At 47.7% G+C, this 57,671-nt stretch carries 53 protein-coding genes and 3 other annotated features (2 of these 56 cut by a window edge); of the genes, 48 read left to right on the forward strand and 5 right to left on the reverse strand.

The genetic code is table 11. The features are described from left to right. The 3 genes from lon to DESLBE_RS21050 form a co-directional block, all read left to right on the forward strand. On the forward strand, window positions 1–1,266 hold the 3' portion of the coding sequence (gene lon, locus DESLBE_RS21040; protein ID WP_018305616.1) for an endopeptidase La. 1,149 nt of this gene lie to the left of the window's left edge; only the last 1,266 of its 2,415 coding nucleotides appear in the window; its start codon lies off the left edge, out of view; the stop codon is at window positions 1,264–1,266. Window positions 1,267–1,507: 241 nt separating this feature from the next. Continuing rightward, a complete protein-coding gene (gene yihA, locus DESLBE_RS21045; RefSeq protein WP_005816879.1) occupies window positions 1,508–2,113 on the forward strand; it encodes a ribosome biogenesis GTP-binding protein YihA/YsxC in 606 nt (201 codons plus the stop codon). A 79-nt stretch (window positions 2,114–2,192) separates the two neighbouring features. Then, on the forward strand, window positions 2,193–3,230 hold the full coding sequence (locus DESLBE_RS21050) for a sodium:calcium antiporter (RefSeq protein ID WP_005816877.1): 1,038 nt from the start codon (window positions 2,193–2,195) through the stop codon (window positions 3,228–3,230). Here the strand turns inward: DESLBE_RS21050 and DESLBE_RS21055 are convergent. Then, window positions 3,199–3,888 carry a LysM peptidoglycan-binding domain-containing protein gene (locus DESLBE_RS21055; protein WP_005816876.1) on the reverse strand — a complete coding sequence of 230 codons (690 nt, stop codon included), beginning with the start codon at window positions 3,886–3,888 and terminating at the stop codon, window positions 3,199–3,201. The genes DESLBE_RS21050 and DESLBE_RS21055 overlap by 32 nt on opposite strands. Window positions 3,889–4,054: 166 nt before the next feature. On the opposite strand from DESLBE_RS21055, the gene DESLBE_RS21060 reads away from it, so the two are divergent. Both DESLBE_RS21060 and DESLBE_RS21065 read left to right on the forward strand, forming a co-directional pair. Then, window positions 4,055–4,750, forward strand: a complete 696-nt coding sequence (locus tag DESLBE_RS21060; protein WP_041272526.1) for a TIGR04086 family membrane protein — start codon at window positions 4,055–4,057, stop codon at window positions 4,748–4,750. Between the two features lie 99 nt (window positions 4,751–4,849). Continuing rightward, window positions 4,850–6,250 (forward strand): FMN-binding glutamate synthase family protein, encoded by a 1,401-nt coding sequence (locus DESLBE_RS21065; RefSeq protein ID WP_011460909.1) that lies wholly within the window; start codon window positions 4,850–4,852, stop codon window positions 6,248–6,250. A gap of 67 nt (window positions 6,251–6,317) precedes the next feature. Here DESLBE_RS21065 and DESLBE_RS21070 read toward each other — a convergent pair whose 3' ends face one another. Continuing rightward, entirely contained in the window at window positions 6,318–7,655 is a 1,338-nt protein-coding gene (locus DESLBE_RS21070; RefSeq protein WP_011460908.1) for a HAMP domain-containing methyl-accepting chemotaxis protein, read from the reverse strand. A gap of 416 nt (window positions 7,656–8,071) precedes the next feature. Then, window positions 8,072–8,291 (forward strand) — a binding site (T-box leader). Between the two features lie 69 nt (window positions 8,292–8,360). On the opposite strand from DESLBE_RS21070, the gene DESLBE_RS21075 reads away from it, so the two are divergent. From DESLBE_RS21075 to DESLBE_RS21090, 4 genes are all read left to right on the forward strand, one after another. Further along, entirely contained in the window at window positions 8,361–11,006 is a 2,646-nt protein-coding gene (locus DESLBE_RS21075; protein WP_144678149.1) for a valine--tRNA ligase, read from the forward strand. A 595-nt stretch (window positions 11,007–11,601) separates the two neighbouring features. Further along, complete coding sequence (locus DESLBE_RS21080; protein WP_144678150.1) at window positions 11,602–12,981, forward strand: folylpolyglutamate synthase/dihydrofolate synthase family protein; 1,380 nt, start codon at window positions 11,602–11,604, stop codon at window positions 12,979–12,981. A gap of 133 nt (window positions 12,982–13,114) precedes the next feature. Continuing rightward, window positions 13,115–13,741 carry a DUF47 family protein gene (locus DESLBE_RS21085; protein ID WP_005816806.1) on the forward strand — a complete coding sequence of 209 codons (627 nt, stop codon included), beginning with the start codon at window positions 13,115–13,117 and terminating at the stop codon, window positions 13,739–13,741. After that, entirely contained in the window at window positions 13,734–14,741 is a 1,008-nt protein-coding gene (locus DESLBE_RS21090; protein WP_005816804.1) for an inorganic phosphate transporter, read from the forward strand. Before DESLBE_RS21085 ends, DESLBE_RS21090 begins: the two co-directional genes overlap by 8 nt. A gap of 84 nt (window positions 14,742–14,825) precedes the next feature. Here DESLBE_RS21090 and DESLBE_RS21095 read toward each other — a convergent pair whose 3' ends face one another. Next, the gene (locus DESLBE_RS21095) at window positions 14,826–16,178 is read right to left on the reverse strand and encodes an IS4-like element ISDha5 family transposase (RefSeq protein WP_005808317.1); all 1,353 of its coding nucleotides are present in this window, start codon (window positions 16,176–16,178) and stop codon (window positions 14,826–14,828) included. A gap of 394 nt (window positions 16,179–16,572) precedes the next feature. Between DESLBE_RS21095 and DESLBE_RS21100 the strand changes: the two genes are divergently transcribed. From DESLBE_RS21100 to DESLBE_RS21280, 37 genes are all read left to right on the forward strand, one after another. Continuing rightward, window positions 16,573–17,253, forward strand: coding sequence for an SPOR domain-containing protein (locus DESLBE_RS21100; RefSeq protein ID WP_015945178.1), 681 nt, complete (start codon window positions 16,573–16,575; stop codon window positions 17,251–17,253). Between the two features lie 152 nt (window positions 17,254–17,405). Continuing rightward, window positions 17,406–18,038: a redox-sensing transcriptional repressor Rex gene (locus DESLBE_RS21105; protein WP_015945177.1), complete on the forward strand. Its 633-nt coding sequence runs from the start codon at window positions 17,406–17,408 to the stop codon at window positions 18,036–18,038. A 147-nt stretch (window positions 18,039–18,185) separates the two neighbouring features. Continuing rightward, window positions 18,186–19,613, forward strand: a complete 1,428-nt coding sequence (gene aspA / locus DESLBE_RS21110) for an aspartate ammonia-lyase (RefSeq protein ID WP_005816798.1) — start codon at window positions 18,186–18,188, stop codon at window positions 19,611–19,613. 146 nt (window positions 19,614–19,759) lie between these two features. Then, window positions 19,760–20,023: a DUF4321 domain-containing protein gene (locus DESLBE_RS21115; RefSeq protein ID WP_015945175.1), complete on the forward strand. Its 264-nt coding sequence runs from the start codon at window positions 19,760–19,762 to the stop codon at window positions 20,021–20,023. Between the two features lies 1 nt (window position 20,024). Continuing rightward, window positions 20,025–20,663, forward strand: a complete 639-nt coding sequence (locus DESLBE_RS21120) for a Maf family protein (RefSeq protein ID WP_144678151.1) — start codon at window positions 20,025–20,027, stop codon at window positions 20,661–20,663. Then, window positions 20,632–21,315, forward strand: a complete 684-nt coding sequence (radC, locus tag DESLBE_RS21125) for a DNA repair protein RadC (protein WP_005816793.1) — start codon at window positions 20,632–20,634, stop codon at window positions 21,313–21,315. The genes DESLBE_RS21120 and radC overlap by 32 nt, the downstream gene beginning before the upstream one ends. 182 nt (window positions 21,316–21,497) lie before the next feature. Next, window positions 21,498–22,514, forward strand: coding sequence for a rod shape-determining protein (locus DESLBE_RS21130; protein WP_005816790.1), 1,017 nt, complete (start codon window positions 21,498–21,500; stop codon window positions 22,512–22,514). A gap of 25 nt (window positions 22,515–22,539) precedes the next feature. After that, window positions 22,540–23,406, forward strand: a complete 867-nt coding sequence (gene mreC / locus DESLBE_RS21135) for a rod shape-determining protein MreC (protein ID WP_015945174.1) — start codon at window positions 22,540–22,542, stop codon at window positions 23,404–23,406. A 2-nt stretch (window positions 23,407–23,408) separates the two neighbouring features. Further along, window positions 23,409–23,918 carry a rod shape-determining protein MreD gene (gene mreD / locus DESLBE_RS21140; RefSeq protein WP_018212426.1) on the forward strand — a complete coding sequence of 170 codons (510 nt, stop codon included), beginning with the start codon at window positions 23,409–23,411 and terminating at the stop codon, window positions 23,916–23,918. 27 nt (window positions 23,919–23,945) lie between these two features. Next, window positions 23,946–26,039, forward strand: a complete 2,094-nt coding sequence (mrdA, locus tag DESLBE_RS21145; protein ID WP_144678152.1) for a penicillin-binding protein 2 — start codon at window positions 23,946–23,948, stop codon at window positions 26,037–26,039. Between the two features lie 216 nt (window positions 26,040–26,255). Further along, window positions 26,256–26,942, forward strand: a complete 687-nt coding sequence (gene minC / locus DESLBE_RS21150) for a septum site-determining protein MinC (RefSeq protein WP_058491253.1) — start codon at window positions 26,256–26,258, stop codon at window positions 26,940–26,942. A gap of 66 nt (window positions 26,943–27,008) precedes the next feature. Continuing rightward, window positions 27,009–27,803, forward strand: a complete 795-nt coding sequence (gene minD, locus DESLBE_RS21155) for a septum site-determining protein MinD (protein WP_005816779.1) — start codon at window positions 27,009–27,011, stop codon at window positions 27,801–27,803. A 30-nt stretch (window positions 27,804–27,833) separates the two neighbouring features. Continuing rightward, window positions 27,834–28,109: a cell division topological specificity factor MinE gene (gene minE / locus DESLBE_RS21160; protein WP_005816777.1), complete on the forward strand. Its 276-nt coding sequence runs from the start codon at window positions 27,834–27,836 to the stop codon at window positions 28,107–28,109. Between the two features lie 187 nt (window positions 28,110–28,296). Continuing rightward, window positions 28,297–29,460: a rod shape-determining protein RodA gene (gene rodA / locus DESLBE_RS21165; RefSeq protein ID WP_058491252.1), complete on the forward strand. Its 1,164-nt coding sequence runs from the start codon at window positions 28,297–28,299 to the stop codon at window positions 29,458–29,460. 638 nt (window positions 29,461–30,098) lie between these two features. Continuing rightward, on the forward strand, window positions 30,099–30,845 hold the full coding sequence (locus DESLBE_RS21170) for a peptidoglycan DD-metalloendopeptidase family protein (protein ID WP_005816557.1): 747 nt from the start codon (window positions 30,099–30,101) through the stop codon (window positions 30,843–30,845). Window positions 30,846–30,933: 88 nt separating this feature from the next. After that, window positions 30,934–31,809: a M50 family metallopeptidase gene (locus tag DESLBE_RS21175; RefSeq protein WP_144678153.1), complete on the forward strand. Its 876-nt coding sequence runs from the start codon at window positions 30,934–30,936 to the stop codon at window positions 31,807–31,809. 140 nt (window positions 31,810–31,949) lie between these two features. After that, entirely contained in the window at window positions 31,950–33,806 is a 1,857-nt protein-coding gene (locus DESLBE_RS21180; RefSeq protein WP_144678154.1) for a TIGR03960 family B12-binding radical SAM protein, read from the forward strand. Beyond that, a complete protein-coding gene (locus DESLBE_RS21185) occupies window positions 33,803–34,516 on the forward strand; it encodes a TIGR03936 family radical SAM-associated protein (RefSeq protein WP_018212433.1) in 714 nt (237 codons plus the stop codon). The genes DESLBE_RS21180 and DESLBE_RS21185 overlap by 4 nt, the downstream gene beginning before the upstream one ends. A gap of 10 nt (window positions 34,517–34,526) precedes the next feature. After that, a complete protein-coding gene (locus DESLBE_RS21190) occupies window positions 34,527–35,762 on the forward strand; it encodes an Rne/Rng family ribonuclease (protein WP_144678155.1) in 1,236 nt (411 codons plus the stop codon). A 105-nt stretch (window positions 35,763–35,867) separates the two neighbouring features. Continuing rightward, window positions 35,868–35,979, forward strand: a sequence feature (ribosomal protein L21 leader region). A gap of 9 nt (window positions 35,980–35,988) precedes the next feature. Then, on the forward strand, window positions 35,989–36,300 hold the full coding sequence (gene rplU / locus DESLBE_RS21195) for a 50S ribosomal protein L21 (protein ID WP_011460896.1): 312 nt from the start codon (window positions 35,989–35,991) through the stop codon (window positions 36,298–36,300). 1 nt (window position 36,301) lies between these two features. Further along, window positions 36,302–36,661 carry a ribosomal-processing cysteine protease Prp gene (locus DESLBE_RS21200; RefSeq protein WP_005816543.1) on the forward strand — a complete coding sequence of 120 codons (360 nt, stop codon included), beginning with the start codon at window positions 36,302–36,304 and terminating at the stop codon, window positions 36,659–36,661. After that, window positions 36,655–36,951, forward strand: a complete 297-nt coding sequence (gene rpmA, locus DESLBE_RS21205) for a 50S ribosomal protein L27 (protein WP_005816541.1) — start codon at window positions 36,655–36,657, stop codon at window positions 36,949–36,951. The genes DESLBE_RS21200 and rpmA overlap by 7 nt, the downstream gene beginning before the upstream one ends. 47 nt (window positions 36,952–36,998) lie before the next feature. Further along, window positions 36,999–37,571 (forward strand): Spo0B domain-containing protein, encoded by a 573-nt coding sequence (locus DESLBE_RS21210; RefSeq protein WP_015945173.1) that lies wholly within the window; start codon window positions 36,999–37,001, stop codon window positions 37,569–37,571. Between the two features lie 33 nt (window positions 37,572–37,604). Then, complete coding sequence (obgE, locus tag DESLBE_RS21215; RefSeq protein ID WP_144678156.1) at window positions 37,605–38,879, forward strand: GTPase ObgE; 1,275 nt, start codon at window positions 37,605–37,607, stop codon at window positions 38,877–38,879. Window positions 38,880–38,913: 34 nt separating this feature from the next. Continuing rightward, window positions 38,914–39,207 (forward strand): ribosome assembly RNA-binding protein YhbY, encoded by a 294-nt coding sequence (gene yhbY / locus DESLBE_RS21220; RefSeq protein WP_005816535.1) that lies wholly within the window; start codon window positions 38,914–38,916, stop codon window positions 39,205–39,207. A 71-nt stretch (window positions 39,208–39,278) separates the two neighbouring features. Next, entirely contained in the window at window positions 39,279–39,902 is a 624-nt protein-coding gene (gene nadD / locus DESLBE_RS21225) for a nicotinate-nucleotide adenylyltransferase (protein ID WP_144678157.1), read from the forward strand. 114 nt (window positions 39,903–40,016) lie between these two features. Beyond that, window positions 40,017–40,268, forward strand: a complete 252-nt coding sequence (locus tag DESLBE_RS21230) for an RNA-binding protein (protein ID WP_015945172.1) — start codon at window positions 40,017–40,019, stop codon at window positions 40,266–40,268. 253 nt (window positions 40,269–40,521) lie between these two features. After that, entirely contained in the window at window positions 40,522–41,634 is a 1,113-nt protein-coding gene (locus tag DESLBE_RS21235) for an IS110 family transposase (protein WP_144678158.1), read from the forward strand. Between the two features lie 563 nt (window positions 41,635–42,197). Then, window positions 42,198–42,776 (forward strand): bis(5'-nucleosyl)-tetraphosphatase (symmetrical) YqeK, encoded by a 579-nt coding sequence (yqeK, locus tag DESLBE_RS21240; RefSeq protein WP_144678159.1) that lies wholly within the window; start codon window positions 42,198–42,200, stop codon window positions 42,774–42,776. Beyond that, window positions 42,763–43,101, forward strand: a complete 339-nt coding sequence (rsfS, locus tag DESLBE_RS21245) for a ribosome silencing factor (RefSeq protein ID WP_005816526.1) — start codon at window positions 42,763–42,765, stop codon at window positions 43,099–43,101. Before yqeK ends, rsfS begins: the two co-directional genes overlap by 14 nt. A gap of 45 nt (window positions 43,102–43,146) precedes the next feature. After that, window positions 43,147–43,345 (forward strand) — a binding site (T-box leader). Window positions 43,346–43,417: 72 nt separating this feature from the next. Beyond that, window positions 43,418–45,901: a leucine--tRNA ligase gene (gene leuS / locus DESLBE_RS21250; RefSeq protein ID WP_011460890.1), complete on the forward strand. Its 2,484-nt coding sequence runs from the start codon at window positions 43,418–43,420 to the stop codon at window positions 45,899–45,901. A 312-nt stretch (window positions 45,902–46,213) separates the two neighbouring features. Beyond that, on the forward strand, window positions 46,214–47,134 hold the full coding sequence (gene mtgA / locus DESLBE_RS21255) for a methylcobalamin--tetrahydrofolate methyltransferase (RefSeq protein WP_005816523.1): 921 nt from the start codon (window positions 46,214–46,216) through the stop codon (window positions 47,132–47,134). Window positions 47,135–47,190: 56 nt separating this feature from the next. Beyond that, on the forward strand, window positions 47,191–48,630 hold the full coding sequence (mtgB, locus tag DESLBE_RS21260) for a glycine betaine--corrinoid protein methyltransferase (protein WP_005816521.1): 1,440 nt from the start codon (window positions 47,191–47,193) through the stop codon (window positions 48,628–48,630). Between the two features lie 38 nt (window positions 48,631–48,668). Then, entirely contained in the window at window positions 48,669–49,313 is a 645-nt protein-coding gene (locus DESLBE_RS21265) for a corrinoid protein (RefSeq protein ID WP_015945169.1), read from the forward strand. A gap of 137 nt (window positions 49,314–49,450) precedes the next feature. After that, the gene (locus tag DESLBE_RS21270; protein WP_005816517.1) at window positions 49,451–50,935 is read left to right on the forward strand and encodes a BCCT family transporter; all 1,485 of its coding nucleotides are present in this window, start codon (window positions 49,451–49,453) and stop codon (window positions 50,933–50,935) included. A gap of 83 nt (window positions 50,936–51,018) precedes the next feature. Further along, the gene (locus DESLBE_RS21275) at window positions 51,019–51,687 is read left to right on the forward strand and encodes a DUF1638 domain-containing protein (RefSeq protein WP_005816516.1); all 669 of its coding nucleotides are present in this window, start codon (window positions 51,019–51,021) and stop codon (window positions 51,685–51,687) included. 24 nt (window positions 51,688–51,711) lie between these two features. Then, window positions 51,712–53,547: an ASKHA domain-containing protein gene (locus DESLBE_RS21280; RefSeq protein ID WP_005816514.1), complete on the forward strand. Its 1,836-nt coding sequence runs from the start codon at window positions 51,712–51,714 to the stop codon at window positions 53,545–53,547. A 37-nt stretch (window positions 53,548–53,584) separates the two neighbouring features. On the opposite strand, the gene DESLBE_RS21285 is transcribed toward DESLBE_RS21280, so the two are convergent. Then, window positions 53,585–54,229 carry a corrinoid protein gene (locus tag DESLBE_RS21285; protein ID WP_005816513.1) on the reverse strand — a complete coding sequence of 215 codons (645 nt, stop codon included), beginning with the start codon at window positions 54,227–54,229 and terminating at the stop codon, window positions 53,585–53,587. A gap of 20 nt (window positions 54,230–54,249) precedes the next feature. After that, complete coding sequence (locus tag DESLBE_RS21290; protein WP_026198760.1) at window positions 54,250–55,527, reverse strand: PocR ligand-binding domain-containing protein; 1,278 nt, start codon at window positions 55,525–55,527, stop codon at window positions 54,250–54,252. 109 nt (window positions 55,528–55,636) lie between these two features. On the opposite strand from DESLBE_RS21290, the gene DESLBE_RS21295 reads away from it, so the two are divergent. Together DESLBE_RS21295 and DESLBE_RS21300 are read left to right on the forward strand one after the other, a co-directional pair. Then, window positions 55,637–57,235 carry a BCCT family transporter gene (locus DESLBE_RS21295; protein WP_035214686.1) on the forward strand — a complete coding sequence of 533 codons (1,599 nt, stop codon included), beginning with the start codon at window positions 55,637–55,639 and terminating at the stop codon, window positions 57,233–57,235. A 36-nt stretch (window positions 57,236–57,271) separates the two neighbouring features. Beyond that, on the forward strand, window positions 57,272–57,671 hold the 5' portion of the coding sequence (locus DESLBE_RS21300; protein ID WP_005816508.1) for a helix-hairpin-helix domain-containing protein. It continues 254 nt past the right edge of the window; only the first 400 of its 654 coding nucleotides appear in the window; the start codon lies at window positions 57,272–57,274; its stop codon lies off the right edge, out of view.

The raw sequence follows: 57,671 nt of genomic DNA on the forward strand, positions 1-57,671 counted from the left end.
GATGAAGCAGAGATCCGGGGACATCGGCGGACTTACATCGGGGCTCTTCCCGGGCGGATTATTCAGGGAATGAGAACGGCGGGGACCGCCAATCCGGTCTTTTTGCTGGATGAAATCGATAAGATGGCTTCGGATTTCCGTGGGGACCCGGCGGCAGCCTTGCTGGAGGTTCTGGACCCTGAGCAGAATTTCAGTTTTTCCGATCATTATTTGGATTTGCCCTATGACTTATCCCACACCCTGTTTATCATGACGGCTAATTCTCTGTACAGCATTCCCCGGCCTCTTTTGGACCGGATGGAGGTTATCTCTTTAAGCGGTTATACGGAGGATGAGAAAGTCAATATCGCCAAACGCTATCTCGTACCTAAGCAGATGAAAGCCCATGGCTTAAAAGCCAGCCAGCTTGAGATTGGTGACAAGGTTATTTTGAAGCTTGTTCAGGGCTATACACGGGAATCGGGCGTGCGTAATCTGGAGCGTCAGATCGCCAATCTGTGCCGTAAAGTAGCGACCCGAGTCGTGAAAAAGGAATGGAAAACAGCGGAGCTGAGGCCGGAGATGCTGGAAGAGTTTCTGGGTTCCCCCCGTTATCAGTTCGAAAAAGCAAGAATTAAACCGGAGATTGGTGCTGCCACAGGGCTGGCTTATACGGAAGTAGGCGGGGATGTCTTAACCATCGAGGTGATTCCTCTGCCTGGCAAAGGTCAACTGACCTTAACCGGTAAGCTGGGAGATGTGATGAAGGAATCAGCCTATGCGGGCCGGACGTTTGTCCGCTCCCATTCCCGGGAGCTGGGCATTCCGGATGATTTCTATGAAAAGACCGATCTTCATATTCACGTTCCCGAAGGGGCGATTCCTAAGGATGGTCCCTCGGCAGGAATCACCATGGCCACAGCTATGGCTTCGGCTTTAGCCAAACGGGCAGTGCCTTCGGATCTGGCCATGACCGGTGAGATCACTCTGAGAGGCAATGTTCTGCCTATTGGCGGAGTGAAGGAAAAAGTTCTCGCCGCTCACCGGGCCGGAATCAAGCAGGTTATTTTGCCTGAGCAAAACCGCAAGGACTTGGAAGAAGTCCCGGAAAATGTGCGCAAAGAGCTGGAATTCCATTTTGTCAGCCGCATGGAGGAGGTTATCAAGATCGCCCTTCTTCCTGTAGCGGAATCTGAAGAATACTTAGGCTCCATGAACCGCTTCCCTCTATTTAGTCAGGGGGATATTGATCCCGAGCCCACTCCTGAGGACCGCCCCATCTCCTAGTGTGAATCATGGAATCATGAGGACAAGGGTGAATCATGGGGACAGGTACCGTGATTCAGAGATCTTTGTGCTCCAAGATGACAAAGATCAGTTGCTCAAGATCAAGCCATAAAAGATGATATGAAAAAATGGGGTGAGACAAGGGAATGAACCCTTGTCTCATTTCCCTGGATAGTGTTGGGTGTGAATATAAAGCGGGACCCTGTGAGCTGTTTTCCTGGTCCCAGAAGGAGTATGTCGTGTGATTACGATTCGGAAGGCAGAATTTGTGACTTCTGCTGTGAATATTAAGGGGTACCCGGAGTTAACCGGACCTGAAATTGCGTTGGCGGGCCGTTCTAATGTGGGAAAATCATCATTGATTAATAAATTTATCAACAGAAGGAATCTTGCCCGTACCGGGAATACCCCGGGCAAGACCCAAATGCTTAATTTTTACCGCATCAATGATCAGTGGTCTTTTGTGGATTTGCCGGGGTACGGGTATGCTAAGGTCTCCAAAGAGATTAAAGCCAATTGGGGCAAGATGATGGAGGAGTATTTCTCCCGGCGGGAAAATCTGCGGGCAGTGATTCAAGTGGTGGATATCCGCCATGTGCCCAGTGTTGAGGATCAGGAAATGCATGCCTTTTTACGGAATCGGGGTATTCCGGTTCTAGTAGTGGCCACCAAAGCGGACAAAATTTCCAAAGGACAATGGGGAAAGCATTTAAGTCAAATAGCTAAAGCTTTGCATATTCCTGATTGGCATATCATCATTACCTATTCAGCCGAGACAGGTCTGGGAGTTCCTGAACTCCACGAAGCTGTCGAAGAAATTCTGTCTATGGATAATGAGGACAGCTAAATGTTTTAGAACAGGCCAGAGTTTTCGATAATGAAAAGGCTTCCCTCCGAATATACATTATTGGGATCGATTACCCTCCATGGATATCCCAAAAGCGTATGTAAGGAGCGGAAGCCTTTTGAGTGATTTAGTCATGCTATTAATCGGTCTGGGGATTATCTTAATGTCGGCCGAAGTGTTTACCAATGGGGTGGAGTGGCTGGGGAAGCATCTCCATCTTGGGGCGGGAGCAGTAGGGAGCGTGCTGGCTGCTGTAGGGACGGCTTTACCGGAGACCATGGTTCCGATCATTGCCTTTTTGGGAATGGGGGGAAAAGAAAATACTGCTGAAGTGGGTATCGGAGCTATTTTAGGCGCTCCTTTTATGTTAGTCACTTTGGCCTTTTTTGTTTCCGGCGCGGCCGCGCTTATTTTTAGACGCAATAACAAACCCTTATTTATTAATACAACAGTTATCAAACGGGATCTTTCCTTTTTTCTCTGGGTTTATGGGTTGGCTATCTTAGCCTCATTCCTGCCCACTCGCGAGCTGAAACTTGCTGTTGCCGCCCTTTTGCCTTTACTCTATATCATTTATGTCATAAAAACTGTGCGCAACAGTCTTGGAACTGAGGACCACGGTCATTTAGCACCTCTTTACTTTGCCCAACGCAAGTCGGATCCTTCCCTGATCATTATTTTGATCCAACTGGTGTTTGCCCTTTTAGGGATGGTGGCAGGGGCTCGTGCTTTTGTGGACGCAGTTCAATCGATTGCCCAGGTTACGGGAATTTCTGCTCTCGTGCTGTCTTTGATTATCACTCCTGTGGCGACCGAGCTGCCCGAGAAATTTAATAGTGTCATCTGGCTCAAGAGAGGAAAGGACACGTTGGCTTTGGGGAATATCACTGGAGCCATGGTGTTTCAAAGCTCCACCATTCCGGCATTGGGTATTGCCTTGACAACCTGGCAGCTGGAACCTTCAGCTTTGTGGAGCGCCATCCTGGCCCTTGGTTCGGGATTGTTCATCTATACCATCCTGCGTCGGCGTGGGATGCTTTGTCCACTCCATCTGATGATGGGTGGCGGGTTTTACTTGCTCTTTATTATAACTCTTCTCCGTTTGAACTTTCTTTGATGTGTTGGGTTTGGGATGAACCACACCCGCAGAAACGTGTTTTGGCTTGGGCTAAACACTGGTAATGACGTTCTTCGTCAGCGGCTAATTGAAGAAGGATGGTTTGGATTTCAGGTATGGGAATTTTTTGCGCTAAATCTGTGTAATGTTTTACAGCGGCAGCTTCGTCCTTCATATTGTGGTCAAGAATGACACAGAGCTCTGTGGAGTAATTAAGATAGCGGGAACGCCAGTCGAACCAACGCCCCTTGCTGAAGGAGCCGTAACGAGGGTCCACCCCTAAAAAGCGAATGCACCAGGCCAGCTGCTCCAGGTGGCGGAGTTCGTCATAGGCAATGGGGCGGAGGAGCTCATCGAACTCCGGCCGATCCAAAACTACAGCTTGATACAGGTAAGTCGTAACTGCCGAGAGCTCAGAATCCTTGCCGGCATAGACGTCGAACAGCCACATGGCATAAGTAAAGTTGGGCTCAGGTATTTCTCCGGGTAGTGTATCCTTGAACTCATAGGTAGGAAGGAGAAGGATTTGTCCGGGATAGATGCGATCAGGATGTTTCAGATGGTTGAGATTGATGATGTCGGACATTTCGATTTTATAGGCATTGGCGATTTTATAAATACTATCCCCAGGTTGTACAACATAACGGGTATAGTCCATGGAGATTCCCCCTTTCTGCTAATTACTATATTCTTAAGGGGGATGAGATGGGAGAAAAAGTTGATGACAAAAAGCATTAATAAAGTCGCCGGATGGTATATTCAGGTATAAAGAGGACAGGTCCATCATAGTATGAAGTAAAGGAAGGGAAGGGAGCGATAGGCTCATGGGTGATTCAATTCTTAAAGGAATCAGCGCCGCTCTGGTTGTGACCGTCGTAACTTTACTTGCGGGGTTGATTTGGACAGCCCTGGAGATGGGTGGATTATCCACCGCAACTTTGGTGGACATTGGGTTAATAGCAAGCTGTATAGCTGCAGGATATGTGACCGGAAGAGCAAGCGGGCAATGGATCCTTGGCGGAGTGTCTGGTTTAGGGTATGTTTTGCTTTGTGTGGTTTTGGTGGCTCTTTTTTTGGAGCTGAGAGCCTGGGGAGTTATTCAGGTATTGGCAGAAGGAGGACTGATCGGCATCCTTTCCGGTGCTTTCGGAGCAGGCAGTGGAGGGAAGGCCTCCCGACCGGCCTCTTGGCGTCAGCCAAGAGCATCGACCTGGGGGAGTAATTACAGCAGCAGAGGAGCTTACAGCGGCGGGGAAACTTACCGTAGTGCTTATGACTATTCACGAGTTTATGAAGATGAAGATGATCATAAAAATGATTGGGACGATTTGCTTGAAGAAGATTGGGAAGAGGAGCAGCAATGGAGTGGGAGCAAGAAAATTTCCAGTCAGCGAGGATTAAGCTTTGACGGGCAAGCGGGTTCATCGGATGAAGATGAGTGGGAAGATTGGCAGCGGGGAGAAAGAAACAAAGCCTCTGCCAATTATCGTAAAGCATGGTGGGAAGAAGAGGTCCTTTAGTATAGAATCCGGCAAGGGTAATAAACTATAGACGATTAGAAGCTATGCTTAAAGATATTCTTAGTGATGGAATATGGGCATGAGTAGAGGAATGGTCTTGTGGAAAATACCCTTTTCATTTTCATTTTTGGAGTAGTGGTCAGTTTTGTAGGCTGGTTGCTCTTGGGATTTGTTTTCTTCTTCTTAGGAAAGCGTTTTTTTCGGACAGGTGTGCAGCGGATATTCAATCTTGTTGTCAGGCGTTTGCTGGAAGATAATTATTCGGAGAATCTTATGGAGCTCTGGAGTGCGACAAGGAGGACATCTGTTCAAAATATCGTAGAAATCGCCCTAAGAGCAGAGCAGGGAAAATTGATTGGCCGTCCTCTGGGAAGCCCCAAACCCTATCATAACTTTGACAATCTAATGTTCATACCCGCTCAGCTGGTCAGATTGCCTGTGGAAAGAGAGGTTCCCATCGATGTGTCGGCCACTCTGGGACCCAGAGTGGAAAAACCTATGCAGTTGTCAATTCCCTTGCTGATTGGGGGAATGGGTTACGGTGTTGCCTTAAGTGAAAAGGCCAAAGTTGCCTTGGCTAAAGCGGCTAAGCAAGTAGGCACAGCCACTAATTCCGGTGAAGGTCCCTTTCTTGCTGAGGAGAGAAACGCCGCGGGAAAATTCATCTGGCAGATAAGCCGCTATGACTATGGCAGAAACCCACAAGGGATAGCTGAAGCAGATATGGTCGAGGTGCAAATGGGTCAGGGCTCACGGCTGGGAGCGCATATCTTATATCCCCAGGAAATCAAGGGGAAAGCTCAGAAGCTCATGGGAATATCACCGGTTGTTCCCTTAAAGGGTTATGCTAAACTCCCCGGAATTAACTCCCCGTTGGATTGGCCGCGTTATGTCGAGGAATTGCGCCAAGAGGCCGGCGGTAAACCCATTGGTATCAAAATTATGGGGGGAGGGAGATTAGAGGCTGATTTGGCGGTAGCGATCGAGGCCGGCTTTGATGTGATTTGCATTGGGGGCGCTCAGGGGGGCACAGCAGCCTCTTCGCCTACGATCAGCGATGATTTTGGCCTGCCCAGCCTTTACAATCTTGTCCGGGCCCAACGCTATCTTATCGAGCAAGGGGTAAGACACGAGGTCAGTCTTATTGCTTCAGGAGGATATGATACTCCGGGTAAATGTCTGAAAGCGATTGCTCTAGGTGCTGATGCGGTCAACTTAGGCACGGTTCCCTTATTTGCCTTGGTACATAAACAAATCGGCAAAGTTATGCCTTGGGAGCCGCTAACACAGCTTGTTTATTATAACTCCAAATATAAAGAGCGTTTGGATGTGGAGTTAGCCGCTCAAAATGTAGCCAATGTTCTGCAATCGTTTGTGCTGGAGATGGAAGAAGGGATCCGGGCTCTGGGTAAGAAGTCGATACACGATCTTGGACCCAATGATCTGGTGGCATTGGATGATTGGACGGCGGAGCTTACCGGAGTTCCCAGAGCGTGGTGAGGGAATAAAAAAACTGAGGCAAGGGAACAAATCCCTTGCCTCAGCTGGTCTTAATGTTGATATGGTCTTAATTCAAAATGAATTTGCGGGCCGCATACTGGAGCTCTTGGGCTGTTTTGGAAAGCTCCTGGGCGGAAGCGTTGATCTCTTGCATAGCGACCATCTGCTCAGAACTGCTGCTGGCTACTTCCTCTGTCTGAGCAGTGGTCTCTTGACAGATAGCAGCGACTTGAGTTACCTCATGGGCGATGATATCTGCACTTTGGGTGATACCGCTGGATAGGGCTGAAATCTCTTGAATCTGCTCACTCAGGACTTGCGTGCTTTCCTTAATCCGCGTAAAGGCTTGTTGTGCATTTTGAATGGCATTGGCTCCGCTTTGCACCACTTCTTTTTCTGAGTCCATACTGGTGATTGCTTCGTCAAGGCTGGTCTTGATATCATGGATAATGGTTTCGATTTGGGCGCTGGATAGGGTTGATTGCTCGGCCAGCTTCCGGACTTCTTCGGCGACGACGCTGAAGCCCCGGCCGTGTTCCCCGGCCCGTGCAGCTTCGATGGCTGCATTCAGTGCCAAAAGGTTGGTTTGATCCGATATGGCTTTAATCGTTTCCACAATAGAGCCGATGACGGTAGATTTTTCACCAAGGGCAGTGATGATCTGTCCCGTGTTATCCACGGAGTTATGAATATGCCCCATCTGAAGACTGACCATGGTCATGGCAGTATCTCCGTCCTGGGCAAGCTGCAAGGATTGCCTTGAAGAGTGATCGGCAAGATTAATATGATCCTCAATCTGACGAATGCCATGGGCCATAGATTGGATAGAGCTCATAATATTCTGGACGCTGTTGGCTTGTGTCTGGGATCCGGATGCCACTTGATGGATGGAGGATGATACAAGTTGGGCTGATTCACTGGTTCCCCCCGACTGTGCGGAAAGAACTTGAGAGGATTCGGCAAAAATGTCGGCACTGTGGGTAATGTCTCCCACCAAAGAGCGGAAATTCTCAGTCATTTGATTAAGGGATTTACAGAGGGTTCCTAACTCGTCTTTTTGTCCCATGCTGTACAGGGTTGCCGTAAGGTCCCCTTGAGCCATTTTTTCAGCGAATTGCACCCCGCGGCGTAGTGGAGTGGCAACTAAGTAGGATATGTAAAGTCCGTAAATAAAGATGATAAGTCCTGCTATAACGAGTGAAACCAGATAGATAAGGATGTTTTGCTCGAGGTTGGCCCCCGTCTTAACCATAAAGTATACAGCCCCGCCGGCTACAAGGGTAATCAAGGCATTGATGCCGAAAGCCAGGCTGAGCTTTGCCGATACGGATAAGTTAAACCACCAGCGGACAATGCCGGAGTGTTTAAAAAAGAATTCGCTTATTCTGTCTAAAAAACTGTTCATTTAATGCCTCCTTTGTATGAATTTTGCCACGAAAAAGTTCAGAATTCATTACAATGAAATATAAGTACCGAAGGGTACCACCCAAAATAGATCCGGAATAAGTAGGGACATGGGAATTTCTTTATCCTCTGTATACAGGGAGCTATGGAAGGATAAGGAGAAAGAATGGATTGGAATTATTGGAAAATTTAATCGCCTCTATTGTACCATAGGTTTTTGTAATTGTGGAGTGCGGATTTGTTAATAGTTAATGACTTTTGGCACATAGTCTGTTTGATGCAGATTCCTGAGTGAATCCACTGACTTTTGAGCTGTGCAGCCAAGCTGTGAAAGAGCGGAAAAGCTGCACTTTTAGGGTTTTCTTTGACATGAACGCTTTTGATGGATATAATAAACTATATTATCATTAAGAGCAATAAAACCCTGGGAATGTAAGAAAAAGTTCAGCCAACGGTGCAGAGAGAAAGACGCTTGCTGAGAGTCTTTTCCGTTTGGAGGCTTTGGGTCGTGCAGGAGGGGCGGGGATGAATAGAGTAATCCTTGACGGTTTGCCCGTTATCGCAATAAAGTGCAAGAGCTTTGCTTATAAGCGGGGTTCTTGAAAAAAGGTGGTACCGCGAGTTCTTCGTCCTTTAGGGGATGGAGGGCTTTTTTGGTTTTAAGGCAATGAATGAATCTGTATAATTCTGAAAGGAGCGCTTATACATGGCGGAGGATTTTAAAATGGAAAAGGTATATGACCCAAGCCAGGTTGAGGGAAAATGGTATCCCTACTGGGAGGAGAAAGGATACTTTCACGCGGATGTGGATGATGCTAAGGAGCCTTTCAGCATCGTCATGCCCCCGCCGAATGTGACCGGAGCCCTTCATCTTGGCCATGCCATCGATAGTACGATCCAGGATATCCTTACCCGCTTCAAACGGATGCAGGGCTACAATACCTTATGGCTCCCCGGCACGGATCACGCGGGTATCGCCACTCAGGCCAAGGTGGAAGAGCAGTTGGCCAAGGAAGGGACCAACCGGCATGCTCTGGGCCGTGAGAAATTCCTGGATAGAGTTTGGGACTGGAAAAAAGAATATGGAGGACGAATTACTCAGCAGCTGCGCCGGCTGGGTGCCTCCTGTGATTGGTCCCGGGAGCGCTTCACTATGGATGAAGGATGCTCTGAGGCTGTACGTGAAGTCTTCGTGGATCTTTATCATAAGGGTTTGATCTACCGGGGCAATTATATTGTTAATTGGTGCCCTCATTGCCATACCACCATTTCTGATATTGAAGTGGAGCATGTGGATCGGGAAGGGCATCTTTGGCACCTTCGCTATCCGGTCAAAGACAGTGACGAGGTTTTGATAGTAGCCACCACACGTCCGGAAACCATGCTGGGAGATACTGCGGTGGCCGTTCATCCGGAAGATGAGAGATACCGGCATCTCCTGGGCAAAACGATTATCCTGCCTCTGACTAACCGGGAAATTCCCATTATCGCCGATGACTATGTGGATCGGGAGTTTGGGACAGGTGCGGTAAAAATCACTCCGGCTCATGACCCCAATGACTTTGAGATGGGCTTGCGCCATCAGCTTCCTTCCATCACTGTTATGGATCGGGAAGCTAAGATGAATGAACAAGCCGGCAAATATCAAGGAATGGAACGTTATGCCGCCCGGAAAGAGATTGTGAAGGATCTTGAGGCTCAGGGCCTGCTGGTCAAAGTAGATAACCATCAGCATGCCGTAGGGGAATGTTATCGCTGCTCCACAGTGGTGGAGCCTATGGTCAGCAAACAATGGTTTGTTAAGATGGAGCCCTTGGCAAAACCTGCTATGGAAGTGGTGCGGGAAGGGATCATGGAATTCGTGCCCGAGCGTTTTGCTAAAATCTATCTGGGTTGGCTGGAAAATATCCGGGATTGGTGTATATCCCGTCAGCTTTGGTGGGGGCACCGGATTCCTGTCTGGTACTGTGAAGATTGCGGGGCGGAGATCTGTGCTAAAGAAGATCCGGAGACCTGTCCTGAATGCGGCTCTAAGCATATTGTTCAGGATCCCGATGTTTTGGATACCTGGTTTTCTTCAGGGTTGTGGCCTTTCTCAACTATGGGGTGGCCGGAAGAGACTCCCGAGCTTAAGCAGTTCTATCCCACTTCCGTTCTCGTCACCGGACGGGATATCATCTTTTTCTGGGTTGCCCGCATGGTCTTCATGGGGCTGGAATTTATGAAAGATGTGCCTTTCCAAAAAGTCATGATTCATGGTCTGGTTCTGGATGCTCAAGGCAGGAAGATGAGCAAATCCTTAGGCAATGGAGTGGACCCGCTGGAGGTCATTGACCAATACGGTGCGGATACCCTGCGTTTCATGCTGATTACAGGCAACACTCCGGGCAATGATTTGCGTTTTCATCCGGAACGCCTGGAGGCGACCCGGAACTTCGCCAATAAGATTTGGAATGCCTCCCGCTTTGTTCTGTTAAATCTTCAGGATTATGAGGAAGGCCCCCGTGGCCAGCTGAAACTGGAGGACCGCTGGATTCTTTCCCGCTATGAGAAGACTGCAGGGGAAGTAACGGAGGCCTTGGAAAAGTTTGATCTGGGGGAAGCCGCCCGTCTCCTCTATGAGTTTATTTGGAATGAGTTCTGTGATTGGTATATTGAACTGGCTAAAGGCCGCCTCTATGATAAGGAGCACCCGGAAGCCCGTCATACGGTTCAATCCATCCTTCTGGAAGTTCTGGAAGGTACCATGAGACTGCTCCACCCCTATATGCCCTTTATTACGGAGGAAATCTGGCACAACCTTCCTATCTCAGGGGAGAGCATTATGATCCAGTCCTGGCCCAAGGTAAACGGCTATCGGGAGGATGACCTTGAGAAACAGATGAACCAAATTATGGATGTGATCAAAGCGGTTCGGAATATCCGGGCGGAGATGAATGTTCAGCCAGGCAAAAAAGCTGAAATCATCCTGGTCGCACCTGAGAAGGCTGCTTTTGAGGTTCTGGAATCAGGCCGGGAAAGTATCCGGCTGTTAGCCGGCGGTTCCGCTGTGGATGTCGTCTCCAATCTGGAGGTTAAACCTGCCCAGGCCGCCAGTGCTGTTCTCGAAGGAGTGGAAGTCTATCTGCCCCTGCGCGGACTCTTGGATCTGGATAAAGAAATCGCCCGGGTCGAAAAAGAAATTGCCCAGGCCCAGCTGGAACAAAGCCGTTTGGCAGGAAAGCTTAACAACCAGGGCTTTGTAGCAAAAGCTCCGGAGCAAGTAGTGGCTAAAGAGCGGGAGAAGCTGGAAGGGATCAATGGGCGGATCGCAGCGTTGCGGATTCGTCTGGCAGAGTTGAAAGAGGCGTAAGGCTCGGTTGGGGCTCTCTTTGGGGGCTTTATAGGTGAATATGGTGAAATGAAAGTGAAGGCATGCTGACTTTTGAGGTTGGCATGCCTTTGCTTTGTTTGGTGCATGGGGCTGCTAGTTGGGGAGGTGTCTCCAGGATTTTACTTTGCACCGGTCAATCAGTAAGCTGCGCGCAGCCGTTCTAATGCTCAAGTTTCCGACTAAGAAAGGACCTGCGCCGCTAAGTCATTCTCTGTGGCGCGGCGGCTTGGGCGAAACCCTCACCCGGGTTTCGTCCCGCTAAATCGCCATCCCGAAAGCACTGCTTTCGAGGAGCCGATTTAGCCGGGCACCTTTTGGAGCGGAGGGCTTTTCGCGTTAGTTTTGTCCGCGCAGCTTATTGAGTGACCGGTGTAAAAAGTAAGATCCTGGAGACAACCTCTTACAAAGTTACAGCCCAATCCTCAAAAATCTTCCGCGCAAATTGCAGGAAAACCACTCTTTATAGGGAATTATCGCATAGCAGAGATGTGCATAATAACCATGTACCCCTGCGCTTAAAGATGGATGAAAAGAGTCATATCAGCAATAGAAAGATTCAAAGGAGGACATAGAAGTGGGGAATAGGGAGATGAACGGGATAACTGAACATGAATTAAAGGGAGAACGGCAAGAGGTGTCTTCTGTGGAGCAGCAATACCAGGAAGCAAAGGATTATCTGGTGAGCCTCACGAAATTTGGCATGAACTTTGGATTGGGTCGGATTGAGGAGTTGCTGAAACGTGTGGGTAACCCGGAAGAGCGTCTCAGGGTCGTTCATATCGGAGGAACCAATGGCAAAGGCTCGACTACCATGATGACGGCGGAAATCCTTGAAGATGCCGGATATCGGGTAGGGGTGTTTACATCTCCTCATCTTCATGATTATCGGGAGAGGATAACCATTAATGGTGAGATGATTCCGAAAGGGGAAGTTACCCGCCTGATTCAGATTCTCCGTCCCCATTTGGAGGAACTTGTACAAAAGGGTGTGGAGCATCCTACAGAGTTTGAAGTGAATACGGCCATGGCCTTGATGTATTTTGCCGACCAGAAAGTGGACTTGGTTCTCCTGGAGGTTGGTTTGGGTGGGGCGATTGATTCTACGAATGTGGTTAAGCCCTTGATTTCGGTGATAACCAATGTGGGTATGGATCATATGGATTATCTGGGTGAAACCTATGAAGAGATTGCCGGAGTAAAGGCCGGAATTATCAAAGCAGGTGCGATTACCGTAACGGCGGCTGATCGCCCTGAGGTTTTAAATGTCATACGCAAGAAGGCACAGGAAATGAACTCTCCTTTATGGGTGGTGGGCGACGATGTGCGCTGGGAGATCCGATGGAGCGGGGAACTGGAGCAGGAATTTGATTTGGCTGGGCTGCGGGGAGCCTATAACAAACTGCGCTTACGTCTTGTCGGAGAGCATCAAGTGGTTAATGCTGCCACCGCTGTGACAGTTTGTGAGCTTTTGAAATTCGAATACGGAATGAATCTGGAGCGCAGAAATATTTATGAAGGGCTTCGTAAAGCAGTTTGGCCTGGCCGCTTGGAGTTGCTTTCTCTGAAACCGAAGGTGCTGATCGATGGAGCCCATAATGTGGATGGAGCCCATGCCTTGGCGAAGGCTTTGAACATTTTTCAGCGTCAGCGCCTGGTGCTCTGTCTTGGTATGCTGGGAGATAAGGAGCGGGAAAAGGTTGTGGACATCCTTGTTCCTTTAGCTGATGAGGTGATTATTACCAAGCCCAATTCCCCAAGGTCCGGAAACTGGGAGTATCTCCATGAATTAGTCAAGGAAAAAGGGAAGCCTGTCCTGACCATTGAAGAGCCCCGTCTGGCAGTTGAAGAAGCTTTTAGACGATTGGATAAAGAGGATATGCTATGTGTCACGGGGTCTCTCTATATGATTGCGGAGGCAAGGCAGGCTTTATTGGATGTTTTGCGCAAAGGATAGAGAGAACTTATACAAGCAATAGTCAAGTTTTATTACGCTTATGTAAAAAACTTAACAGAAACTTAACAAAAGGGGTTAAGAAATTTGCTACAATACTACAGGAATTCCATGCAAAACGACTGGAGGAAAGAGCATGTTTGGTATATCTTCAAAAGAAGACAAATTTTATGCCTTGTTCAGAGAAAGTGCTGAAGTAGCCTGCACCACGACGAAGAAGCTTGAAGGGCTGATCTGCCAGAATTCTGTCTCTGATGCAGAGGCTGAAATGATGCATGATCTCGAGCATCGTGCGGACAAAATTACCACGGAGATTGTGGATCGTTTGAATTCGACCCTGATCACTCCGTTGGATCGTGAAGATATCTATACCCTAGCCCAAAACCTTGACGACATTGTGGATTTAAGTCAAGGTGCAGTAGAGCGCATGGTTCTTTACCATACGAAAAAACCTTCCATCGGAGCTCAGGAAATCGTTCGTACCATTGTCAAAGCTACAGAGCAACTGAAGACTGCTTTTTGCTGCTTGAACAGCATTCACTTTAAAAAGAGCGAAATTCTGGCGGCGACAGAAGAGGTCTATCGGCTTGAATCCGTGGGAGATAGCTTATATCGCCAGGAAGTGGCCAGGCTGTTTGAGCAGGAGAAGGATGCTATCGAGATCATTAAGTGGAAAGAAATCCTTGAACATTTAGAGAACACACTGGATCAGTGTGAGGAAATCGCAGACCTCCTCAAAGGAGTTGTATTGAAGTATGATTAGTTCCAGTGCGTTACTCATAGTCGTCGTATTTTTCGCGCTGGCTTTTGATTACATTAACGGTTTCCACGATACGGCTAACGCTATTGCGACAAGTGTGTCTACTCGTGCCCTCACTCCCAAAAGGGCCATCGTTATTGCTGCCATACTTAATTTTGCTGGAGCACTGGTGAGTACAGGAGTAGCCCAAACTATTGCCAAAGATATCGTGAATCCTGATTTTGTTACTCAGGAACTGGTCATCGCCGCTCTCATCGGAGCGATATTTTGGAACTTAGCCACTTGGTACTTTGGAATTCCCAGCAGTTCTTCCCATGCTATTATCGGAGGAATGATTGGCGCTGCTGTATCTAAAGTGGGCTTCGGAGTGCTGCAGGTTCAAGGGATCCTGAAGATAATTGCCGCCTTATTGGTTTCCCCCATTATTGGTATTATTTTAGGTTTTATTATAATGAAAACTCTATATTTTATCTTCGGGAAGGTTGCACCTTCCAAAGTCAACCAAGGGTTTCGCAAGATGCAGGTGCTTTCCGCCGGGCTGCTGGCCTTTAATCATGGTTCCAATGATGCTCAAAAGTCTATGGGTATTATTACCATGGCCCTTATAGCGTCAGGTCTGCAAGATCCAGCCAATCTTAATCCGGCTTTATGGGTGAAATTTGCTTGTGCTATGGCGATGGCTTTAGGTACCGCCGCAGGGGGGTGGAAGATTATCCGGACCATGGGGGGCAAGATCTTTAAGCTGGAGCCCATCAATGGATTTGCCGCAGATTTGACATCTTCTATCGTCATCTGGACCGCTACAGCTTTTCCCGGTTTGCATCTACCGGTATCGACGACTCATGTCGTTTCCGGGTCCATCATGGGTGTAGGGAGTGCCAAACGCATATCCGCTGTGCGCTGGGGAGTAGCTCAGCAAATGCTCGTAGCCTGGGTGGTAACGATTCCCACATCGGCTTTAACTTCATTTTTAATGTATAAACTTGTAACATTAGTACTATAGAAGGCTGTTGATTAGTATAGCCTTTAAAGGGACCGCAAGGTCCCTCTTATTATTAATGATTATTAATTGTTTTAAAATATTAACTCAACTTTCGCACCCCAGTTGAGGGAATAGAGCCTTGATATAACTGGGTAATGCAGCAATCCACTTTTGTAATTGACTGAGTGATTCGTTATTCTCTGGTTTATTGGGTAGTAGATTAAGAACAAACGTCATTAACTGACGTAGTGCTGTTTTCAAGTCTAAATCCATAACCTCATCAGCAAAAAGATAAAAGAGTCCCCCAAGAGAGCGTTCATCATTGTTTTCTCTTCGTTCCCACTCCAGGATGAGGTAACGGGTAAAGACTATGGTTGTGTGACTAACCATCATATCGAAGGATCGGCCCTGAAATTCAGTTCCTAGCTTCAAATGCGATTTGGCCATTTTGAAAAACGTTTCGATACTCCAACGCATCCCGTAAATTCTTACGACTTCAGTAGTTTCTAAGGAAAGATCGGTGGTTAAGATCGCTAACCACTCTCTTCGGTTGTTTCGATTCTGGACGAAAACAACTTTTAAAGCTAAGCCTGAAGGGGTATGAACACGCACTGAACCCAGTATTTCTGCTTTCGGGTTCTTTGGGACTCTCGCGTAGAGCTCTCGTAAACTGAGTGATTTTCCTTCAAAGAGATAACGCTGCTTAAGTTCTTTAACCATTCCAATAACGTGAAGCTCCTTATCCCTTAGCTTTTGCAAAAGTGGAGCATGGGTAAACCAACTATCCATTAGGACGTAATCCGCTGAGAATCCGGCTTTGAGAGCTCGTTCAAGCATTTGAACCACGGTGTCCGGTTTAGGGCTCATCGCTTCCAGGCGACGCTTATAGCCTACGGAGCGTTTGTCTAAGTCCTCTCTCATTTCACAAAGACGATTTTTAGCTTTTGCAGAACTCATCAATGTAAAATCAAGGGGTGCGAAGCTGAACCCGTCAGACCAGCCCAAGGTTAGTAAGGTGTAACCGCGAACAAAGCGGCCCGAAACATGGTCAAACACTCGGGCTAAGAGTTCAACTTTCTTGCTTCGTTCGCGCTCCATTACAGAATCATCTACGATAAAAACACGGATACGCTGCGCAGAGGTGAGCTTTTCAAAGCGTCCGACCATCTTGAGGCTGAGTAACTGGTAAAAACGCCTCCAGTTATACCGAGAGTCATTGAGAAACCGATAAACAACATCTTTACCTGGAAGAGATTCTGCCCGGCTTCCTTCTAACAGCCGAAACAGATTTCGACCTTGAAAAACGAGTTGGAAAATGATTTGGAAGACAACGAAGCTTGAAACCCCATAGGACTTGCGGATCCCAGCGGCTCGAAGCAGCTGACTAAGCTTAAGGGAAGAAAAAATTAAAGAAAGCTGATTTTGATGCTGTTCAGGCAGAGAGTTGTGTTGTAACATGGAGATACGCACCTTTCTGTTTTGGAAATTATGGTTGTTTGGTCACTTCCATTTTACCAATTCGAAAGGTGTTTTTCTGTCAATGAACAAAATATTTTTAGCCTAATCCAGTAGTAGACTGAGTTTGAACAGATTTTCGCGCTGCGAAAGTTGAGATATTAATAAAAAGTTAACTACTATTAATAATTTGTGATATATTGTAAATACATTATAAATTAGGAAGGTTTTGATTTTTGAGCACAAGCCTCATTAATAGGCATGATCAGCATACTTTACACATAAAGTGATACTAGCTTGGGTTGTCCGAGAGAAATATGAATTTTTTGTTAATATCCCTGAGTTGAGTGCTTTTGTGTGATTAAAGACGTTGACAGCTATTATGGAGGATGATAGTATGTATAAATATAATCCCTGGATTAATAAGGGAATAGGACTAATTGGTTGTGCTGTCATTGTATGGATAACCTGGTTTTTTGGGTATACTTATGTTAAGTTAGTCACACAACCTAAAGGTCCTGGCATACCTTCCTCTAGTTCTGTGGATCAGAACGAGTTTCTTCTGACTTTGGACGAAATAGAGTTCTGGACATGTCAAACGGGAGTATTTAACTCCGAAACCAATGCTCTCAAGGAAAAAGAGCAATTGGGGCAGTTAGGCTGGGATGCTCAAATCATCTCCAGAGATCCATTTATTGTTGGGGTGGGTCTGGCCTATTCGAAAGAGGAGGTACTTCCTATTCAAGAATTATTGAAAGAAGGTGGAGTTGCTTCTATTCCAAAATCAGTCATTAGTCCTGAACGCGCTTTTCGCATTCGTGGCACGGGGGCAATTCAGACGGCCCAGGTTCTTGAGAAGGTTAATGCCTTTTTGAAGACACCTTATCATGCCAGAGAAAGCATGCTTTCAGAACTTGAGAACCTTATGGCGTCGACACCACATGCCTTGACCCATTTGCAGGAGGCTTCAAGATTATCTATTCAGGCCGAGCGAACTCTGTCGGTGGATCTGCGAAAAATGATGTCATTGAACCTCTATGGTGAATATCTCAATACCTTGGCAAGCCTTCAAAAATAGACGTGTATTAGAACAAAATCTCAATTAATTTATTTAAAAAACTTAAAAAGGCTGTAAATTTGTTTGTTAACCTGACAACTTAGTGATATAATGTACTTACGCTAATTATTGTTATCATTTAAAATTAAAGGAAATTGAAACGGGGGATTAGCTTGAAAACACTAAAAATCCCAGAGGCAACGATTATTCGTCTTTCCGTTTATTCACGTCATTTAACGGATGTGGATCGTAAAGGAATCGTTACAATATCTTCTGGCGATATTGCAGAGGGAGTTGGAGTGAGTCCGGCTCAAGTTCGAAAAGATTTAGCTTACTTTGGTGAATTTGGAACGCGTGGTGTGGGTTATAATGTTAAAGACTTGCATCGCCATATTCTGAAGATTCTTGGCTTAAGCCAGGATTGGAGCGTATGCCTGGTCGGTATGGGCAACTTAGGTTTAGCTTTGACCACATACAAAGGTTTCCGTGAGCGTGGCTTCATTATCACGAGCATCTTTGATAATGATCCACAAAAAATTGGAACCACTGTTAATGGCGTTGAAGTGTTGCCTGTGGACAGGCTGGAGGAAGTTGCCAAGGCCAATAAGACTCAGATCGGTATTATTTCCGTACCGTCTCCCTATGCTCAGGAAATCGCCGATAAGCTTATTAGTGCCGGAGTACAGGCTATTCTTAACTTTGCTCCTGTGGTACTTAATGTCCCGCCGGAAGTTGAACTTAGAAATGTAGACTTGGCGGTCAATCTGGAAGTGCTGACCTTTAACGTGGGAACCCGTCGCGCTTAAGCGGAACCCACCTTGTAGGCTTATGCATAGAAAATGATGTCAAAGAGAATATAAAATGAAGATTTGCGAAAAGTAAGGCAGCAGTGTCTTACTTTTTCCTTATCGTTATGGTTATATTTTTAGACAATTAATTCGTAAAGAGGTGATATGGTGCGCAAGGAAAAGGACTTGCTCGGAGTTATGGAAGTACCGGAAGACGTCTATTATGGAATACAGACCTTAAGAGCTCGTGAAAACTTCCCGATTACGGGATATCGCCCACACCATGAATTAATCCGGGGATTGGGTTTGGTGAAGGCTGCTGCCGCTCAAGCCAATATGGACATCGGTTCCTTGAACCACGAGATCGGCGAGGCTGTAATTAAAGCATCTCTGGAAGTGGCCGAGGGTGCCTTTAATGACCATTTTGTGGTTGATGTCATTCAAGGAGGAGCAGGAACCTCGATTAATATGAATGCTAATGAAGTGATTGCTAACCGGGCTATTGAGATTTTGGGAGGGCGAAAAGGGGATTACTCCCGGGTTCATCCCAATGTTCATGTTAACATGGCGCAGAGCACCAATGATGTATTTCCCACAGCCATCCGTATTGCCTGTCTTAATGTAGCAGACGATCTTCTTCATGCCTTAAATGAGTTGAAGAGTGCTTTTCAAGAGAAGGCCAGGGAGTTTGACGGAGTCATCAAGATGGGGAGAACCCATCTTCAGGATGCGGTTCCTATTCGCTTAGGGCAGGAATTCGCCGCCTATGGACAAATGCTGGAGAGAGATCTGCGCCGGATCACTGAAGCAGCGAAGTCCTTACATAGTATTAATATGGGTGCAACAGCTGTAGGTACCGGGCTGAATGCTGATCCGATTTATATTGAGGAAGTTTCTGAGAATCTGAGGAAGGTTACCGGGTTGCCGTTATTGCGAGCGGATAATCTGGTGGATGCGACACAGAACACGGATGCCTTTTTGGAGGTGTCGGGTGCTCTTAAGACCCTGGCCGTTAACCTCTCTAAGATCGCCAATGATCTGCGGCTGATGGCCTCTGGGCCCAGAACGGGCTTTGGGGAAATTAATCTTCCTGCTATGCAGCCGGGGTCTTCTATTATGCCCGGGAAAGTCAATCCCGTCATGGCTGAGGTGGTCAACCAGGTATCCTTCCAGGTACAGGGAAATGATTTTACCATCGCCTTAGCCTGTGGAGCGGGGCAGCTGGAACTCAATGTGATGGAGCCTGTGGTAGTCTTCAATCTGCTCCAATCTTTGGATATCCTCCGCAATGTGATCAAGGTCTTCAAAGAGCGCTGTGTCGATGGGATAACCGCTAATGTGGAACGCTGTCGGGATCTGGTTGAAAACAGCGTCGGTGTCGTCACCGCAATCAACCCCCATGTAGGATACGAAGTCGCTTCCCGAATCGCCAAGGAAGCCATAGTGAACGGCCGTCCTGTCAGAGAGATTGTCCTGGAAAGAGGACTTTTGACCTCCGAGGAGCTGGATCTTATATTAAATCCTCACGAAATGACCAATCCGGGTATCAGCGGCTCGGAGTTGCTTAAGGGAGTGCTTCCCCGTGGTCATTAATGGTAAATTGTTAATATTAAGTTAATATTTTTGACCTTTAGTCCCCTTGCGTATTAGTAGGTGAGATGCTAAACTAAAAAGTGTCGAAAAACCAGCCAGGTGCAACATGCCCTGGCTACATTTCTATGGGTGAAAGGGGGCAAACTATGCCGGCAGGTCGAACTAATTCAGGAGCGGGTCGCACCCTGCTTCTTATCTTGTCAGGAGGGGCTATTGGGACATTAATAGGCTATGGGTTCGAAAAGATCTCTTTCTTGGCACCTTTTCTGCGCCCAGCCGTCATTGATTTCCCTTCACATACCTATTTAGACTTCTTTTTTATCACCTTTTCATTTGGATTTCGTCTGAATATCACCGTTGCTACGGTTTTAGGGGCAATGGTTGGTTACTATCTGGCTAGGAAGTGGTAGAATGCTCGTACTGGCTTCAGCTTCTCCCCGCAGGGCAATGCTTCTGGAAGCAGAGGGCTTTTCCTTTATACGAGTGGAAGCGGATGTTTCTGAAGTACTTCCCCAAGGTATTTCCCCCGAATCAGCAGTGAAGGGACTGGCTTTGCGCAAGGCTCAGGCTGGGTTGAATCGTTGGCTGAATCATGGTGGAAGCAGAGAGGATATAATTCTGGGGGCTGATACCATCGTTGTCTTAAACCAGCGGATTCTCGGCAAACCCAGAGATGAGGAAGAGGCAGAAGCTATGCTGACCGCATTAAGCGGACAAACTCACCGCGTGTACACTGGAGTGGCCTTGATCAATGGAGCAGGGCGCCAGGAATGTGGTGCGGTATGTACGGCAGTCTTTTTCCGTTCCCTGACCCATGAGGAGATTCTGGAGTATATTGCTACGGGAGAGCCTGTGGATAAAGCGGGAGCCTATGGGATTCAAGGGCTGGGAGGCCATTTAGTGGATCATTATGAAGGATCTTTAAGCAATGTGATTGGCTTACCCATGGAGTATGTTAAAGAGCGGCTGAGTGTGTGGGGGATGGGACTTGGAGATATCGCCCTGCATGAGGTGAAGGATGGATTACCGTCGGTTAAAGGATCTACCTGAGGAATTATTACCTCGTGAACGGTTGTTTCAATATGGAGCAGATGCCCTCTCTAATCGGGAAATTCTGGCCATTTTGTTGAGGACTGGGGTCAAAGGAGAGAATGTCCTGGATTTTTCAGAACGCCTTTTGACTGAAACGGGAGGGTTATCAGGATTAGCTCGCTTAACGGTTCATGAGTTGACCCGGTATCGTGGTATGGGAACGGCTAAAGCGGCTGAACTAAAGGCGGCATTGGAATTGGGGCGGCGTTCAGTATCTTCGGATCCCTTGGTACGCCCTGTGATCAATTCTCCTCAAGACATAGCCCATTTGGTCATGGAAGAAATGCGCTATCTGGATCGAGAGCATTTCCGGGTCGTGAGTCTATCGACCAAGAACCATGTGCTGGGGATCAGTTCCATTTCCGTAGGCTCTTTGAATTCTTCTTTGGTACATCCCCGGGAGTGCTTTAAAGAGGCCATCCGGCGTAATTCCAATGCGATTATCCTTTTGCACAATCATCCCAGTGGGGACCCGACCCCCAGTAGTGAAGATATTGATGTAACCCGTAGATTATCCGATGGGGGGCAGATTCTGGGTATCGAAGTCCTTGATCATGTCATTATCGGAGATAATCGGTACATAAGCTTGAAAGAACGAGGAATATTATAGAGGGTAAGAAAAATTTGGATGAGGGGAAGGCCCCCGCAAGAACCCAATGGACCTCGTATTATTGGTATAGCAGATAGTATTGGTCTGTGAGTGTACAAGGGCTGTCGGCACTTTGCCTTCAAGTGAAGGTGCAAGGACGAAAGCGGTACACAGATAGTGTTATAACGGAAGGGGATTAACCAATGTTTTTTGGCAAAGATTTGGGCATTGATTTAGGCACTGCAAATACGCTGGTTCATATGAAAGGGAAAGGTATCGTTTGTAATGAGCCTTCTGTAGTTGCGATTGATATTGAAAAAAAGACCCCGCTGGCCGTAGGGGATAAAGCAAAAGAAATGATTGGCCGGACACCGGGCAATATTGTAGCGATTCGGCCACTAAAGGATGGCGTAATCTCGGATTTTAATGTTACTCAGAAAATGTTGAAGTATTTTATTACGAGAGCATTAGGCACCGAGTCCCCATTTGCTCGTCCCAGGGTTGTCATCTGTGTACCCTCAGGGGTAACTCCTGTAGAAGAACGGGCTGTCAAGGAAGCTGCCTTGGCTGCGGGAGCAAAGGATCCGGTTATTATGGAGGAGCCGATGGCTGCGGCCATCGGGGCAGGTCTCCCTGTTAGTGAGCCTACAGGCAATATGATTGTAGATATTGGCGGGGGAACCACGGAAGTTGCGGTGATTTCTTTGGGCGGTATCGTGACCAGCCGCTCGATCCGCATTGCTGGGGACGAGATGGATGATTCCATTGTCGCCCATATCAAACGTCGCTATAATTTAATGATAGGCTATCGGACTGCTGAAGATATCAAGATGGAAATTGGCTATGCTTATCAGGCAGAAAAGGGTAAGGCTTATCAAGTCAGAGGACGGGATTTGCTGACGGGACTCCCTAAAACTGTGGAAGTTACCGCGGAAGAAATCCAGGAAGCCCTGCAGGAACCTGTGGTGGCGATTGTTGAAGGGGTAAAGTCTTGCTTGGAGAAAACTCCTCCCGAGTTAGCTGCCGACATTATGGATCGAGGCATCGTCATGGCCGGAGGAGGCTCTCTTCTCCGCAATCTGGACAAGCTGATCGCTGATGAGACAGGAATGCCGGTGCATCTCGCTGAGGATCCTCTATCCTGTGTTGCCCTTGGGACAGGAAAAGTATTGGAAAATGCGGAAGTTTTCCGCAGAATTGCTGCTTTGCAAAAAAGCTAGAGTTTGAAGCGGGGAGGAAGTCTTGGTGCGGAAAAGAGTGACTGGAACGGGAATTATGGTTCTCGTTTTCTTCCTCGTGTTAGGAGTCTTAGTAAGTATTCGACTGACCGGACTGGGAAGCCAATTCCCTAACCCCATAGGTGGGGTGCTGCAACGAGTCCTAAGCCCTGTAGAAGGTGTTATCCTGAGAGCAGGCAATAGCTTAAAGGATAACACCCGGGTTTTCTGGAACTTCGGTGACGTTCAGAAAGAAAATGAGGAATTAAGGACCAGAGTTGAACAACTTACAGGAGACAATCTAAAGCTTAAAGAGCAGGTTTTAGCAGGACTCCGCTATAATGAACTGGATTCAAAAATGTTTAAGAGCCCCGATGTGGATAAGTATACGAAGATTGGTGCCAGTATTATTAGCCGCAATCCCAATGCCTGGTATCAGACTCTAACTATTAATCGGGGGACGAATGACGGTGTAGCGGTGGATGATCCGGTCATCGTTGCTTTGGGTTTAGTGGGCAAGATTGTCTCGGTGACGCCCACTACTTCAGAAGTACTTTTAATCACAGATAGTGAAGGCCAAGTCAGTGCCCTGGTTCGAGGAAGCACCGGTTCGCCAACCTTTGGCATTGTTGAAGGGACATATAAGCGAACTTCCCGCCTTGAAGCAGAAGGAAATCTCCAGATGCTTTTGCGTCGTGACGACAATGTCAATGTTGGTGATTTGGTGCTCACTTCGGGTTTGGGTGGAGTTTATCCCAAAGATATTCCCGTCGGTAAGGTAGAGCAGATTCAATTGGACGGTTCGGGACTGTTGAAAACAGCATATATATCGCCTTTGGTGAATTTTGATTCTCTGGAGGAAATTTATATTATAGAAAAGTCAGGGGGGCAGTAACGATGCGGCGCAATATCCTCATTATCGTTATGCTCCTTTTCAGCTTGATTCTTCCGGGAACTGTTTTCTATTTTTGGTCCTGGGGCGGAATAAAACCTGATTTGGTGTTGTTATTTACCATTTATATGGCTCTGCATCACCGCACTTTACCGGGAGCACTTTGGGGTTTGGGAGCAGGGATGCTCGCAGATTTTTATCTGGGCAGACACTTTGGCATGTATGCTTTAACTTTAACTGTGGTGGCACTATTATCGGACTGGCTCTCCCAACGCTGGTATCGGGAGAACTACTTCTTAATAGCTTTGCTGGTTTTCTTGGTTACTTTCGTGGGCGAAGGGCTGATTGCTTTTTTGAATATCCTGGTGGGAGCACGGTGGTCTTTAGGCGATGCATTCCGCTTGGTGATCGGGGTCTCGGTGTATAACGCTGTACTGGTGCCCCTCACTTATCCGTGGATTCATCGTTCGTTTACACGGGGGTGGCTGAAGTATCGGCCCAAGTATGATCGGTGACGAACAAAAATCTAGGAGGCGAAAAAGATGGAAGAAGATAAAGAACGCAAACCCTATACACGCCGTCTCTGGGGCCTTAGCGCCGTCGTGTTTCTCGTATTCCTGATTCTTGGCTTCAACCTTTGGCGATTACAAATCGCCAAAGCGTCCTATTACGAGACAAAGGCCCAGGGTAATATCATGAAACTTGTCTCCATCCCTTCCAACCGTGGAGACATTGTCGATCGCAATGGTGAATTGCTGGTTACCAGTGTGCCTCAGTTCGCTCTGACTATTGATTGGATGGATCTGCAAACGGCTCCCGTCGATAGTGTGCAGGAAGTCGTTGCCCGCCTGGCGGGCTACATTAAACCCTATTGGCCGATTAAAGAGCAAAGTGTGGAGAATATCACAGAGGATATTCTGGTCATGATGCAAAATCAGCAGTGGGAGCGTTATCGGTCGGTTACGGTTATGGGTGATGTGCCGGATCCTCTAAAGGCTATTATTGCGGAGCATAAGGATGAACTTCCGGGTATTAACATCGAAGCATTGCCTGTACGTGATTATCGCAAGGGTACCTTAGCCGGTCATCTTTTGGGATATGTCCGTGAAGTAGGCAGTGAGGAGGAAATTGCTTCGTTTAATAAAAATCCTCAAGCCCAGGAGGATGGGTTTAAATACACCCAAGGGGATCAGGTAGGAAAAATGGGCGTGGAAAAAGGCTACGATTACTGGCTGCGCGGCAGAGAAGGGGTCCAGCAGGTCATCGTGGACAATAGTGCCCGCCCCATTGCCAAAGAAGTCATTCAGCCCTCCGAGCCCGGGAAAACCCTGCAACTGACCCTCGATGCCAAGCTGCAGGCTGTGGTGGAGAAGACCTTGGATGATGTGTTCAGGGAGTATGTACATCCGCAGCATCCCGACTCCAATCAAGGTGCCGCAGTGGTCATAGAAGTTAAGACGGGAAAGATCCTGGCAATGACTTCCCACCCCTATATGGATCCTAATGATCTGACAGGGATTATATCTGAAGAAACTTTTGAAAAATACTTTCAAGTGAAAGATGCGGCCTCCTATAACCGGGCTTTAGCCGGAACCTATGCCCCGGGCTCAACCTTTAAAATGATTACAGCTATGGCCGGTTTGCAGGCCGGTGTGGTGACTCCTTATGAGCAGTTTAACAGCTCCAATGTGGCGGCTACCCTGGGAACACAGCATGGTATTCAGGAGTGGTCTCCAGGGGGTTTTGGCTTAGTGAATTTGAATCGGGCCATGGCTAAGTCTTCCAATACCTATTTCCAAGCGGTGGGGCAAAGAGTCTTTAATAAAAACGGAGAGTTAATAAAGCAGATCGCCAATGAATTCGGTCTGGGTGTCTATTCCGGGGTAGATATTCCCGGTGAGTCCAAGGGGAATGCTCCTTCACCGGAATGGAAAAAGGCAACTTTCGGGCCCCAATATGAAAAAAAGAGGGATAATGACCTTGCTAAAATCGAAGAGGAGTATAAGGTTAAGCTGGCGTCGGCTAAAGATGAGACTGAACGGAAGAAATTAGAAAGCCAGAAGAAGAACAAGATCAATCAAGTAGAAGCGGATTATGCTTATAATGTTCGTTGGTGGGTGGATTGGCAGTATTTCGAGACCTTTAATACCGCTATCGGACAAGGGGATAATGTTTATACACCGCTGCAGCTTGCTAATTATGTGGCGACCATTGTCAACGGTGGTAAGAGAATGCAGCCCTATGTGGTGGACAAGATCCTGGATCCGGTGACAGGTGAAATAGTGTATCAGAACGAACCAGTAGTTAGAAATACGGTCTCGGTTTCCCCGGAAGTATTGCAGACAGTTAAAGAAGCAATGAGCAAAGTCACCAGCGGAGAAGGGACGGCAAGCGGACTTTTTGCTGATGTTCCGGAGTTCAGCGGTGGAGGTAAAACCGGAACGGCTCAGCTTGGTTCTAAAAACACGGCAGAAGGGGAGCTCTTTAATGGGGTCTTTGTGGCCTTTGCACCTTATGATGATCCGCAAATAGCCTTTGCCGGAGTTGTCGAATACGGAGGCCATGGTGGAGAAACGGCCGGTGCTGTAGCTAAAGCTGCTTTTATGGAGTATTTTGGCTGGGGAGCAAATAAGTAAGATGAATTTGGAAGTAATATAACGAAACAACGGAAAAAAACGAGGAAATTCGCCTTCGTTTTTTTTCTTTAAGCGAGAGGGAAAACGGGAAGCACTGTAGAATTAGTATGAGTCAATAAATGGCGCGATTTTTCCACGCCTTTAAACTTTGGACAAGTTTTCACCGAGGCAGGGTACCGGGGGCCTCAAAACATGGAACAATTGGGGGATTAACGGTTGACACGGACAGAGCATATCGCCTTAAAAGGTACTCGGGAAGGCCTCATTTTATATCTGGATCCCGAGGCAGACTTTTCGCTTTTGATGGATGAACTTAAAAAGCTGCTGGAGGACTCCGACCAATTTCTTCAAGGAGCAATGGTTCGGTGCTACGGAGGGGAAAAGGAATATTCTCCGGAGCAACAGGAAGAGCTAACTTGTTGCCTGGCCGAGCATAGTCTTACTCTAAAAGGGTGGCTTACGGCTGCAGAAGTTTATTCCAGTGTCCGGAAGACACCGGCCGTTCAGGAAGAACCTCAGCGGATTCCGGAAGAAGGTATGGAGGAAGGTCCCAGCCTGTTTGTGGAGCGCACGCTGCGCTCGGGGGCCAGCATTCAGTATGACGGTCATGTCATCATCCTGGGCGATGTTAATCCAGGTGCAGAAATTGTGGCCGGCGGGAATATTGTTGTGATTGGGTCCTTAAAAGGAGTTGCCCATGCAGGTGCTAAGGGTAATCGGAATTCAATAGTGACTGCTTATCATTTAGTGCCAACTCAGCTGAGGATTGCCGATCTGGTGACCCGTTCTCCGGAAGGTGAGCAGGAATGGAGGGGCCCGGAATGTGCTCGGATTAAAGATGACCGCCTTGTCGTTGAAGGGATTCAGCTCAATGGACTCAGGGGAAAAGGAATGATTCGTTAATTATAGCGATATGAGGCTCCATTGGTTTGAAAATGTGAAGGAAATATTGGAAAGGTAGGTTGAAATATGGGTGAAGTCATTGTAGTAACTTCAGGAAAAGGTGGAGTCGGCAAAACAACCACTTCTGCAAATATCGGAACAGGGCTTGCTGCACAAGGGCTCAAAGTAGTTTTAGTGGATACGGATATCGGGTTGCGCAATTTGGATGTGGTCATGGGACTTGAGAACCGCATTGTTTATGATATCGTCGATGTGACCAGCGGGACATGCCGGTTAAAGCAAGCTTTGATTAAAGATAAGCGTTTTGAGAATTTGTATCTCCTTCCGGCAGCCCAGACCAAGGACAAGTCTGCAGTAAGCCTTCAGCAAATGAAGGATCTCTGCGACGAATTAAAGAAGGAATTTGATTACGCTATCATTGACTGCCCGGCAGGTATTGAGCAAGGTTTCCGTAATGCCATAGTCGGTGCTGACCGTGCCGTAGTCGTCACCACACCGGAAGTGAGTGCCGTCCGTGATGCGGATAGAATTATTGGCCTTCTGGAAGCAGCTGATTTGCGCAGTCCGCGCCTAATCATTAACCGGATTCGTCCCCATATGGTGAAGCGTGGCGATATGATGGATATTTCCGATATCATTGATATTTTAGCTATTGAGCTGCTAGGAGTCATTCCTGATGACGAAAGCATCGTCATTTCTACAAACCGTGGCGAACCAGCGGTCATGGATCATTCCTCACGTGCTGGAGAAGCATACCGACGGATTACACGAAGAATCCAAGGCGAAGAGGTCCCGCTGATGAATCTCGATGTACCCGATGGATTCATGGATAAAGTGAAAAAGTTCTTCGGTATGAAATAAGTGCTTGGCACTCAAGAGGAGGAATAGGCCATGTTAGAGTTTATTAGTCGAATGTTAGGAAAGGAACCCGCTTCTAAAAACGTTGCAAAAGAACGCTTAAGGCTTGTCCTCGTGCATGACCGGGCTACTATCTCACCACATATGCTTAATCAATTGAAGGAAGACTTGATCAAAGTAATTTCTAATTATATGGAGATTGACGAGGGTGCTTTAGAAGTAAATCTTAATCAAGATGACCGTGAAGTGGCCTTGATCGCCAATATTCCTGTTATAAAAATGAAACGGGATTATTCTGTCAAAGGGTAAAAGGATAAGAGATTCTGGTGAATAGTCGGGCAAGTGCCGTAAGACCTTAAAAAACACAGTCTTACGGCACTTTTTTGTGTATAATCATCATTCTTATCTTAAAGTTGGCAGCCGAGACTTTGGTACAACTGCCCCTTGTGTTATAATGGAAGTTGTAATTTTGTGGTGAAAAAGGGGTACTTTATCTATGCTCGATCGTCGAATGTTGAAGAATCTCGACTTTCTTTTTATCCTGTTTGTTTTTCTGCTCTTAGGCACGAGTCTCCTCATTCAGAGTACAGCTTCATATAATATCTACGAATCACAGCCTTTCCGCCTTCTGAAAATCCAGTCGGTGTGGATTGCCACCGGGCTTATATTATGCACGGTCATCGCTTTATTTGACTATCAAAAGTTAAGGCGCTTTTCCTGGTGGATTTATGCGTTTAATATTGCCTTGCTGTTGGCGGTTTTTGCTTTCGGAGAAGAGGCTAAAGGGGCTCAGCGCTGGATCCCGGTTACATCCACTCAAAACATACAGCCCTCTGAATTTGCCAAATTGTTTATTATTGTGACGTTTGCCGATTTCTTGTCCAAGCGTCAAGGAAAGCTCAATCGGTTTCGGGATTTCATTCCGCCTTTTTTGTATATACTTATTCCCATGCTCCTTATTGTAAAACAGCCTGATTTAGGAACTGCCTTGGTATTTGTGGCGATTTTGATCGGCATGATGTTTGTAGCGGGTGCCAATCCCTGGAAGTTCGGGGGCTTGATCGTAGGTGGAATACTTATTGTAGCTTTTGCACTATGGGTTCACTTTGCGGAGGATTTGCCCGGCTGGCTGCAGTTTGCCAAGGCGATTCCTTTGCCCCTCCATGATTATCAGCTGCAGCGCCTGACGGTTTTTCTCGATCCGGCTGCCGATATCAGTGGAGATGGTTACCAGATTATTCAGTCCATATGGGCTATTGGATCAGGAGGATTTTGGGGAAAAGGCTATCGCCAGGGGACGCAGGCCCAGCTTGATTTCCTGCCTGAGCATCATACCGACTTTATTTTTTCCGTAGTCGGTGAAGAATTCGGTTTCATCGGCACTATTACTTTGTTATTTTGCTTCCTCATCTTTTTGCTTAGGGCGGTCAATATTGGGATGAAGGCCAAAGATGTTTATGGAACGCTGGTTGCAGCCGGAATCGTCTCCATGTTTACCTTTCATATTCTCGTCAATGTAGGTATGACCTCGGGAATTATGCCGGTGACAGGAATCCCGCTCCCTTTGATTAGTTACGGAGGCAGTGCTATGTGGGCCAATCTTATGGCCATTGGTGTTTTGCTTAGCATCAATATCAGACGACAGCGGCTTATGTTTTAGCGACAGCGGCTTATGTTCAGAGAAAAGGTACCGACAGGCTCTAGGGCAGGTCGGTGCTTTTTGTGTCTTTGGGGTGCTGTGCCAGCGGAGGATGGGAGCGGTTGTCTGGGTCGTGCCGCTTAGCTGGTCTGGGGCGCGTAACTCGGTTCAGGTCGCGTAGCTTTACGCACAACGCGTACTCCATAGCTCCGGGGCTGGTTCACTCGCTTTCTTAACAGCTACGCCAAACCTCCGGGTAATACCTGATGTGAACCGTGGCTTCGCTAAATCCGTCCGCTTTTGTACGTAAAGCTACGTCTTACGGGTCTCGCGTTAGCTTCTCCCCAGGTCCTTCTTCAGAGACTTTCCTGGGGAGCGCCGACCTTGCCGCTCAAAGCGACGTCGGTAAAGACGGAAAAAGCGGCTCAGACATCGTACAACTTCCCCCGCAGTTCCCTTAAAGCCCTGCATGCACAAGACCTAAGAAGCAGCCCAAGGATTTTGCTTGACAGGAGGAAGCGAATTTAAGCGACCGGTGTAAAGCAAAATCCTGGAGAATCCTCTTTCGGCTCTTTTCAAAACAGTTCTACGATAAGCTTTTACCGCATAGGTTTAAGCAAGTGTACGAGCATGATTTTGGATAAGGCGGGGGAAAAAGCATGAATCCATATGAGCGCTGGGATGATTGGGAATGGGAAAGGGCGGCTCAGGAGGTGGGCCGGGAAAGAGGCTTTAACTACGAGGAGCGGCCGCGGAAGCGACCCTATACAAGGAAAAAGAAGCCCTTGGGGCCTCTGTATCAATGGACCGGACTACAGAAGAAGGCAGCCCTTTCCGTGACCTTTTTCTTAATGGTTTTCTTCGCTTCCAAGGGAGAAGATATGCTGTCCCAAGGGATTTATACGGCTTATCAGGGAACCGTACAAAGCAGCAATTATTATGCATCCCTTAATGGCATGGCTTTGCAGGTTTTGGGGATGAGCATCGAAAATAAGAGCACAGCTGTGGACGCGACCATGCAGGGGAAATTCATTCCCCCTGTATCAGGCAAAGTCATGGCCGGGTTTGGGGGAGCAGGGGAAGGGCAGGCCGGTCTCCACAATGGGATTGATGTGGCCAGTGCTTTAGGTATCCCCGTGGTAGCACCTTATCAAGGGGTGGTGACTCATGTGGGAGAGGATCCGCAACTGGGAAGAGTGGTTAAGCTCGATTTCGGCAATGGCTGGACAGGAGTGCTCGGCAATTTTGGGGATATTGCCGTGGCCGAAGGACAAAGGGTGGATAGTGGTCAGGTGCTGGGTTCAGTGGGACTATCAGCTCCCTTAAAAAAGACATGGCTGCATATAGAGCTGCGTAAGGATGGAGTACCAGTGGATCCCTTGCCCTACTTGGTTCCTGCTAACTAGAGGTAGCGGGCTGACCAGAGGCTGTAGGAGATAATATGGAATGCCGTGAGGAAGTGGCAAAGGAAAAACGATAAAGGAAGAGAAAGCGATGGAGATTGCTCGTATTCAAGGGCTCAGCATAAAAGTTCACCCGACATTCTGGCTGGTTCTGCTTGCTTATGGGGTCCTGGGATTGTTTACCCAGGCTCTTCTTATCTTCCTCTTGGTCATAGGACATGAGCTGGCTCATTTACTGACTGCCAAGGCTTATGGCTTCAGAGTTAATGGGTTGGAGCTTTATCCTTTCGGCGGAGTAGCCCATTGTGAAGATCTTTTTGAAGGCAGGAGACTTGAGGAAAGCATGATGGCTTTAGCCGGGCCCGTCTTTAATCTTGTTCTTCTTTTTGGGGCTCAGGCCTTGCGCTGGGAAGGAATCTGGACGGGGCCCACAGCGGAGGCCTTTGTTCAGCTTAATTTCTGGCTGGCTGTGTTTAATCTTACACCGGTTCTCCCCCTGGATGGGGGAAGGGTGGTTCGTGCCTTATTCTGCGATGCCTTTGGATTTGTTCAGACCACGAAATTCCTGGCCCGGGCAGGTCAATTCTTTGGGATGATCCTCGCCGTAGCAGGTTTGGTCCTGGTTGGGAAAGAGATCTATGAAGGAATTGCCACCTGCTTTCTTTTAGCGGGATTCTTTTGGGTATCGGGACAAAAGGAAATTAACTCGGCACGAATTACTTTCTTACGTCAAATTACCCGTAAAAAAGAAGAACTTCTCCATAAAGGAATCATGAAGAGCAAGGCCATTGCCGTGACGGCAGAAACCCCCCTCATACGTATCGTGGAAGATCTAACCCCGGATCGCTATGCACTTATCCACTTGCCCGGGGGTGAGGCCTTTGGAATTGAGCGGACTTTAACGGAAACCCAAGTAGTGGAAGGAATGCTGAGGAAAGGGATACATTGTCCTGTGGGAAAGCTTTAAGGCGGTTATTTAAAGTAATGAATGTAAAAGAATTGCTTTCGCCAAACTTATGCCGGCTTGGTTTGTGCAAATCCTCCAACTTTGTGATATAATAGATAATTACCAACTAACTCGCATAACAAGGAGGACTAGCTTTAATCATGACCGATTATAATACGGCAGATATTCGTAAGCAGGTGGAACGTTTCCTGCCCAAGGTATTAAAGCCGAGCAGATATCTTGGCACAGAGTGGAATGCAATTCGTAAAGATTGGGAGCATAGCAAAGTTCGGATGGCTTTTGCTTTCCCGGATGTCTATGAAGTGGGAATGTCCCATCTTGGCTTGAGGATTCTCTATCATTTGGTAAACTCCTATGAGGATTTTCTATGTGAACGGGTCTTTGCTCCTTGGGTGGATATGGAAGATAGGATGAGGGAGAATACTATTCCCCTCTATGCTTTGGAATCCTATCGCCCCTTACAGGAATTTGATGTGGTAGGATTTACCCTGCAATACGAGATGAGCTTTTCCAATATCCTTAATATGCTGGATTTGGCCGGGATCCCGCTGCGGGCCAAAGACCGGGGACCGGAGCATCCTTGGGTCATCGCCGGCGGACCGTGTGCCTATAACCCGGAACCCCTCGCCCCGTTTATCGATTTCCTGATGATCGGAGAGGCGGAAGAAACCCTGCCCCAGCTCCTTCGTTTAATTCAAGAGCAGAAGGAAAATCCGGTTTCCCGGGAGGAGTTTCTCCTAAAAGTAGCTCAGGTGGAGGGGGCTTATGTCCCGGAATTTTACCAGGTCCGTTACCTGGAAGACGGACGGATTCAGTCCATAGAAGCAGATCCCCGGGTACCCAAGATTGTCCAAAAGGCTATCGTTCGCAATTTGGATCAAAGTTACTTCCCCACCAGCCCCATTGTCCCTTATATGGAGATCGTTCACGATCGCATGATGCTTGAGGTCATGCGTGGATGCTCAAGAGGCTGCCGCTTTTGTCAAGCGGGGATGCTCTATCGCCCGGTGCGTGAACGTTCGCCGGAAACATTGCTGAGGCATGCGGAAGAGCTGGTTAAATCCACAGGCTATGAGGAAATCTCCTTAACCTCCCTCTCCACCGGAGATTACAGTTGTATTCAACCGGTTATTCGGGGAATCCTGGATAAGTACAGCGAGGATAAAGTCAGTGTGTCCTTACCTTCTCTGCGCTTGGATTCTTTCGATGTAAAGCTGGCTGAAGAAGTTCAAAAGGTAAGAAAATCCGGGCTTACCTTCGCTCCGGAAGCGGGAACCCAACGCTTGAGGGATGTGATCAATAAAGGGGTCACCGAGGAGAATCTTCTTGATGCGGCGGAATCTGCCTTCAAAGCGGGATGGTCCAGCATCAAGCTCTACTTTATGATTGGTTTGCCTACGGAGACTCAGGAGGATTTGGACGGGATTGTAGCTATGGCCAAAAAGGTAGTCGAGCTGGGAACGCGCTTAGGCCGCCGGAATGTGAATGTCACGGTGTCCACCAGTTCCTTCGTCCCCAAAAGCCATACTCCCTTTCAATGGGAGCCCCAGGAAGGAACGGCTTCCCTAAAACAAAAACAACAGTATTTGCGTGAAAAGTTGCGGGATCGCCGCATTAAGTATAATTATCATGATGTAGAAACAAGCTATTTGGAGGCAGTTTTTGCTAAAGGAGACCGGCGCCTGGCCGACGTATTGGAACTGGCCGTCCGGAAAGGCTGTAAGTTCGATGGCTGGAATGAGCATTTTAAGTATGAAACATGGCTGGAATGCATAGAAGAACTAGGGCTTGATCCTCATTTTTACGCTCATCGGGCGATGGATTATGACGATATACTTCCTTGGGATCATATTGAGAGCGGCGTGAATAAGCGTTTCCTCATGAATGAACATCACAAGGCATTGAAAGAGTCAAGGACACTGGACTGCCGGTATGTGGATTGCACAGGGTGCGGTATCTGTCCTGAACGAGGGTTACAGATTGATTTGAAAGGGTGAGGACCTTGAGGGTAAGAATCGCCTATACCAAAATGGAAGAAGCGAAATATATTGCGCATTTGGATTTGGCCAGAGTCTTTGAACGTGCCCTGCGCAGGGCAAGCGTCCGCCTGGCTTATTCGGAGGGGTTTAATCCCCATCCGAAGATCGCCTTTGGGTCTGCTTTGGCGGTGGGTGTCGAAGGCGAACAGGAGTATGTGGATATTGAATTAGCTCAGGAAATGGATTTAAAAGAGCTCATGGGCCGTTTGCAGGAGCAGCTCCCTACGGGGATCCGTCTCATTGAAGGCAGATATGTAACCCAGGCAGCCAAAGCTTTAATGGCAGTATTAAATTCGGCCAGTTATCAAGTCACTGCCTCCTTGGGCCTGCCGGTGAGCGAAGCACGGTTGCAAGAGGGTATCCAAGCTTGGCTGGCAAGACAGCAAGTACCCTATATACGTTATAGTAAGAAGGGCAGAGTTGAGAAGGATATAAGACCCTGGGTTAAAGTATTGGCAGGTAAGATCCAGGGCGATGAGGCCATCTTTGACATCGAAGTTGAAGTGGGAAACCAGGGCAGCGTCCGACCAGAGGAAGTTCTGGGCAGCCTTGGTGATTTGGAGAACCTCCCCTTGGATTTGGAGCATCTTCGCATTAAGCGCACAGGAATTTATGTAAGCTACGAAGGGCAAAAGTTCTCCCCTTTGGATGAGGCCTTCGGGAAGTGAGGAACCACCCGTGAAAGAGATTGTTCTGCAGGGCCAGGCCCAAAGAATGCGGGCAGCGGTGCTAGAGGATGGGGAACTGGTTGAGGTTTATGAAGAGGAAGGCTTAATTTCCCGATTGGTTGGCAATATCTACCGGGGGCGGGTTATCAATGTGCTGCCGGGTATGCAGGCGGCATTTGTTGATATTGGCTTGGAGAAGAATGCTTACCTTTATGTGGGAGATGCCGTGCCCTTTCAGTATGAAGAAGATGAGCGCCTTCCCCCGTCAAATGAGCTGCGGGTGGAGCAGGTGCTCAAGCCCCGCCAGGAGCTGCTGGCTCAGGTTACCAAAGAACCGGTAGGCTCCAAAGGAGCAAGAATCACCACCAATCTTACCATCCCCGGCCGTTATGCTGTCCTGATGCCAAACACTAAATATATAGGCGTTTCGCGCAAGATTACGGAAGAAGCAGAGCGAACGCGGCTGCGGGAGATAGCCCGTGAAGCCTGTCCGGAAGACAAAGGAATCATCGTCCGGACCTTGGCTAAGGGAATAGAGGCCAAGGAGCTTGCCGCTGACTTCAAAGAACTGGTAGCTTTGTGGGAGCGCTTGGAGAAAAAAATCCCTCACGTGTCCATACCTGGTTTGGTTCATCAGGATGTGGATCTGGTTTCCCGGGCGATCCGGGATTGGGTGGATCAGGAAGTAAAAATCATTACTGTTAATCAACCCGAGGTTGCAGAGGGGATGCGCAACGCTTTACGGGAGTTGGGCCATCCGGCTGCGAACCACGTGCAATTGGTTTATAAAGAGGATATCTTCTCGGATTATGGCATTGATGATAAGATCCGCCAGGCTCTCCAGCCTAAGGTATGGCTGAAAAGCGGCGGCTATTTGGTGATTCAGCAAACTGAAGCCTTGACAGTTATCGACGTGAATACCGGTAAGTATGTGGGGGATAAATCACTTCAGGATACCATCCTGCACATCAATCAAGAAGCGGCCCTTGAGATAGCCAGACAACTGCGTTTGCGGAATTTGGGCGGGATTATCGTTATTGATTTTATCGATATGACTTCAGAGGAAGACAAAGAACAGCTTTTGCAGGTGCTGGAAAAGGCGGTAGCACGGGATAAACTGAAATGTCAGGTGATGGGTCTGACTCAATTGGGATTGGTGGAAATGACGCGCAAAAAAGTCGGACAAACCCTCGAAGTAAGGTATGGACATCCCTGTCCCCATTGCGATGGCTCCGGAAAGATATAAATATAATGGTGCCCAATCAAAAAATAATGATAAAAAAACGTGGGAAAGCTTAGAAGCAATTGACAGCATAGAGCACTTAGTGCTAAAATATCTAAATGTGGTGACTTCTCACCGCAACCGCGCGAAACAGGCATTTTAACAGGTTTTTGTGTCGTAATCTCTTTTTTGCAGGGAGATTGAAACAAACCGGCCTGACAAGGCGAGTCTAGGCATGGGAGGTGTAATAATGTACGCAGTGATTGAAACAGGGGGTAAGCAATTCCGTGTTGAAGAAGGCAAGGTCCTCTTCGTGGAAAAGCTTGATGCCAATGTGGGAGATACCGTGACCATCGATAAAGTTCTTTTGGTAGAGAAAGATGGTGCTGTTAAAGTCGGTACTCCGGTTGTGGATGGTGCCAAAGCTCTTCTCAAAGTTGTGGAGCATGGTAAAGGCGAAAAGATAATTGTTTTCAAGATGAAATCCAAAAAGAATTATCGCCGTAAACAAGGACATCGTCAACCCTATACTAAAGTAGTGGTTGAAGCTATCCAAGCATAAGATGAAACATCAGGGTATTACTTTGAATCTTTGGTTGGATGACAACCAACGGATTCGCAAGTTTGAATTGTGTGGGCACGCAGGATATGCCGAGTACGGATTGGATATTGTCTGTGCCGCCGTATCTGCGTTGAGTATCTCAGCGGTCAACGGCTTGGAATTTTATCTTCCATGTAAACCGGAGGTTGAAGTGGACGACCCGCAAGGGTTTTTAAGCTGTACTCTCCCTGAATGTGAGCCTGGGACACTGGATCATGCCCAATGGATTTTAGGAACCATGGTTTTAGGGGTTGAAGGAATTCAACAGAGCTATGGTGAGCAATATGTAACTATTAATCGGAGGAGGTGGACTCCATGTTAAAAATGAATCTGCAATTATTTGCCCATAAAAAAGGGGTAGGTAGTTCTCGAAATGGTCGTGACAGTAATGCGCAACGTCTGGGCGTAAAGCGTGGAGACGGTCAATTCGTTACCGCAGGGAACATTATCGTTCGCCAACGGGGAACGAAGTTTCATCCTGGCAAGAACTGTGGTTTGGGTAAGGATGACACCCTCTTTGCAACCATTGATGGCTATGTTAAATTCGAGCGTAAAGATCGTAGCCGCAAACAAGTTAGCATTTATCCTGAGCGCCAGGCTGCTCAAGCTTAAAGGAAATCACAATCGCACCCCTGGGAGAATCCCGGGGGTTTTGTGTTATGTGTTATATGCGGAATAAGCCCCAGAAAGGATTGAAGACAGTGCCTGGTAAATCCTCCTTAGAACGAACTCTTCTGACAGAACAATTGGACCACTACCGGCTGCAGCGTCACGACTTTTTTAATCACTGGCAGGTCATCAAGGGCTATCTGCAGTTAGGCAAGGCGGATCGAGCGTTGCTCTATATGCAGGAGGGGATCAGTGGCCTGGAAGCTGAGCAGGATATCGGACAGATTCCTCAGGAGATTGTCGGCGCTATCTTGCTGGGTTTGGTTGTGGAGCTGCGCAAAGAAGGTCTTTGGGTTGAAGTTCAGCTCGATAGTGCCTTGAAAAAAGAGCGCTTTTGGCAAGAATTTTGGCAAGAGGAATATGGAGAAGTCTTATACGGGTACACTAAAGAATGTGTGAAGGCAATTTTTAAGCGTTATAAAGGGTTGGAGGAACCTGTCGTTGAAATCAAATTAGGGACTGGCGAAGCTCTTTGCAGTTTATCTTTGCTTGATGACGATAAGGTGGTATGGAAACAGAGCTGCTGCTATAAAGACTCTGAACAGCAATTTATAGCACAATAGTTGATCAGCTTAGGGATCAGAAGGGGATAGTGCATGTTTTACGATCAGGCAAAAATCTATGTTAAAGGTGGAGACGGCGGAGCCGGGGCTGTGGCGTTTCGCCGTGAAAAATACGTTCCTGAGGGTGGCCCCAGCGGTGGCGACGGGGGGCGGGGCGGCAAGGTCATCTTTATCGCCGATGAAGGACTCAGGACATTGGTGGATTTCCGCTATAAACGCCATTACAAGGCTGATCGCGGGGAACATGGACAGGGAAAGAATATGCACGGGAAGAGCGGGGAGGATATGAGCGTCCGCATTCCTGTAGGCACCGTTGTTAAAGATGCGGATACAGGAGAAATCCTCGCCGACTTGATTGAGCATGGGCAAAAAGTTGTCGTTGCCAATGGCGGCAGAGGCGGCCGCGGTAATGCCCGTTTTATGAGCAATACCAATAAAGCCCCCACTGTAGCGGAAAACGGCGAACCGGGAGAGGAGCGGAACCTCCTTCTGGAGCTGAAGCTTTTGGCCGATGTAGGACTGGTGGGATTTCCCAATGTAGGCAAGTCGACGATCATTTCCCGAATCTCGGCGGCTAAACCCAAGATTGCGGATTATCATTTTACTACGCTGGTGCCCAATCTTGGGGTAGTTGAGCTGGAGGATGGGGAAAGTTTCGTGGTGGCGGATATCCCCGGGCTGATTGAAGGGGCTCACACCGGAGCCGGACTGGGTCATGAATTTCTCAGACATACGGAAAGAACCCGTCTGATTCTTCATGTCCTGGATATTGCAGGCTCTGAGGAGCGGGATCCCCTGGAAGATTTTCAAATCATTGCGGAAGAGCTTCGCCAATATAGTCAGGAGCTGGCTAACCGCCCGATCTTGATTGTGGCCAATAAAATGGATATTCCCGGTGCGGAGGAAAATCTGCAGCGCTTGACAGAGAAGCTGGGGGAAGACTACCGTATTTTCCCGGTATCTGCAGCTACAGGAGAAGGGCTGAAGGAATTGGTTTATGCTGCCGCGAAAGCGTTGCCGGAAATTCCTGCACCCCAGATCTTTGTGCGGGATGAGGAACAGCATAAGCTGACCCAGGCGTCAGCTCCGCATCGCTTTGAACTGACCCGTGAAGGGGACTTCTTTGTTGTCTCCGGTAAGGAAGTTGAAAAACATGTGCAGATGACCATGTTCGATCGGGAGGATGGACTTTATCGCTTCCAGAATATCCTCAAGGCGATGGGAATTGAACGCGCTTTGCTGGATGAAGGTATAAAAGTGGGAGATAAGGTTCAGATTGCTGGGATAGAGTTCGAGTGGGAAGAGTAAGAAAAGGTAAGAAGATAAGTTAGGAGGTTTTGCGGTGTTAACCGGAAAACAAAAAGGTTTTTTACGCTCCCTGGGCAATGAGATGGATCCCATCTTACAGATTGGTAAAGGAGGAGTCACAGAGGCTGTCATAGCACAAACCGATGAGACTCTGGAAGCCCGGGAGTTAATTAAAGGGAGAGTGCTCCCTAACAGCATGGAAGATGTACAAAGCGCAGCCGCAGAATTGGCGGAACGCACCTCTGCGGAGTTGGTTCAGGTCATTGGGAGAAATTTTCTGCTCTATCGCGAGTCGAAGAAGAAGCCCATGATCGATTTGCCGCGATAAGCCTTATCTTCCCAGAGGATAAGGTGCTATAATAGGTATAAAAGCAGTAAGCAGTCGAGGAAGCAAAGGCTATGAACATTAATGCTCCACCCAAAAGAATAGGGATTATGGGAGGGACCTTTGATCCCTTGCATTATGGTCATCTGGTGGCGGCTGAAATGGCCCACCATGAATTTGCCTTGGAGAAAGTGATTTTTATCCCCACGGGTAATCCTCCCCATAAAGTGGGGCGTAGGGTAACCTCTCCCGGGGATCGCTATGAAATGGTCAAACGTGCTGTTCAGGATAACAGCTTTTTTGAAGTTTCTGATCTGGAAATCCAGCGTAAAGGTTATTCCTATACTGTGGATACCCTTAAGGAGTTGCATGAGCTCTATCCGCAGCACGAGCTGTATTTTATTACGGGAGCAGATGCCTTTCGCGAGATTTTCACCTGGAGAGAAGTACAGTCTGTTTTATCCCTCAGCCATTTCATCGGGGCTTCCCGCCCTGGATTCGACCCTCATGAGTTTCTTGAAGAATTGAAACGGGATTATCCGGAATTTCTGCCCCATATGCATCTTTTTGATGTGCCTGCTTTAGCCATATCTTCCACCGATATACGTTCCCGGGTCAAAGAAGGGAAGCCCATTCGCTATTTGCTTCCTGAATCCGTTCGTCTCTATATTGAAGAGGCAGATTTGTATAGGGCATAGTTTTATAGTTTAGCGCTATAACTTGATTTGTGGATTACAAAATCAGGTAAGTATAGTTCTGGAGCTTTTGCTCATACTAAATTCGAATCCAATAAGCAAGAGGTGACAGCAAATATGGCAACCCTTTATGTCGGAAATTTACCCTGGAACACTACATCTGAAGATCTCAACTCTTTCTTTGGCCAGTATGGTCAAGTGATAAGCAGTCGTATCATTACGGATCGTGAGACAGGGCGCTCACGAGGTTTTGGTTTTGTAGAGGTTGAAGATGAGGATGCGGCACGTATGGCGGAAGACCTTAATGGGAAGGATTTCGGCGGCCGGCCTTTAACGGTCAATGAAGCAAGACCTAAGCAGCAGATGTAAAAAAACATAGTTCTGGAAGACCCTCTTGCCCAAAAGGTCAGAAGGGTCTTCTCGCACTGTCAGAAAGTATAAGCTTGCGCTATATACTTTCTAAGCATAAGTGCAACCGGCGACTTCACCTCATTGGCAAGCATGGGTTTAAAGCAACAAGTTATCATGAACGAGGCACCCCTTTCGTAAATCGTAGGTTGTTTTGGTACAAACTAGTATGGCCGAACCAAAACAGAGCTACATACGAAAGGGGAGCCATACTATGAAGGATGCCACAAAATACGTAGGATTAGACGTTTCAAAAGAAAAGATTGCTGTCGCTCTTGCTGACGAAGGTCGTGGAGCACCGCGTTATTGGGGAGTTGTTCTTAATACACCTGAAGCCGTAAGAACACTTTTTAAGAAACTAGGCGACTCCTCACAACTCAAGGTGTGCTATGAGGCTGGTCCAACGGGTTATTGGCTGTATCGTTTGCTGGTAAGTATGGACATTGAATGTGTTGTTGTGGCCCCGTCACTCATTCCAAAACGACCCGGGGAACGGGTCAAGACGGACCGTCGTGATGCCTTGCGTTTAGCCCAGCTTTTGCGTGCCGGAGAGTTGACCTCTGTTTATGTTCCAACTGAAGAGGATGAAGCGCTTCGTGACTTAGTCCGGGCTCGGGAAGATGCTAAAGAGGATCAACTCAGAGCAAGGCATCGCCTCACCAAGTTTCTTATGCGCAATAACATCACTTCTCCAGAGAACGTCAGAAATTGGTCTGCAGCGCATCGTAAGTGGCTTAATCGTTTAGAATGGAGTAATGCAGCCCTTCGTGTGGTCTTTCAGGAATACCTCCACCATCTCAACGAGATAGAGCAACGTTTACAACGGATAGAACAGGAAATGCATCATCAAGCCCTGTATAGCCCTAAAGCCCCTATCATTCAAGGATTACAATCACTACGGGGAGTAGCAGAGATTACAGCGATAGGGTTAGTGGCTGAAGTGTGTTCCTTTACTAGATTTAAAGGTGCTCGATCCATGATGAGCTATACCGGGCTGGTTCCCAGCGAATATTCCAGTGGAGAAAGACGGAGACAGGGGGCGATCACCAAGGCAGGAAATACCCATGTTCGCCGATTGCTGGTCGAGGCTGCTTGGAGTTACCGATATCAACCGGCACTCAAAGGGAATCTTCTCAAAAGACAGGAAGGACTCCCCCCTCAGGTTCAAGCTATGGCATGGAAGGCTCAACATCGTTTGCATGGTAAATACTCTAAACTTATGGCCAAGGGCAAACCTCCCGGCAAAGTCGTCTCAGCAGTGGCCCGTGAATTAGCAGGCTTTGTTTGGGCCATTGCCAATGAACTGGAGAAAGAGACCGTGTCTTAAGATTCAACGATAACGAATAAAGAACACCCAGTTGAAGGTAGGGCCCGAAGGCAAACGTGAAAATCCGTAAAGGAGAACCCACGATTCGCACATGTGCTAAGATGTCATTGACGTTTGAATGCACGACACAAGTTCGTGGCTTAGCTCCCCCGACGGAGAGATTTAATGTGGATAGCCAAACCCACGAATATCAGACTGCTCACCGTCGATGTTTTGTTTGCCTTCGTGCCGTGTCTTTAAAAGGAGAGTGTAATAGGTTGGGGCTTTGCCCCAAGAGTTTAACGCTTTAGATTCTCCTACAACGTTTCAAATTCAAGAGGGAACCGGGGGTAATCCAGTTCCCCGTTGTAGCAGAACCCAATCATGGCGCTCGGGTTGCTCTCCAGCATTGCCCTATCCTCCATGATTGGAAAGAGCCATAGTTAGTCTTTCCAAGATAAAACCAAAAGATTTTAAAGAGGCACACTTGACAGCCTCGTTCATATCAGTGCGAAGACAGTGTCTTCGTGGTGAAGCCGGGTTTTCTTTAGCATATATTTATTGGAAAGTAGGTTCTGGCGATTTTGGATATTCAGGAAGCCTACAATTTAGCTTACAGTTCCATGTCAAAGAAGCGGTTCAGTCATACTTTGGGAGTTGTCCGGTGGGCTCAGGAGCTGGCCATAAAGCACCAGGTGGATGGTGAGAGGGCTCAGATTGCTGCCTATTTGCATGACCTTAAGAAAGAAATTGATTTTACGCAACAGATTGCTATGGCGAAAGAGTGGAATTTAATTCGCTATCCTGAGGATGAAGACAATCCTCAGAGTCTACATGGTCCCCTGGCAGCTTATTGGCTGGAGTGTGAATATGGCTACAAGGATCGGGAAGTATTGGCGGCGATAGCTCATCACACTTTAGGAGCTCCGGGAATGGGGAGCTTGGAGATGTTAATTTATAGTGCTGATCTAACAGAACCTCAGCGTTCTTTTCCCGATGTAGACAAACTACGACAATCCTTGTATGATAATCTTGAGAATGGTACACTAATGTGTGTTGAACATACTTTAAATTATTTGCGAAAAAGTAAGCGGAGCATCCATCCTCAAACACTGCTTACCTATGAAGATTTAAAAAGGAGGCAAAAATTTGCTGACAGATAAGCAATTGCATGGCGCTGTAAACCTTGTTGAAGACAAAAAAGGCCGGGAGACCATTCTGCTTGACCTCAAAGGGATTTCCATGGTCACAGATTATTTCCTGATCACAACCGGAAATTCCACCACTCAAGTTAAGGCGATCACCGATAACCTCTCCGAGAAGCTCCCCGAGTTGGGCGTGACTATTTTAAGAGTAGAAGGGTTGCAGGAGGCCAAATGGGTTCTTGTGGATTGCGGAGATCTGGTGATTCACGTGATGACTCCGGACCAGCGGGAATTCTATAATCTTGAGCGGCTCTGGGGAGACGCGCCGGTGATCAGTTCTTGATAGTTGACATGATGCCGAATTTTGGATTATTATATAGGAAACTTGCGAAAAGCAATGAAGGGGAATAAGCCCAAACAACCTCATTTCAGAGAGGCAACGGTCGGTGAGAGTTGCTGTGAGACTTTGGTAAGCACTCGCCCCGGAGCTGTACTCAGATCATAATGAGTGCCGGTGCGAGCCGTTATCATCGATGAAGTGCAGTTGAAATTGGGTGGTACCGCGGGAAGTTACTCTCGTCCCTTTAGGGATGGGAGTTTTTTATATCTTGATTTCATCTCGATCATGGAGTTCGGAATGTTTAAGGGGGAAAATTATAATGCAAGAGAAATATCTTTTTTCAGAGATTGAGCCTAAATGGCAAAAAAAATGGGTGGACAGAAAAGATTATCAAGCCGAAGAGCATTCTGATAAACCCAAATTCTATGCTTTAGCGATGTTTCCTTACCCTTCCGGCAATCTTCATATGGGACATGTCCGGAATTATTCTATAGTGGATGTCATCGCTCGCTTTAAGCGGATGAGGGGTTACAATGTTCTGCATCCCATCGGTTGGGATTCTTTTGGGCTGCCGGCAGAAAATGCGGCCATTAAGAATCAAACGCCGCCGGCTGAGTGGACTTGGAAAAATATCGCCAATATGAAAAGGCAGCTTCAGGAAATGGGAATCTCCTATGATTGGGAGCGGGAGGTTACGACCTGTCATCCCGACTATTACAAGTTTACGCAATGGATCTTTTTAGAGTTTTACAAACATGGCTTGGTGTATAAGAAAAAAGCCGGCGTCAACTGGTGTCCTTCTTGTGCCACCGTTCTTGCCAACGAGCAGGTGGTGGATGGAGCTTGTGAACGTTGCGACACCGCCGTTACCAAAAAAGATCTGGAACAATGGTTTTTTAAGATTACGGACTATGCTCAAGTGCTTTTGGATGATCTGGAAAAACTCCCCGGCTGGCCTGATAAAGTGAAGACCATGCAAAAAAACTGGATTGGCCGTTCTGAAGGAGCCGAAGTGGAATTCGACCTGGAGAACCACGGGGATAAAATTCGGGTCTATACCACCCGGGTGGATACGATTTTTGGTGTGAGCTATGTAGTGCTGGCACCGGAGCACCCTTTGGTGCAAAAGCTGATTGCTGGTACGGAATACGAAAATGACGTGCAAGCCTTTATCGAACGGATGAAGGGGCTGAATGAAATCGCCCGGACTTCCACCGAAACCGAAAAAGAAGGCCTGTTTACCGGGGCCTACTGCATTAACCCCTATAGCGGAGAAAAAGTACCCATCTGGATCGCTAACTATGTTCTTTTTGAATACGGAACAGGAGCGGTTATGGGCGTACCGGCCCATGATGAAAGGGACTTTGAGTTCGCCGGGAAGTATAAGCTTCCCATTAAGACCGTTATCCTGCCTGAGGGAACCCCTGTGGAGGAAAAGGATACTCCTCTTCAAGCAGCTTTCGTTGAAGAGGGAATGATGGTGAATTCCGGCGAGTATGATGGTCTCAAGAATGTGGAGGCCTGGGAGAAGATGTGTGATAAAGCTGAGCACGATGGCTTTGGTGAACGGAAAGTGAATTTCCGCCTCCGTGACTGGCTTATTTCCCGTCAGCGTTACTGGGGAGCTCCCATTCCCATGATTTATTGCGATCATTGCGGAATTGTTCCTGTGCCCCAGGACCAACTCCCTGTCATGCTCCCGGACGATGTGGTCTTTAAAGCGGGGGAGAATCCCCTGACCACCTCGGAAAGCTTTAAACAAACCATCTGTCCCACCTGTGGCGGTAAGGCCCGTCGTGAAACAGACACTATGGACACTTTTATGTGCTCCTCCTGGTATTTCCTCCGCTATACTGATCCCCACAATGCTCAGCTCCCCTTCGCCAAAGAAGCTGCAGATCACTGGATGAATGTGGATCAATATGTAGGTGGAGTAGAGCATGCTATTCTCCATTTGCTGTACTCGCGTTTCTTTACTAAGGCTCTGCGGGATTTTGGCTATCTTAAAGTCGATGAGCCCTTTGCCAACCTACTCACTCAGGGGATGGTTTGCCTGGGCGGGGCTAAAATGTCCAAATCCAAGGGTAATGTGGTAAGTCCTGAAGAAATTATTTCTAAATATGGTGCCGATACGGCCCGCCTCTTCATCCTCTTCGCAGCTCCGCCGGAGCGGGATTTGGAATGGAACGACCAAGGGGTGGAAGGTTGCTACCGCTTCCTCAACCGGGTGTGGCGTCTGGCGGCTCAATACGAAGAAGTCTTAAAGACTACTGGGGCAGGGGCTAATGAATTTGGCGAATTGGACAAAGCTGCCAAGGACATGCGCCGTCAAACCCACCAAACCATTCAAAGAGTTACTTCGGATGTGGGAGCACGCTTCAACTTCAACACAGCCGTCAGTGCCATTATGGAACTGGTCAATGCTCTTTATCTGTACAAAGAACAGCCCCAGGTGAATTTGGCGGTGGCCCGGGAAGCCTTGGAGAGCATTCTCATCCTGCTGGCGCCTTTTGCACCCCATATTACCGAAGAAATCTGGAGTGAATTGGGCCATGAGGACAGCATCCATAGCCGGGAGTGGCCGCAAGTGGATGAAGAGGCTCTGGTCCAGGAAGAGGTCACTGTGGTCCTGCAGATCAACGGGAAGGTTAAGGAGCGGATTCAGGTTCCGGCCCAGATTTCCGCGGCGGAATTGGAAGCACAGGTCCGGCAGCTGCCCAGGCTTGGGGAATGGACTCAAGGCAAACAGATCCTTAAGATCGTAACGGTGCCGGGTAAGCTGGTCAATGTCGTTGTGAAGTAGGTTAACTTTTATGGAGACCTGAAAGGAAGAACCCTGGGCTATCTTTCCGGTTTAAGTGACACGGATGTGGGATAAAGCTGTTGCAAAATGAACGGTGACGTTTGTTGAGCAACAGCTTTTTTAGTCTTCAAACTCGAGTTGATGATTGTGATAGGATAGCGTTAAAATAAGCAGAAATGCATTATTTATTAGGCGATTTATTTCTGATATATTCAATGCATCAGAATTATTAGAATAGACGGAAAATAAGGAGGGCCAAACAACACATTATTTTGACAAGATCAAAACACATTTTGCATAGGAGGAAGTCAAATGTTCAAATTTACTGCTCAACAACATGTTTATGACATCAATGGGGTTAAGGTTGGTGGTCAGCCTGGGGAATACCCAACAGTGCTCATCGGCAGCATTTTTTATCGGGGCCATAAGATCGTCTCAGATGGTCAAAAGGGAATTTTCGACAAAGATGCAGCCAAAGCTTTGCTGGATCAGGAAGCCGAACTAAGCGCAGAAACAGGCAATCCATTTATCATTGATGTCTTGGGAGAATCTGTTGAAGCCCTTACGAAATACGTGGAATTTATTTTGGAAAATACCACTGCCCCATTCCTCCTGGATAGTATCAGCCCGGATGTGCGGGTAGGAGCCCTGAAAAATTTGGGCAAGGATCCGGAGATTCAGAAACGGCTGATCTACAATTCCATTGAAGAGCATTACACCGAAGAAGAGCTGGCCGCCATCAAAGAGGCAGGGCTGAAGACCGCCGTTATCCTTGCTTTCAGTAAGAAAGCGTTAAAGCCCAATGCCCGCATCGATCTTCTCCAGGGCAAGGATGATAAAGAAGGGTTGATTGCAGCGGCCAAACGGGCCGGTATCGAGCAATTCCTTGTGGATCCGGGAGTCTTGGATGTGGCCAGCAATAGCTGGACGACGGAAGCGATCAATGTGGTTAAAGAGCAATTCGGCTATCCCGGTGGCTGTGCGCCATCCAATGCAGTCTATCTCTGGAAGAAAATGCGTTCCAAAGGAACCCCCTTCTTCGAAGTTGCCGGGGCTGCGGTCTTCACTTATCCGATCACACAGGGTGCCGATTTCATTCTCTATGGTCCCATGATGAACGCTCCCTGGGTTTATCGTGCTATAGCAACCACAGATGCCATGATTGCCTATAACAATAAGCTGACCGGAGTTAAGATGGGAACCACAGAGCATCCTTTGCTCAAAATTTTCTAAACCTTATTTTCTTGACTTAACTTAACTTGATTTGATGTAAAAATTTCAAAAAAGGGGTGGGTCAATTGTTACCTAAGTACAATATCCTGACCGAGGACCAAGTTCAAAAAATCCACGAAAACACCATGAAGATCCTTGAAGAAATCGGTATTGAGTTTGAGTACGAACCGGCTTTAGAGGTTTTTCGCCGGGAGGGGCAAAAGGTCGAAGGCAAGAGAGTCTATTTGACCCGTGAATTTGTGGAGTCCAAGCTCAAATCGGCACCGGCAGAGTTTACCCTTCATGCCCGCAACCCTGAAAACAATGTGGTTATCGGCGGCGATAATATTGTCTTTATGCCTGGTTATGGAGCCCCCTTCATTTACGAATTGGATGGCAGCCGGCGTAAAACCACCTTGCAGGATTACGAGAATTTCGCCAAACTGGCCGGAGCCAGCAAGAATATGCATCTTTCCGGCGGCACCATGGCGGAACCTCAGGACATTCCGGATGGCGTGCGTCATTTGCAGATGCTGTACAGTTCGATTAAAAACTCCGATAAGTGCTTCATGGGCAGTGCCGAAGGAAAAGAAAGGGCGGAAGACTCCGTCGAAATAGCTGCTATCCTCTTCGGCGGCAAAGATGTGATTAAAGAAAAGCCGGTCTTAGTCTCCTTGATTAACTCCTTGACTCCTCTGAAATATGACGAAAGAATGCTGGGGGCCTTGATGGCTTATGCGGAAGCAGGTCAGGCTGTGATCATTGCTTCACTGGTTATGGCCGGATCGACCGGTCCCGCATCTTTGGCAGGCACCTTGTCCCTGCAGAATGCCGAGGTCTTAGCCGGAATCTCTTTAGCACAAAGCATCAACCCAGGAACCCCGGTTATTTATGGCTCTACTTCCGCTTTAAGCGATATGCGCAGCGGCAGTCTTTCCATCGGCAGTCCCGAATGCGCTCTCTTTATCTCAGCAAGCGCTCAGCTGGCCCGCTTTTATGGAGTACCCAGCCGTTCCGGCGGCGGACTGAACGACTCCAAGACTGTGGATGCCCAAGCCGGTTATGAGTCCATGATGACGTTGATGGCAGCTAATCTGACCGGTGTTAACTTTGTTCTCCATACAGCGGGAATTCTCCAATACTTCATGGCCATGTCCTATGAGAAATTCATCATGGATGATGAAATTGCCGGTATGCTTCTCCATTATATGAAGGGCTATACCTTTGACGAAGACGGCATGGCTTTTGACGTGATAGAGAAAGTAGGGCCCGGAGGACATTTCCTCACCCAGAAGCATACGCGCAAAAATCATAAGCGGGAGTTCTATACCCCTACCCTCAGCGACCGAAGCGCCTATGATACCTGGGCAAAAGAGAAGCTGGAGACGAAGCAGCGCGCTCATGCCCGTTGGCAGCAGATTCTGGCCAATTATGTGCCCCCCGCCCTGGATCCGGAGATCGATGCCAAACTGCAGGCCTTCATTGCCCAGCGGGGTAAGGAAGTTGGCGAAGAGTAAACAAGTAGGCAATAACGAAAATAACGGGAGGAATGATCATGAGTTTATTGGATGAACTGAAGCAAGCGATTATTGACGGAGATGAAGATATCGTAGCAGAACTTTCCCAAAAAGCTGTTGATGAAGATCTTGATTTGGTGGATACGGTTCAGTCGGGTCTGGTCAAGGGAATTGAGGTTGTGGGCACAGCGTGGAAAGAAGGGGAGATGTTCTTACCGGATGTCATGATGTCGGCTGAAGCGATGAAAGTCGGTTTGGCTATCCTGGAGCCGGAAATTGCCAAGAAAGGAATGAGTGAAGGGGAATCCAAGGGTAAAATCGTCCTGGGCACTGTGGAAGGGGATATCCACGATATCGGTAAAAATATAACGGGCGCTATGTTCACAGCGGCAGGGTATAAGGTAATTGACCTTGGTACGGACATTAAAGCGGAAGGCTTTGTGGCTAAGGCTCAGGAAGTAGGAGCAGATATCATCGGAGCCAGCGCCTTGCTGACCACCACCATGATCAAGCAAAAAGAACTGATCGAATATCTGAAAGAGAAGAATTTAAGAGACAGCTATAAAGTGTTGGTAGGCGGCGGCCCAACCAGCCAGGTATGGGCTGATGAGATCGGTGCGGATGGATGGGCGGAAACTGCAGACGACGCAGTTGAACTTGCTAATAAGATTTTGGGCAAATAGAGAGGGCAGGAGTCAATACTCGTTGCTTCGCTATCCGTTAGAACAATGTAATCAGCGGCGTTGGTTACACACCTGCCGCTGATTTCTCTCAATAGCAAATTTTCGGATTATTGAAAAATTTGGAGAGGTGAGTGAATATGGGAGTTGACAAGAAGCAAAACACTGTATTGTATATTTCTTCAGCCATTGCCCTGTTGTTTGTTCTGTGGGGAGTATTTTTACCTGAAAATATGGCCAATGTGGTCAATAAAGTCTTTGCCTTATTAACCACGAATTTCGGTTGGCTTTACCTTTTAGCTGTTGCAATTTTTATTATCTTTGTCTTTGGTATAGCCATCAGCCGTTACGGGAAAATCAAGCTGGGTGCCGATGACGATAAACCGGAATTCAGCAATTTCCAATGGTTTGCCATGCTTTTCGGCGGAGGCATGGGCATTGGTTTGGTCTTTTGGTCCGTTGCCGAACCCATCATGCATTTTAACAGTCCGCCTTTCGGAGAACCGGGAACCGTAGAGGCTATGCAAACTTCCATGCGGGTGGTCTTCTTTCACTGGGGCATTCATGCCTGGGTTAACTTTGCTATCGCCGGTTTGGCTCTGGCCTACTTCCAATTCCGCAAAGGGCTGCCCTTCCTGATTAGCTCGGCTTTCTATCCCCTCATTGGCGATCGGATTTATGGGCCGATTGGCAAGGCCATCGATATTCTGGCTGTATTCGCCACTATTTTTGGAATTGCTACCAGTTTGGGCTTGGGTTCCAGCCAGATAGCCACAGGAATACAGTACATCTGGGGAATTCCGGCCGGCCCTCTGACGATTTCCCTTGTCATTGCCGTGATCACAGTTATCTTTACCCTGGCCACGGTCTCCGGTCTGCATAAAGCCATGCAGTCGATTGCTAATGTCAAAGTTTGGTTATCCGTTGCATTTATGGTTTTTATCTTCTACTTTGGCGGCAAAGTCTTTATCCTCAATACCTTTACCCAAAGTTTGGGCGATTATCTGCAGAATTTTGTCGGCCAAACCTTCTGGATGGCCAATGAAAGCTGGGTAGGCGGCTGGACCATCTTCTACTGGGCATGGTGGATCGCCTGGGCTCCCTTTGTCGGTCAGTTTGTGGCACGGGTGTCGAAGGGGCGGACCATTCGGGAGTTTGTCTTTGCCGTAACCCTGCTGCCGGTCGGCTTCTCCTTTATTTGGCTGGCTATCTACGGCGGAGCAGCCTTTAACCTGGACCAGATTTCCGGAGGATTTATTCAGAATGCTGTCAATGCTGATTACACCACGGCTTTGTTTGCCCTGCTGCAGCAGATGCCTCTCTACGCCATAACCGGTCCTTTGGCCATCCTGCTGATCGTGACTTGCTTTGTGGGTGCTGCCGACTCAGCTACCTACGTTCTGGCTATGCTGACCTCCAATGGAGATATGGATCCCAGCAAGAAACTGCGCAGCTTCTGGGGGATTATGCAAGGAGCTATGACCATTGTGCTCATTGTTGTGGGCGGTACGGCTGCCCTGAAAGCCCTTCAGACTGCCTCGATTGCTTCGGCCTTTCCTTTTATGCTGATCATGCTGGTTATGTGTTATAGTATTCTTAAAGCTCTCAGGAGCGATCATCCCTAATGCTCCTGGGTAACAGAACTTAAACCACGGGTAAAACACTCAGATTTTGCATCTGGGTGTTTTACCTCATCAGGAGAATCACTATGAAAATTAAACTGATCGGTTGTCATTCCACAATGAACGAGGTCAAAGCCTTAAAGAATGATGGATTAATGGACTGTGAATTTCTTGATTTTAATTATCATGCCCTACCGGCGGAACTCCATAAAAAAATTCAAGAGATCATTGATGCCAGCCAGGATTATGATCTGATTGTCCTGACCTACGGCCGTTGCTCCAATACTTTGGTGGACTTAGTTTCGCCGGCCGTTCCCATGCTGATACCGACTACCCATGATTGCATCGGTCTGTTGATGGGTTCCAATGCCCGCTATCTGGAGCTTTTCTGCAAAAATACCAGAACCTATTTCTTCAGCCAGGGGTGGCTGGACTATGGCCGTACTCCCTATGACGAGTACCTTGAATATGTGGAAAAGTATGGTGAGAAAAAGGCCGGGAAGATCATCCAAGCCCTTTACGGACACTACAATAAAGCCATGCTGATTAAATCGGTGGGTATGGAAATGCCGGATTCCTATTACGGTAAGCTGCAGAAAATAGCTGATTTCTTCGGCTGGGAGATCGAGGAGATGGAAGGCGATGCCGGCCTGCTCAACGCCTTGGTTCGGGGAGAAAAGCTGGAGGATGTGGTGTTCATTGAGCCAGGTCAGCCTGTGACCCTGAAACATTTTGCCGAAGGTGAGCCGACGTAGACATAAAGCAGGGGAGGGAGAACGGTGATCATCAGGATAAAGCATTACGGAGAGGTAAAGATAGAGGACAGTAAAAATTTATTGCTTAATTTAATTGAAAACCGCATCGGGATCGATAATATATGCAATGGCAAAGGAACCTGTGGAAAGTGTAAGGTCCGCTTTAGGCAAGGGGTGCCTGAAGCAACTTCTGCCGATTTAAGATATTTATCCGTCGAGGAGCTTGAGGAGGGCGTCCGCCTTGCTTGTCAGGTCAAGCCTCAAAAAGGGATGGAAATCGATGTGACTCTGTCCAATTCCTTCGATCGCAAGAACACGGTGCTGCGCAGGGATGACCAAGTTGCTTTGGATTCCGGATTGAGCGGGATTTCCCTGACCATACCGCAGCCCAGTCTGGAAGATGAACGTGGGGATTGGGATAGAATTATTGATGAATATAGAAAGGTGATGCCGGAGCAGGGGTTAGCTCTTCCCTCTCTGGGAGTTCTGGAGAGACTTCCCGGGACTCTGCGGAAACTAGACTATCGAATCACTGCGGTCACCTGGCAGAATAGGGTGATTGATGTTCAACCGGGACATGATACGGCTTTGCATGGGCTGGCTGTCGACATCGGTACCACCAGTGTCGCCGTGGCCCTGATCGATTTGAAGACAGGGGAAGTTCTGGGAAGTGTATCTGCTGAAAATGGGCAAACAGCCTTTGGCGGCGATGTTATTTCCAGAATAGCCTATGCCGGGGAAGGGCTGAAGAACCGCCTTCAGCTTACCGCAGCGGTCCGCAGTACCATTAACACCCTAATCGATGAGCTGGTACTCCAGCATGAGATCGTCCGTAACTCCATCTATAAAATGACGATTGTTGCCAACACAACCATGAGTCATCTCTTTTTGGGGCTCGATGTATCCAATCTTGCTGTGTCACCTTATGTTTCAGTGTATAATCAGGCCCTCGAATTTTCCGCCAAGGAGTTGGGTCTGGGGAGCAATCCGGAAGCTGTCGTTCAGATACTGCCTAACATTGGGAGCTTTGTGGGCGGGGATACGGTGGGAGCCCTCCTTGGTGCGCCTGAAGTACTGACTCAGGGAAATCATCTTCTGCTTGATTTAGGCACTAATTGCGAATTGGTTCTCAAAACCGAAAAAATGATGCTGGCTTGTTCTACCGCAGCAGGTCCGGCTTTTGAAGGGGCGGGCATTTTCCATGGCATGAGAGCAAAGCCCGGTGCTATTGAAGGGATACGAATCCACGAAGAGGGTGTGGAGCTCCGGGTCATCGGGGATGAAGAAGCCCTCGGAATTTGTGGTTCAGGTTTGATCGATGGCATCGCCCAAATGCGCCAAGCCGGTATCATCAATAGAAAAGGAGCTTTCGTTGATCCTGATCATAAGGATTGCAGCTTATCCGATGAGTTAAAGTCGCGGATACGCAAGAAAGAGGATTATTGGGAATTTGTGTTTGCTTTTGGCCGGCAGCATAAAAAAGATATCTCTTTAGGTCAAAGAGATATCGAAGCCTTACAACTGGCTAAAGGTGCAGTATGTGCCGGGATTAAAACCCTGGTCAGCCTGGCCGGCATTTCGCTCCGGGATTTGGATTCCATCGTCATGGCGGGAACCTTTGCCACCTATCTTAAGAAGGAGTCCATCCTCAGCATTGGGCTGACGCCCCATACGGATCCGGAGAAGATTAAGATGGCAGGCAATGCAGCCCACCTGGGAGCCATTCGCACCCTTCTCAATCAGGGGACCTTTGCCGAGGGGGCAGAGCTCGCCCGCCGGATTCAACATATCGAACTGGGCGGGGACAAAACCTTTACGAATTTTTTTATGAGAAGTATGTATTTGGAGCCAACAGACTAAAGGGATAACCTTGTCTTTGGAGCGAGCCAGGGCTTCTTTAGTCTTTGCGGAGGAAGAGTTTATCATAATTTTCCTTGAGATAATCTCTTATCTCGAAGGCATTTTCAAAATAATAGTCTGCAGCAATTTCACTGGCAAATTCTTCAGTAACCGGTGCGCCGCCAACAAAGATCTTGACACTGGGACTTTGCTGCCGCACCTCCTTGATGATGCTCTTCATGACCCCCATCGTCGTGGTCAGCAGGGCAGAAATCATCAGGATCTCAGGTTTTTCCTTGCGGACAGCATCGGCAAATTTTTTGGGGGTGACATCAACCCCAAGATCAATGACTTTAATGCGGAGGGACATGACCATGGTTTTGACCAGAGTCTTGCCGATATCGTGCAAATCTCCCGCCACAGTCCCGACGATGACTTTGCCAGGCTTATTGGGGCTGCTGGAAATGAGATGGGGCTCCAACAGACTGAGCCCGGCATGCATGGAACGGGTCGCCATGAGAACTTCGGGGATGATCACATTGCGCTCACGAAACTTATCCGCGATCTCGTTCATACCGGCGATCAGGCCTTTTTCCAGGATGACTTGGGCCGGGTAGCCCATAGATAAAGCTTTATGAGTTAAATCATAAGTTATTTCAGCTTCTCCTTCTAAGATGGAATCCTTCAATTGATTAAGGATCATTGTTTACTTCCTTTCATCCCTTAAAATAGGCTGTTTCTATAGACTAAAGGCGTAACTCCGATATATTTGCGGAAGACTTTGGCAAAATGGCTCTGGTTTTGAAAACCGACGGCCAATGCCACATCTTTGACACTGAATTCGGGTTTCTTCAAGAGTTCCACGGCTTTCTCCACCCGGACACGGGTTAAGTAATCATTAAATGTACAATCCAATTGCTGACGAAAAAGTCTGGAAAGGTGAGAAGGGCTGATAAAGAGGTGTTGGGCTGCATCCGCAATCGTTAAAGGCTGGGCATGATTATGAAGAATGAAGGAGCGGGCATCCTTGACCAGGCTTAAGTGTTTTTTATCAGCTAAGATAAAGATGTTTTCCAGAAATTCATCAACAATCTGCTTAATGAAGTAGATGATCTCCTCGACCCGCTCCATATTCTCCAGTTTTTTGTAGAATGAACTGAGAATGGTTACGGCTTGTTCCGCGTCGGAACCCCCCTCCACGGCGGCCCGGGATGTTAAAGCAGCCAACTCAACGATTCTGTCTTTGGCTAATTGGGGCTCACCGGTGGATTTCGTATAGATTTTGATGATTAAGTTTTCCAAGGTAGCAAAGGCTCTTGATTTATCCCCAAGCCGAATGTATTGAAGAAATCTCCTTTCATCTTTTAAGATGGATTCATAAGAGATATCCGTTCTCCGGGGACCCTTTTTGCGTTTGAGTATTTGATCATGGAGCTGTTGCTGTAAGACCTTGTAGGCTTTCTCTTCTTCTAAGGCCCGCAGATTGTTTTTAAGGATATGGCTGACCACCACAAAGAGAAGATTAGCGGCAGCCTGGGCCTGGTCGGCGGATATGATGGAGAGATTGGGAACAGCTTGATTTAATTCTTCCGGGTCGATTTTAAGCCCCTTGCTGATATCCTGTAATTCCTGAATAAAAAAGCGATCCGGCTTCCAGAGGAGAACCTGGCCACAGATAATGCTTCCCAAAGTAATGTCTTTGCTGAGGATGGGAACAGCCCAGATCACAAGGCCTGCATGGCAGCGGAAGAAATAGGGTTCATCCCATTTGACGGCTTCGCTGGTGGCCCGTTTATAAGAATCAATACAGCGTTTATTGCCCTGAGGATTGTTGCGGATGCATTGACAGAAAGGGGACCTGTCCAAACTTCCCGGAATGGAAAAGGTCTCGCCGCGATAGTTGACGGCCTCGATTCTAAGGCCTGTGGCCTGTGTAAAATTACCTAATATATTTTCCAGGTAAGAAGGATCAAAGAAGCCATCCAGACTTGACCGATTCATCACCATCACCTATGTTCCTTGAAATTTCAAAATAGAATGATAACAGGTGCCTATAACATACTATAGGCCAAACCAAGAGAAAAATCCAGAGATAGAGGGGAGAATGGATATGGAAACCGATACAAATTCCAAGAACAGTAAAGTTCTCAACAGGCAGCCTAAAACCGTGAATTGGGCCCTGTTGGGGAATATTGATCCCTATGTATTTATCATTTCAGCTCTGTTAGCGGTGGGTTTTCTCCTTTGGGGTGTGGTTGATTCTGAAGGTCTGAGCCATGTGTCGAATACCATTCTTGACTACATCATTCAGCAGTGGGGCTGGTTGTTCATTGTGGGGATTCTTTTTTTCCTGCTTTTTTGCCTTTACTTAGCCTTCAGCCGCTATGGCGATATCAAACTGGGAGGCCAGGATACCTTACCGGAATACAGCACCTTCTCCTGGTTTGCCATGCTTTTCGGTTGTGGCATGGGAGTAGGGTTGGTATTCTGGTCCATTGCCGAACCCATTAATCATTTTCTCAACCCTCCGGCTTATGTCAATGCCCTTAGCCCATCTCAATCAGCGGAATGGTCCTTAGCTATCTCCTTTTTTCATTGGGGACTCAGTGCCTGGGCTTCCTTTGTTCTCATCGGGCTGGCCATGGGGGTCATTATTTTCCGCAATAAGATGCCGATGCTCTTGAGCAGCTGCTTTTATCCACTATTAGGGGATAGAATCTATGGCCCTATCGGCAAATTGATTGATATTATTACCCTTTGGGCGTCGCTTTTTGGTATGACAACCACCATCGGCCTGGGTACTAAGCAGTTGGCGGCTGGAGTTACTTATAATTATGGCATTCCTCAAGGTATTCCCCTGCTTTTAGGGATATTGGCCATCGTCATTATCTGTTATCTGATTTCGGCTTGTACTCCTAATCTGAAAGGAATAAAAATAGGTTCGGATCTGAGTTTAATCGCCACCGGGGGCTTGCTGCTCTTTGTCTTTTTGTTCGGTCCCACGAAATTTATTATGGATATGTTTGTCAACAGTACAGGGGTTTATATTCAGAACTTTTTTGCCATGAGTCTCTGGACGGATCCCATAGAACAGAGCGGCTGGCTGGGCAGCTGGACAATATTTTATTGGGCTTGGTGGATTGCCTGGGCCCCCTTTGTCGGCATGTTCATCGCCAAGATTTCGAAAGGGCGTACGATCAAAGAATTCGTCTTAGGCGCTTTGATCGCTCCAACTCTTCTGGATATGATCTTTTTTGGCATTTTCGGAGGGACTTCGTTGAGCTTTGAACTTAATCAAGTGTCCCAGGGTATTTTGGCCAATGCTATTAATGTGGATATTTCCAGTGCGGTATTCGTCTTGTTTGAACAGTTTCCCTTCCGGGAGATCACTTCACTCATATTGATCTTTGTCATCTTTACCTTCTTTGTCGTATCTGCTGATTCCTGCACAATCGTCCTGGGTATGCTCTCCAGCGGTGGGAACGAAAACCCCAGGATTCCCTTAAAGCTGTTTTGGGGAATAGCAATGGGAGCTGCTGCGGGGCTGCTGCTGATGCTTGGGGATGGAGGGTTGGATGCCCTGCAAATGGCCTCGATCCTGGGTGGATTTCCCTTCTTGTTCATTATGTTTGCCATTTGCTACAGTATTATTAAAACGTTAAGAAGGGAAAAATCGACAAACCTTGTTGGAATTCGAGAGAGGAATTGAAGGGAAATGTGGAGAAAACCCCATATTGTTTAGGGGATGATGAGTAACTCTGAGGATTATGGGGTGATTTTGTTGGAGCGCAAGATCCGTTACTTTTGGTGGGGAGTCTTAGGTCTTTTGATCGTGGCAGCGGTCTGGAAATTTATCCTGCCTCACAATTCGGCCATAATGGTGGAGAAGGCGGTTGAAAATCGGGAAATCATCGTTTACGTGTCCGGGGCGGTGGAAAAGCCCGGGTTGGTTCATTTGCCGGTGAATGCCCGTTTACATGACGCTTTGCAGCAGGTTGGCCCTTTGCCTGAAGCGAACATCGATCAGATTAACCCTGCGGAGAAGCTAAAGGACGGCCAGAAGATCATTGTGCCATATAAGCCGGTGCCGCAACCGCAACCTCAGCCTGCTCTGGCAGCCGCCGGGTCCCAGGGAGAGTCCCAGG

Origin of the sequence: Desulfitobacterium sp. LBE (assembly GCF_007830365.1) — a bacterium.
Lineage (GTDB): Bacteria > Bacillota > Desulfitobacteriia > Desulfitobacteriales > Desulfitobacteriaceae > Desulfitobacterium > Desulfitobacterium hafniense.

What these genes read in the sequence shown, in the direction of transcription:
- DESLBE_RS21050 (WP_005816877.1), top strand. Translation starts at nt 2,193, where the DNA reads ATGGATATCCCAAAAGCGTATGTAAGGAGCGGAAGCCTTTTGAGTGAT.
- DESLBE_RS21055 (WP_005816876.1), bottom strand. Translation starts at nt 3,888, where the DNA reads ATGGACTATACCCGTTATGTTGTACAACCTGGGGATAGTATTTATAAA.
- DESLBE_RS21060 (WP_041272526.1), top strand. Translation starts at nt 4,055, where the DNA reads ATGGGTGATTCAATTCTTAAAGGAATCAGCGCCGCTCTGGTTGTGACC.
- DESLBE_RS21070 (WP_011460908.1), bottom strand. Translation starts at nt 7,655, where the DNA reads ATGAACAGTTTTTTAGACAGAATAAGCGAATTCTTTTTTAAACACTCC.
- DESLBE_RS21075 (WP_144678149.1), top strand. Translation starts at nt 8,361, where the DNA reads ATGGCGGAGGATTTTAAAATGGAAAAGGTATATGACCCAAGCCAGGTT.
- DESLBE_RS21085 (WP_005816806.1), top strand. Translation starts at nt 13,115, where the DNA reads ATGTTTGGTATATCTTCAAAAGAAGACAAATTTTATGCCTTGTTCAGA.
- DESLBE_RS21090 (WP_005816804.1), top strand. Translation starts at nt 13,734, where the DNA reads ATGATTAGTTCCAGTGCGTTACTCATAGTCGTCGTATTTTTCGCGCTG.
- DESLBE_RS21095 (WP_005808317.1), bottom strand. Translation starts at nt 16,178, where the DNA reads ATGTTACAACACAACTCTCTGCCTGAACAGCATCAAAATCAGCTTTCT.
- DESLBE_RS21100 (WP_015945178.1), top strand. Translation starts at nt 16,573, where the DNA reads ATGTATAAATATAATCCCTGGATTAATAAGGGAATAGGACTAATTGGT.
- aspA (WP_005816798.1), top strand. Translation starts at nt 18,186, where the DNA reads ATGGTGCGCAAGGAAAAGGACTTGCTCGGAGTTATGGAAGTACCGGAA.
- DESLBE_RS21115 (WP_015945175.1), top strand. Translation starts at nt 19,760, where the DNA reads ATGCCGGCAGGTCGAACTAATTCAGGAGCGGGTCGCACCCTGCTTCTT.
- DESLBE_RS21120 (WP_144678151.1), top strand. Translation starts at nt 20,025, where the DNA reads ATGCTCGTACTGGCTTCAGCTTCTCCCCGCAGGGCAATGCTTCTGGAA.
- radC (WP_005816793.1), top strand. Translation starts at nt 20,632, where the DNA reads ATGGATTACCGTCGGTTAAAGGATCTACCTGAGGAATTATTACCTCGT.
- DESLBE_RS21130 (WP_005816790.1), top strand. Translation starts at nt 21,498, where the DNA reads ATGTTTTTTGGCAAAGATTTGGGCATTGATTTAGGCACTGCAAATACG.
- mreD (WP_018212426.1), top strand. Translation starts at nt 23,409, where the DNA reads ATGCGGCGCAATATCCTCATTATCGTTATGCTCCTTTTCAGCTTGATT.
- mrdA (WP_144678152.1), top strand. Translation starts at nt 23,946, where the DNA reads ATGGAAGAAGATAAAGAACGCAAACCCTATACACGCCGTCTCTGGGGC.
- minD (WP_005816779.1), top strand. Translation starts at nt 27,009, where the DNA reads ATGGGTGAAGTCATTGTAGTAACTTCAGGAAAAGGTGGAGTCGGCAAA.
- minE (WP_005816777.1), top strand. Translation starts at nt 27,834, where the DNA reads ATGTTAGAGTTTATTAGTCGAATGTTAGGAAAGGAACCCGCTTCTAAA.
- rodA (WP_058491252.1), top strand. Translation starts at nt 28,297, where the DNA reads ATGCTCGATCGTCGAATGTTGAAGAATCTCGACTTTCTTTTTATCCTG.
- DESLBE_RS21170 (WP_005816557.1), top strand. Translation starts at nt 30,099, where the DNA reads ATGAATCCATATGAGCGCTGGGATGATTGGGAATGGGAAAGGGCGGCT.
- DESLBE_RS21175 (WP_144678153.1), top strand. Translation starts at nt 30,934, where the DNA reads ATGGAGATTGCTCGTATTCAAGGGCTCAGCATAAAAGTTCACCCGACA.
- DESLBE_RS21180 (WP_144678154.1), top strand. Translation starts at nt 31,950, where the DNA reads ATGACCGATTATAATACGGCAGATATTCGTAAGCAGGTGGAACGTTTC.
- rplU (WP_011460896.1), top strand. Translation starts at nt 35,989, where the DNA reads ATGTACGCAGTGATTGAAACAGGGGGTAAGCAATTCCGTGTTGAAGAA.
- DESLBE_RS21200 (WP_005816543.1), top strand. Translation starts at nt 36,302, where the DNA reads ATGAAACATCAGGGTATTACTTTGAATCTTTGGTTGGATGACAACCAA.
- rpmA (WP_005816541.1), top strand. Translation starts at nt 36,655, where the DNA reads ATGTTAAAAATGAATCTGCAATTATTTGCCCATAAAAAAGGGGTAGGT.
- DESLBE_RS21210 (WP_015945173.1), top strand. Translation starts at nt 36,999, where the DNA reads ATGTGTTATATGCGGAATAAGCCCCAGAAAGGATTGAAGACAGTGCCT.
- obgE (WP_144678156.1), top strand. Translation starts at nt 37,605, where the DNA reads ATGTTTTACGATCAGGCAAAAATCTATGTTAAAGGTGGAGACGGCGGA.
- nadD (WP_144678157.1), top strand. Translation starts at nt 39,279, where the DNA reads ATGAACATTAATGCTCCACCCAAAAGAATAGGGATTATGGGAGGGACC.
- DESLBE_RS21230 (WP_015945172.1), top strand. Translation starts at nt 40,017, where the DNA reads ATGGCAACCCTTTATGTCGGAAATTTACCCTGGAACACTACATCTGAA.
- DESLBE_RS21235 (WP_144678158.1), top strand. Translation starts at nt 40,522, where the DNA reads ATGAAGGATGCCACAAAATACGTAGGATTAGACGTTTCAAAAGAAAAG.
- leuS (WP_011460890.1), top strand. Translation starts at nt 43,418, where the DNA reads ATGCAAGAGAAATATCTTTTTTCAGAGATTGAGCCTAAATGGCAAAAA.
- mtgA (WP_005816523.1), top strand. Translation starts at nt 46,214, where the DNA reads ATGTTCAAATTTACTGCTCAACAACATGTTTATGACATCAATGGGGTT.
- DESLBE_RS21265 (WP_015945169.1), top strand. Translation starts at nt 48,669, where the DNA reads ATGAGTTTATTGGATGAACTGAAGCAAGCGATTATTGACGGAGATGAA.
- DESLBE_RS21270 (WP_005816517.1), top strand. Translation starts at nt 49,451, where the DNA reads ATGGGAGTTGACAAGAAGCAAAACACTGTATTGTATATTTCTTCAGCC.
- DESLBE_RS21275 (WP_005816516.1), top strand. Translation starts at nt 51,019, where the DNA reads ATGAAAATTAAACTGATCGGTTGTCATTCCACAATGAACGAGGTCAAA.
- DESLBE_RS21285 (WP_005816513.1), bottom strand. Translation starts at nt 54,229, where the DNA reads ATGATCCTTAATCAATTGAAGGATTCCATCTTAGAAGGAGAAGCTGAA.
- DESLBE_RS21290 (WP_026198760.1), bottom strand. Translation starts at nt 55,527, where the DNA reads ATGAATCGGTCAAGTCTGGATGGCTTCTTTGATCCTTCTTACCTGGAA.
- DESLBE_RS21295 (WP_035214686.1), top strand. Translation starts at nt 55,637, where the DNA reads ATGGAAACCGATACAAATTCCAAGAACAGTAAAGTTCTCAACAGGCAG.